56 protein-coding genes, 1 tRNA gene and 1 pseudogene (1 of these 58 running past the window's edge) are annotated in these 56275 nt (G+C 64.2%); 34 read left to right on the forward strand and 24 right to left on the reverse strand.

The genetic code is table 11. The features are described 5' to 3' along the window. From ABUE31_RS18360 to rimO, 5 genes are all read left to right on the forward strand, one after another. Nucleotides 1–292 carry the end of a TatD family hydrolase gene (locus tag ABUE31_RS18360; protein ID WP_367725157.1) on the forward strand. The gene continues 503 nt to the left of window position 1, outside the view, so 292 of the gene's 795 nt are visible here — the last part of the coding sequence; its start codon lies off the left edge, out of view; its stop codon occupies nt 290–292. Between the two features lie 2 nt (nt 293–294). Further along, complete coding sequence (locus ABUE31_RS18365; RefSeq protein WP_367725158.1) at nt 295–1104, forward strand: MBL fold metallo-hydrolase; 810 nt, start codon at nt 295–297, stop codon at nt 1102–1104. 24 nt (nt 1105–1128) lie between these two features. Beyond that, on the forward strand, nt 1129–1596 hold the full coding sequence (locus ABUE31_RS18370) for a YbaK/EbsC family protein (RefSeq protein WP_367725159.1): 468 nt from the start codon (nt 1129–1131) through the stop codon (nt 1594–1596). A 277-nt stretch (nt 1597–1873) separates the two neighbouring features. Further along, nucleotides 1874–2563 (forward strand): TerC family protein, encoded by a 690-nt coding sequence (locus tag ABUE31_RS18375; RefSeq protein WP_367725160.1) that lies wholly within the window; start codon nt 1874–1876, stop codon nt 2561–2563. 133 nt (nt 2564–2696) lie between these two features. After that, nucleotides 2697–4013: a 30S ribosomal protein S12 methylthiotransferase RimO gene (gene rimO / locus ABUE31_RS18380; RefSeq protein ID WP_367725161.1), complete on the forward strand. Its 1317-nt coding sequence runs from the start codon at nt 2697–2699 to the stop codon at nt 4011–4013. A gap of 103 nt (nt 4014–4116) precedes the next feature. Here rimO and ABUE31_RS18385 read toward each other — a convergent pair whose 3' ends face one another. From ABUE31_RS18385 to pcsA, 6 genes are all read right to left on the reverse strand, one after another. Continuing rightward, nucleotides 4117–5193: a BMP family ABC transporter substrate-binding protein gene (locus ABUE31_RS18385; RefSeq protein ID WP_367725162.1), complete on the reverse strand. Its 1077-nt coding sequence runs from the start codon at nt 5191–5193 to the stop codon at nt 4117–4119. A 52-nt stretch (nt 5194–5245) separates the two neighbouring features. Further along, on the reverse strand, nt 5246–6160 hold the full coding sequence (locus tag ABUE31_RS18390; protein WP_367725163.1) for an ABC transporter permease: 915 nt from the start codon (nt 6158–6160) through the stop codon (nt 5246–5248). Next, on the reverse strand, nt 6153–7283 hold the full coding sequence (locus ABUE31_RS18395) for an ABC transporter permease (protein ID WP_367725164.1): 1131 nt from the start codon (nt 7281–7283) through the stop codon (nt 6153–6155). Before ABUE31_RS18395 ends, ABUE31_RS18390 begins: the two co-directional genes overlap by 8 nt. Beyond that, nucleotides 7283–8851 (reverse strand): ABC transporter ATP-binding protein, encoded by a 1569-nt coding sequence (locus ABUE31_RS18400; RefSeq protein ID WP_367725165.1) that lies wholly within the window; start codon nt 8849–8851, stop codon nt 7283–7285. Before ABUE31_RS18400 ends, ABUE31_RS18395 begins: the two co-directional genes overlap by 1 nt. Before the next feature lie 132 nt (nt 8852–8983). Continuing rightward, nucleotides 8984–9961: a quinone oxidoreductase family protein gene (locus ABUE31_RS18405; RefSeq protein WP_367725166.1), complete on the reverse strand. Its 978-nt coding sequence runs from the start codon at nt 9959–9961 to the stop codon at nt 8984–8986. A 2-nt stretch (nt 9962–9963) separates the two neighbouring features. Further along, a complete protein-coding gene (gene pcsA / locus ABUE31_RS18410; protein WP_437344149.1) occupies nt 9964–10740 on the reverse strand; it encodes a phosphatidylcholine synthase in 777 nt (258 codons plus the stop codon). Nucleotides 10741–10900: 160 nt separating this feature from the next. On the opposite strand from pcsA, the gene ABUE31_RS18415 reads away from it, so the two are divergent. After that, nucleotides 10901–12127, forward strand: coding sequence for a UbiH/UbiF family hydroxylase (locus tag ABUE31_RS18415; RefSeq protein ID WP_367725168.1), 1227 nt, complete (start codon nt 10901–10903; stop codon nt 12125–12127). Here the strand turns inward: ABUE31_RS18415 and ABUE31_RS18420 are convergent. Further along, the gene (locus tag ABUE31_RS18420; RefSeq protein ID WP_367725169.1) at nt 12104–13066 is read right to left on the reverse strand and encodes an AEC family transporter; all 963 of its coding nucleotides are present in this window, start codon (nt 13064–13066) and stop codon (nt 12104–12106) included. The two genes, ABUE31_RS18415 and ABUE31_RS18420, sit on opposite strands and share 24 nt — an antisense overlap. Nucleotides 13067–13191: 125 nt before the next feature. Between ABUE31_RS18420 and hspQ the strand changes: the two genes are divergently transcribed. Next, nucleotides 13192–13515, forward strand: coding sequence for a heat shock protein HspQ (hspQ, locus tag ABUE31_RS18425; RefSeq protein WP_367725170.1), 324 nt, complete (start codon nt 13192–13194; stop codon nt 13513–13515). Between the two features lie 71 nt (nt 13516–13586). Here the strand turns inward: hspQ and ABUE31_RS18430 are convergent, their stop codons facing one another. Then, nucleotides 13587–14219 (reverse strand): invasion associated locus B family protein, encoded by a 633-nt coding sequence (locus tag ABUE31_RS18430; protein WP_367725171.1) that lies wholly within the window; start codon nt 14217–14219, stop codon nt 13587–13589. A gap of 224 nt (nt 14220–14443) precedes the next feature. Here ABUE31_RS18430 and ABUE31_RS18435 point away from each other — a divergent pair, with 224 nt between their 5' ends. After that, complete coding sequence (locus ABUE31_RS18435; RefSeq protein WP_367725172.1) at nt 14444–16246, forward strand: extracellular solute-binding protein; 1803 nt, start codon at nt 14444–14446, stop codon at nt 16244–16246. 11 nt (nt 16247–16257) lie between these two features. Continuing rightward, nucleotides 16258–16935, forward strand: coding sequence for a DsbA family oxidoreductase (locus ABUE31_RS18440; RefSeq protein WP_367725173.1), 678 nt, complete (start codon nt 16258–16260; stop codon nt 16933–16935). A 33-nt stretch (nt 16936–16968) separates the two neighbouring features. On the opposite strand, the gene ABUE31_RS18445 is transcribed toward ABUE31_RS18440, so the two are convergent. The 4 genes from ABUE31_RS18445 to ABUE31_RS18460 all read right to left on the reverse strand — a co-directional run bounded on the left by ABUE31_RS18445 (nt 16969) and on the right by ABUE31_RS18460 (nt 19776). Further along, nucleotides 16969–17997 carry a glycoside hydrolase family 25 protein gene (locus ABUE31_RS18445; protein WP_367725174.1) on the reverse strand — a complete coding sequence of 343 codons (1029 nt, stop codon included), beginning with the start codon at nt 17995–17997 and terminating at the stop codon, nt 16969–16971. A gap of 166 nt (nt 17998–18163) precedes the next feature. Continuing rightward, complete coding sequence (locus ABUE31_RS18450; protein WP_367725175.1) at nt 18164–18361, reverse strand: hypothetical protein; 198 nt, start codon at nt 18359–18361, stop codon at nt 18164–18166. Between the two features lie 157 nt (nt 18362–18518). Then, entirely contained in the window at nt 18519–18950 is a 432-nt protein-coding gene (locus ABUE31_RS18455) for a CBS domain-containing protein (protein WP_367725176.1), read from the reverse strand. 124 nt (nt 18951–19074) lie between these two features. Beyond that, complete coding sequence (locus ABUE31_RS18460) at nt 19075–19776, reverse strand: rhomboid family intramembrane serine protease (RefSeq protein ID WP_367725177.1); 702 nt, start codon at nt 19774–19776, stop codon at nt 19075–19077. Nucleotides 19777–20187: 411 nt separating this feature from the next. On the opposite strand from ABUE31_RS18460, the gene ABUE31_RS18465 reads away from it, so the two are divergent. The 3 genes from ABUE31_RS18465 to ABUE31_RS18475 all read left to right on the forward strand — a co-directional run bounded on the left by ABUE31_RS18465 (nt 20188) and on the right by ABUE31_RS18475 (nt 22458). Continuing rightward, nucleotides 20188–20823, forward strand: a complete 636-nt coding sequence (locus ABUE31_RS18465; protein ID WP_367725178.1) for a PAS domain-containing protein — start codon at nt 20188–20190, stop codon at nt 20821–20823. Nucleotides 20824–20987: 164 nt separating this feature from the next. Then, nucleotides 20988–21605, forward strand: a complete 618-nt coding sequence (locus ABUE31_RS18470) for a PilZ domain-containing protein (protein WP_367725179.1) — start codon at nt 20988–20990, stop codon at nt 21603–21605. Between the two features lie 244 nt (nt 21606–21849). Beyond that, nucleotides 21850–22458 carry a transglutaminase-like cysteine peptidase gene (locus ABUE31_RS18475; protein WP_367725180.1) on the forward strand — a complete coding sequence of 203 codons (609 nt, stop codon included), beginning with the start codon at nt 21850–21852 and terminating at the stop codon, nt 22456–22458. 117 nt (nt 22459–22575) lie between these two features. Here the strand turns inward: ABUE31_RS18475 and ABUE31_RS18480 are convergent, their stop codons facing one another. Further along, nucleotides 22576–23106: a gamma carbonic anhydrase family protein gene (locus tag ABUE31_RS18480; protein WP_367725181.1), complete on the reverse strand. Its 531-nt coding sequence runs from the start codon at nt 23104–23106 to the stop codon at nt 22576–22578. 149 nt (nt 23107–23255) lie between these two features. Here ABUE31_RS18480 and ABUE31_RS18485 point away from each other — a divergent pair, with 149 nt between their 5' ends. Next, nucleotides 23256–23987: a hypothetical protein gene (locus ABUE31_RS18485; protein ID WP_367725182.1), complete on the forward strand. Its 732-nt coding sequence runs from the start codon at nt 23256–23258 to the stop codon at nt 23985–23987. A gap of 15 nt (nt 23988–24002) precedes the next feature. On the opposite strand, the gene ABUE31_RS18490 is transcribed toward ABUE31_RS18485, so the two are convergent. Together ABUE31_RS18490 and cysE are read right to left on the reverse strand one after the other, a co-directional pair. Continuing rightward, nucleotides 24003–24203, reverse strand: coding sequence for a DUF3126 family protein (locus ABUE31_RS18490; protein ID WP_367725183.1), 201 nt, complete (start codon nt 24201–24203; stop codon nt 24003–24005). A 155-nt stretch (nt 24204–24358) separates the two neighbouring features. Then, nucleotides 24359–25207, reverse strand: a complete 849-nt coding sequence (cysE, locus tag ABUE31_RS18495) for a serine O-acetyltransferase (protein ID WP_367725184.1) — start codon at nt 25205–25207, stop codon at nt 24359–24361. 124 nt (nt 25208–25331) lie between these two features. On the opposite strand from cysE, the gene ABUE31_RS18500 reads away from it, so the two are divergent. After that, complete coding sequence (locus ABUE31_RS18500) at nt 25332–25931, forward strand: HD domain-containing protein (RefSeq protein ID WP_367725185.1); 600 nt, start codon at nt 25332–25334, stop codon at nt 25929–25931. On the opposite strand, the gene ABUE31_RS18505 is transcribed toward ABUE31_RS18500, so the two are convergent. After that, on the reverse strand, nt 25928–26209 hold the full coding sequence (locus ABUE31_RS18505) for a hypothetical protein (protein WP_367725186.1): 282 nt from the start codon (nt 26207–26209) through the stop codon (nt 25928–25930). The two genes, ABUE31_RS18500 and ABUE31_RS18505, sit on opposite strands and share 4 nt — an antisense overlap. A 197-nt stretch (nt 26210–26406) precedes the next feature. On the opposite strand from ABUE31_RS18505, the gene ABUE31_RS18510 reads away from it, so the two are divergent. Beyond that, a tRNA-Asn gene (locus ABUE31_RS18510) sits at nt 26407–26482 on the forward strand. A gap of 45 nt (nt 26483–26527) precedes the next feature. On the opposite strand, the gene ABUE31_RS18515 is transcribed toward ABUE31_RS18510, so the two are convergent. After that, complete coding sequence (locus ABUE31_RS18515) at nt 26528–27013, reverse strand: hypothetical protein (RefSeq protein WP_367725187.1); 486 nt, start codon at nt 27011–27013, stop codon at nt 26528–26530. Nucleotides 27014–27688: 675 nt separating this feature from the next. On the opposite strand from ABUE31_RS18515, the gene ABUE31_RS18520 reads away from it, so the two are divergent. Continuing rightward, the gene (locus tag ABUE31_RS18520) at nt 27689–28795 is read left to right on the forward strand and encodes a phosphatase PAP2 family protein (protein WP_367725188.1); all 1107 of its coding nucleotides are present in this window, start codon (nt 27689–27691) and stop codon (nt 28793–28795) included. Between the two features lie 47 nt (nt 28796–28842). Next, nucleotides 28843–28929 (forward strand): annotated as a pseudogene (locus ABUE31_RS18525) (hypothetical protein); the annotation flags it as partial. Between the two features lie 257 nt (nt 28930–29186). On the opposite strand, the gene ABUE31_RS18530 reads toward ABUE31_RS18525, so the two are convergent. After that, nucleotides 29187–30080: a LysR family transcriptional regulator gene (locus ABUE31_RS18530; protein ID WP_367725189.1), complete on the reverse strand. Its 894-nt coding sequence runs from the start codon at nt 30078–30080 to the stop codon at nt 29187–29189. Between the two features lie 123 nt (nt 30081–30203). Between ABUE31_RS18530 and atzF the strand changes: the two genes are divergently transcribed. From atzF to hpxZ, 9 genes are all read left to right on the forward strand, one after another. Continuing rightward, a complete protein-coding gene (gene atzF, locus ABUE31_RS18535; RefSeq protein WP_367725190.1) occupies nt 30204–32024 on the forward strand; it encodes an allophanate hydrolase in 1821 nt (606 codons plus the stop codon). Continuing rightward, the gene (locus ABUE31_RS18540; protein ID WP_367725191.1) at nt 32014–32997 is read left to right on the forward strand and encodes an isopenicillin N synthase family dioxygenase; all 984 of its coding nucleotides are present in this window, start codon (nt 32014–32016) and stop codon (nt 32995–32997) included. Before atzF ends, ABUE31_RS18540 begins: the two co-directional genes overlap by 11 nt. Nucleotides 32998–33226: 229 nt before the next feature. Next, a complete protein-coding gene (locus ABUE31_RS18545; RefSeq protein ID WP_367725192.1) occupies nt 33227–34330 on the forward strand; it encodes a BMP family ABC transporter substrate-binding protein in 1104 nt (367 codons plus the stop codon). 123 nt (nt 34331–34453) lie between these two features. Continuing rightward, a complete protein-coding gene (locus tag ABUE31_RS18550) occupies nt 34454–35560 on the forward strand; it encodes an ABC transporter permease (protein ID WP_367725193.1) in 1107 nt (368 codons plus the stop codon). Beyond that, nucleotides 35560–36480: an ABC transporter permease gene (locus ABUE31_RS18555; RefSeq protein ID WP_367725194.1), complete on the forward strand. Its 921-nt coding sequence runs from the start codon at nt 35560–35562 to the stop codon at nt 36478–36480. Before ABUE31_RS18550 ends, ABUE31_RS18555 begins: the two co-directional genes overlap by 1 nt. 43 nt (nt 36481–36523) lie before the next feature. Further along, entirely contained in the window at nt 36524–37225 is a 702-nt protein-coding gene (biuH, locus tag ABUE31_RS18560; RefSeq protein ID WP_437344155.1) for a biuret amidohydrolase, read from the forward strand. Beyond that, nucleotides 37222–38787, forward strand: coding sequence for an ABC transporter ATP-binding protein (locus ABUE31_RS18565; protein ID WP_367725195.1), 1566 nt, complete (start codon nt 37222–37224; stop codon nt 38785–38787). Before biuH ends, ABUE31_RS18565 begins: the two co-directional genes overlap by 4 nt. Before the next feature lie 2 nt (nt 38788–38789). Continuing rightward, nucleotides 38790–39473, forward strand: coding sequence for a cysteine hydrolase family protein (locus ABUE31_RS18570; protein WP_367725196.1), 684 nt, complete (start codon nt 38790–38792; stop codon nt 39471–39473). Nucleotides 39474–39510: 37 nt separating this feature from the next. After that, entirely contained in the window at nt 39511–39927 is a 417-nt protein-coding gene (hpxZ, locus tag ABUE31_RS18575; protein WP_367725320.1) for an oxalurate catabolism protein HpxZ, read from the forward strand. A gap of 136 nt (nt 39928–40063) precedes the next feature. Here the strand turns inward: hpxZ and phnE (ABUE31_RS18580) are convergent, their stop codons facing one another. The 5 genes from phnE (ABUE31_RS18580) to psrA form a co-directional block, all read right to left on the reverse strand. Then, nucleotides 40064–40903 carry a phosphonate ABC transporter, permease protein PhnE gene (gene phnE, locus ABUE31_RS18580; RefSeq protein WP_367725197.1) on the reverse strand — a complete coding sequence of 280 codons (840 nt, stop codon included), beginning with the start codon at nt 40901–40903 and terminating at the stop codon, nt 40064–40066. A gap of 10 nt (nt 40904–40913) precedes the next feature. Continuing rightward, nucleotides 40914–41741, reverse strand: a complete 828-nt coding sequence (gene phnE, locus ABUE31_RS18585) for a phosphonate ABC transporter, permease protein PhnE (RefSeq protein ID WP_367725198.1) — start codon at nt 41739–41741, stop codon at nt 40914–40916. Continuing rightward, nucleotides 41741–42562, reverse strand: a complete 822-nt coding sequence (gene phnC / locus ABUE31_RS18590) for a phosphonate ABC transporter ATP-binding protein (RefSeq protein WP_367725199.1) — start codon at nt 42560–42562, stop codon at nt 41741–41743. The genes phnE (ABUE31_RS18585) and phnC overlap by 1 nt, the downstream gene beginning before the upstream one ends. Next, the gene (locus ABUE31_RS18595) at nt 42559–43473 is read right to left on the reverse strand and encodes a phosphate/phosphite/phosphonate ABC transporter substrate-binding protein (RefSeq protein WP_367725200.1); all 915 of its coding nucleotides are present in this window, start codon (nt 43471–43473) and stop codon (nt 42559–42561) included. Before ABUE31_RS18595 ends, phnC begins: the two co-directional genes overlap by 4 nt. 73 nt (nt 43474–43546) lie before the next feature. Further along, nucleotides 43547–44671, reverse strand: coding sequence for an iron-containing alcohol dehydrogenase PsrA (gene psrA / locus ABUE31_RS18600; RefSeq protein WP_367725201.1), 1125 nt, complete (start codon nt 44669–44671; stop codon nt 43547–43549). 93 nt (nt 44672–44764) lie between these two features. Here psrA and ABUE31_RS18605 point away from each other — a divergent pair, with 93 nt between their 5' ends. Together ABUE31_RS18605 and ABUE31_RS18610 are read left to right on the forward strand one after the other, a co-directional pair. Further along, nucleotides 44765–45646, forward strand: coding sequence for a LysR substrate-binding domain-containing protein (locus ABUE31_RS18605; protein ID WP_367725321.1), 882 nt, complete (start codon nt 44765–44767; stop codon nt 45644–45646). An 88-nt stretch (nt 45647–45734) separates the two neighbouring features. Continuing rightward, the gene (locus tag ABUE31_RS18610) at nt 45735–47408 is read left to right on the forward strand and encodes a Na/Pi cotransporter family protein (protein ID WP_367725202.1); all 1674 of its coding nucleotides are present in this window, start codon (nt 45735–45737) and stop codon (nt 47406–47408) included. A gap of 23 nt (nt 47409–47431) precedes the next feature. On the opposite strand, the gene ABUE31_RS18615 is transcribed toward ABUE31_RS18610, so the two are convergent. Continuing rightward, nucleotides 47432–48304 carry a LysR substrate-binding domain-containing protein gene (locus tag ABUE31_RS18615; RefSeq protein WP_367725203.1) on the reverse strand — a complete coding sequence of 291 codons (873 nt, stop codon included), beginning with the start codon at nt 48302–48304 and terminating at the stop codon, nt 47432–47434. A 135-nt stretch (nt 48305–48439) separates the two neighbouring features. Here ABUE31_RS18615 and ABUE31_RS18620 point away from each other — a divergent pair, with 135 nt between their 5' ends. The 6 genes from ABUE31_RS18620 (at nt 48440) to ABUE31_RS18645 (ending at nt 56207) form a co-directional block, all read left to right on the forward strand. Then, complete coding sequence (locus ABUE31_RS18620) at nt 48440–49636, forward strand: 2-aminoethylphosphonate--pyruvate transaminase (protein ID WP_367725204.1); 1197 nt, start codon at nt 48440–48442, stop codon at nt 49634–49636. A gap of 112 nt (nt 49637–49748) precedes the next feature. Further along, nucleotides 49749–51008 carry a phosphonoacetate hydrolase gene (gene phnA / locus ABUE31_RS18625; protein ID WP_367725205.1) on the forward strand — a complete coding sequence of 420 codons (1260 nt, stop codon included), beginning with the start codon at nt 49749–49751 and terminating at the stop codon, nt 51006–51008. A gap of 11 nt (nt 51009–51019) precedes the next feature. Next, nucleotides 51020–52474, forward strand: a complete 1455-nt coding sequence (phnY, locus tag ABUE31_RS18630; protein WP_367725206.1) for a phosphonoacetaldehyde dehydrogenase — start codon at nt 51020–51022, stop codon at nt 52472–52474. 7 nt (nt 52475–52481) lie between these two features. Beyond that, nucleotides 52482–53594, forward strand: coding sequence for a TIGR03364 family FAD-dependent oxidoreductase (locus tag ABUE31_RS18635; protein ID WP_367725207.1), 1113 nt, complete (start codon nt 52482–52484; stop codon nt 53592–53594). Nucleotides 53595–53649: 55 nt separating this feature from the next. After that, nucleotides 53650–54996 (forward strand): (R)-1-hydroxy-2-aminoethylphosphonate ammonia-lyase, encoded by a 1347-nt coding sequence (gene pbfA / locus ABUE31_RS18640; RefSeq protein WP_367725208.1) that lies wholly within the window; start codon nt 53650–53652, stop codon nt 54994–54996. Nucleotides 54997–55184: 188 nt separating this feature from the next. After that, entirely contained in the window at nt 55185–56207 is a 1023-nt protein-coding gene (locus tag ABUE31_RS18645; protein ID WP_367725209.1) for a putative 2-aminoethylphosphonate ABC transporter substrate-binding protein, read from the forward strand. Nucleotides 56208–56275: the final 68 nt, after the last annotated feature.

Below are 56275 nucleotides of genomic sequence, written 5' to 3' on the forward strand. Positions count from 1 at the left end.
GCTCGGCGGCTATGTTTCCTTTTCGGGCATCCTGACGTTCAAGAATTCCGATGAATTGCGCGCCATTGCCCGGGAAACCCCGCGCGACCGGCTGCTGGTCGAGACGGATGCGCCATATCTCGCCCCCGTGCCCTTGCGCGGCAAGCGCAACGAGCCGTCCTACGTCGTCAACACCGCAAGGACGCTGGCCGAGACGACAGGCCTGAGCCTCGAGGACATCACGACAATCACGACCGAGAACTTCTTCCGGCTGTTCTCCAAGGCCGGTCGGGCCGCACGCCGGGACGCCTGAGCGTGGGCGACACCCTGCGCCTTACCATTCTCGGCTGCGGCTCTTCGCCGGGCACGCCGAGGATCACCGGCGACTGGGGCGACTGCGACCCCGCCAATCCCAGGAACCGGCGCACACGGACGTCCGCGATGGTCGAGCGCGTGGCTCCGGACGGGCGCACGACGCGCGTGGTGATCGACACCGGTCCGGACTTCCGGACCCAGATGCTGGCCGCCAAGGTCGAGCGGCTGGACGCGGTCGTCTACACGCATGCCCATGCCGATCACATCCACGGGATCGACGACCTGCGCGGCTACTGGCTGCAGCAGAACGGGCTGATCGACATCTTCGCCGATATTCCGACCCTGACACGCCTGAAGCAGGCGTTCGGATACTGCTTCGAGACGCCACCCGGCGGAACCTATCCGCCGATCCTGCAGGCCAGGCTGATCGACCCACCGGCCGCGTTCACCGTGGAAGGAGAGGGGGGTCCCCTCACCTTCGAACCGCTGCCTCAGGTCCACGGCGACATGATTTCCCTCGGGTTCCGGATCGGCCGGGTTGCCTATTGCCCTGACGTCAGCGATTTCCCTGGCAATACGGTCGACCGTCTGCGCGGCCTGGACGTCCTTGTCATCGATGCGCTGCAGTACCGGACGCATCCCAGCCATTTCTCGCTTGGCGAGGCGCTGCAATGGATCGACCGGCTGCAGCCTGGGCGGGCAGTGCTCACGCATATGCACACGCCGCTCGACTATGCGACCGTCGCTGCGGAAACGCCTGACTATGTCGAACCGGCATACGACGGTATGTCGATTGAAATACCAATATAATCAAAGTGATGAAGAAGTTTCATAATGGGAAGCATTGAGCGCGTGATGGAGGCGGCCCAATCGGCCGGCCTGGCGATCGAGGTAAAGCGCATGGGCGCCTCGACCCGGACGTCTGAGGAAGCGGCGCAACAGTGCGGCTGTTCTGTCGACCAGATCATGAAGTCTTTGATCTTCCAGGGCGAACCGAGCGGCGGCCTCTATCTCTTCCTGCTGCAGGGCTCGAGCCGGCTGGACATGGCCAAGGCCGAGCGCGTGGCCGGCGAAAAGCTGTCGCGCGCCGATCCAAGGCTGATCCGCGAACGCACCGGCTTCGCCATCGGCGGCGTTTCGCCGATCGGCCACGCCACGCAGCTGCCGGCCTTCGCGGAAAGCGGACTGCTGGGCCACAGCACGGTCTGGGCCGCGGCCGGCGCGCACGATGCCGTGTTCCAGGCAGAACCGGGCGAGTTGCTGCAAGCGGCGAAGGCGACCGTCGCGGACATCGCCGTGTAGGGCCGTACAGCCCGAAATTCGGCGGGTTTGCCTTACAGCAAAGTTCCATAATATATCTTATGCGACAAAGGTGTGCAGAGCGCCCTGTGCTACGTCGCGGCGCCTTGCGCTGATTCACAGGCACAGCCCGTTCCGGCGCTCTTGCCTCGACGGCGTGATCCGTGACGAAGTGTCCGGACCGTCTGCGACCCCGATTCTCTTGACGCCATTCGGGCCGGATTGTACGGGCGTGCTCACCGGGCCATTCCACCAGTTGCGCGAAAGGCAACCGAATTTCATGGAAATCTTCACCGCCGCCGGGCTCGCTGCGCTTCTTCAAGTCATCGCCATCGACCTTGTCCTTGCCGGCGACAATGCCATCGTGATCGGCCTCGCTGCGGCGGGCCTGCCGGCAGACCAGCGCAAGAAAGCGATCCTGGTCGGCATCATCGCCGCGACGGTCCTGCGCATCGGCTTTGCGCTGATCACCACCTGGCTGCTGGCCATCGGCCCGATGCTGCTGATCGCCGGCGGTCTCCTGCTCCTGTGGGTGTGCTGGAAGATGTGGCGCGAGCTTCGCACCAGCCACGAGGACGAGGAAGCGGCGACCGAGGCACTTGCCGACGCCGACCTGAACAAGGACGGCTCTGTCGGCGGCAGCCGGCGCAAGACCTTCGCGCAGGCTGCCTGGCAGATCGTGATCGCCGACGTCTCGATGTCGCTCGACAACGTCCTGGCGGTCGCGGGCGCGGCGATGGAGCATCCCACGGTGCTCGTGTTCGGCCTAGTCCTGTCGGTCGCGCTGATGGGCTTCGCCGCCACATTCGTCGCGCGCCTGCTGCACAAGTACCGCTGGATCGCCTATGTCGGCCTGCTGATCATCCTCTACGTGGCGCTGAAGATGTGCCTCGACGGAGCCGTCGACCAGTTTCCCGAGCAGTTCGGGTTCCTGAGCGGCTGGTTCGGCGGCGGCACCGGCGGGCACTAGACGCCTGATCCTGATCCGGGCTGCGCCGGCCCTTGCAAGGCCTCCGGGTCTTGCTTGGGCCTTGCGGTGCTTACAAACCGCGAAAACTGTGATACTGCGCCGCAATTCCCAGCTATCGGAAAGCCCTGCCCGCATGTCTGCTGCGCCACGCGTCAGTTTTGTCAGCCTTGGTTGCCCCAAGGCGCTCGTCGATTCCGAACGGATACTCACCCGGTTGCGGGCCGAGGGCTACGAGATCGCCCGAAAGCACGACGGCGCCGACCTTGTGGTCGTGAACACCTGCGGCTTCCTGGATTCGGCGCGCGACGAGTCGCTCGACGCGATCGGCACGGCGCTGAAGGAAAACGGCAAGGTCATCGTCACCGGCTGCATGGGCGCCACGCCCGATCTGATCCGCGAAAAACATCCGAACGTGTTCGCGATCACAGGCCCGCAGGCTTACGAAAGCGTCATGGCGGCGGTTCACGAAGCCGCCCCGCCCGCGCATGACCCGTTCGTCGACCTGCTGCCGCCTCAGGGCGTGAAGCTCACGCCGCGCCACTATGCCTACCTGAAGATCTCGGAAGGCTGCAATAACCGCTGCACGTTCTGCATTATCCCGGCGCTGCGCGGCGATCTCGTCTCGCGCCCGGCCGGCGACGTGCTGCGCGAGGCCGAAAAGCTGGCCAAGGCCGGCGTCAAGGAACTGCTCGTCATCTCGCAGGACACCAGCGCCTACGGCATCGACGTCAAATACAAGTCAAGCCCGTTCCAGGACCGCGAGGTAAAGGCAAGGTTCCTCGACCTCTGCCAGGAACTCGGCGAGATGGGCATCTGGGTGCGGCTGCACTACGTCTACCCCTACCCGCACGTCGCCGACGTCATCCCGCTGATGGCCGAGGGCAAGATCCTGCCCTACCTCGACATCCCGTTCCAGCACGCCTCCCCTCAGGTGCTGAAGAACATGCGCCGGCCGGCGCATGGCGAGAAGACGCTGGATCGCATCCGCTCCTGGCGAGACGCCTGCCCGGACCTTGCCATCCGCTCGACCTTCATCGTCGGATTCCCGGGCGAGACCGACGAGGATTTCGACATGCTGCTCGACTGGATCGACGAAGCCAGGATCGATCGCGCCGGCTGTTTCAAGTACGAACCGGTCGGCGGCGCGCGCTCGAACGAGATGGGCCTCGCGCAGGTTCCCGACGAGGTCAAGGAAGCGCGCTGGCACCGCTTCATGCAGCGTCAGCAGAAAATCTCGGCCAACCTTCTGCAGAAGAAGGTCGGCAAGCGCCTGCCGGTCATCATCGACGAGGCGAACGGCACCTCAGCCAAGGGGCGAACCAAGTACGACGCGCCGGAGATCGACGGCGCCGTGCACATCCAGGCGCGGCGCCCGCTGCGTTCCGGCGACATCGTCACAGTGAAGGTCGACCGCGCCGACGCCTACGACCTCTACGGCAGCGCGGTCTGACGGCGGCAGCCTGAGCCTATTCCGTCGCTTGAAGCCGACACGATAGACAGCAACAACGAAAAGGGGGCGCCGCCGGCGCCCCCTTCCCTCGATCCGCGCCCGCTTACTGCGGCAACTTGTCGTCGACGCCCTTGACGTAGAAGTTGAGGCCCAGGAGCACGCCGTCCTCGGCAACTTCGCCGTCCTTGAGCCATTCCGATCCGTCCTGCTTGCTGACCGGACCGGTGAAGGGGTTGAACTCGCCCGACTTGATCTTGGCTTCGGCTTCCTCGGCGGCCTTCTTCACGTCATCGGGCATGTTGGTGTAGGGCGCCATCACGACATGGCCTTCCTTCATGCCATGCCAGATGTCGCTCTGTTCCCAGTTGCCGTCCATCACCGCCTTGATCCGCATGGTGTAGTATGGGCCCCAGTCGTCGACGATCGAGGTCAGCTGGGTCTCGGGACCGAACTTGATCATGTCCGACGCCTGGCCGAAGGCCTTGATGCCGCGCTCGGCGGCAACCTGCATCGGCGCGGTGGAGTCGGTGTGCTGCGTGATGATGTCGACGCCCTGGTCAATCAGGGCCTTGGCGGCGTCGGCTTCCTTGCCCGGGTCGAACCAGGTGGCAGCCCACACGACCTTGAGCTTGAAGTCCGGGTTCACGGTCTGCGCGCCGAGCACGAAGGCGTCGATACCCATGACGACCTCGGGGATCGGGAAGGACGCGATGTAGCCGGCGACGCCCGCCTTGGACATCTTGGCGGCGATGATGCCCTGCACGTAGCGGCCCTCATAGAACCGCGAATTGTAGGTCGAGACGTTCGGCGACTCGCGCTTGAAGCCGGTCGCATGCTCGAACTTCACGTCGGGGAACTTCTTGGCCACCGCATTGGTGGCGTCCATGTAGCCGAACGACGTCGTGAAGATGATGTTGCAGCCGGAACGGGCGAACCGCTCGATCGCGCGCTCGGCATCGGCGCCTTCGGGCACGCTTTCGAGGTAGGCGAGTTCGACCTGCTCCTCACCGCCCAGCGCCTTCTGCGCCTCGAGCGCGCCCTGGTGGTGCTGATAGGACCAGCCGAAGTCGCCGATCGGTCCGACATAGATGAAGCAGGCCTTGACCTTGGCCTCGGCGGCCATCGTTCCGAAGGCGAGCGCGGCCGCGGTCGCTGCGAGCGTTAGAAATCTGGTTTTCATTCGAGTCGATCCTCTTGAGGTTCTTCTTGGGGTCTGTCCCGTCTGTTGTCGTCTAGCGATCTGGCACGAACGGCCGCCCCAGTGAAGCCGGTGTGTTGATCATCGTCAGTCGCCGATTGCGTGAGATTAGAACAAGGACGACGATGGTTGCCAGATAGGGGAGTGCGGAAAGCAGCTGGGACGGGATGCCTATCCCCAGCGCTTGCGCATGAAGCTGTCCGATGGAGACCGCGCCGAAGAGGTAGGCGCCGGCGAGCACGCGCACTGGACGCCAGGAGGCGAACACCACGAGCGCGAGCGCGATCCAGCCGCGTCCTGCCGTCATGTTCTCGATCCACTGCGGCGTGTAGACCAGTGACAGGAAGCCGCCCGCCAGGCCGGCGCAGGCGCCGCCGAACATCACGGCGAGATAGCGGATGCCGATCACGTTGATGCCGAGCGCGTGCGCCGAGCCATGATTGTCGCCGACCGAGCGCAGCGTCAGGCCGGCGCGGGTCCTGAACAGGAACCAGGCGACCCCGAAGGTGAGCAGGATCGAGATGTAGAAGATCGGATCCTGGCCGAAAAACAGCTTGCCGACGAACGGCAGGTCGGTAAGGCCCGGAATGTACAGCGTGCCGAGCTTGACGCCGGGCTGGCCGACGAAGCTCTCGCCGATCATGCCGGAAAGGCCGAGCCCGAGCAGGGTGAGCGCGAGACCGGTCGCAACCTGGTTGGTGACGAGCGTCAGCGTCAGGAACCCGAACAGCAGCGAAAACAGTGCGCCGACGATGATCGCCGCGAACACCCCGAGCCATGGCGAGCCGGTGGTGAGCGCGACGCCGAAGCCGGTCACCGCGCCCATGACCATCATGCCCTCGACGCCAAGGTTCAGCACGCCCGAGCGTTCGACGACCAGTTCGCCGAGCGCGGCAATCAGCAGCGGAGTCGCCGCCGTCGCGATCGTGATGATGATCTGCTCAAGCATTTTGGGCCTCCGCCGCCTTGGCAGGCTCCGCCGTGGCCGTCGGCGCTCCGGCGAACCGGATGCGATAGTGGATGAGCGTGTCGCAGGCGAGCACGAAGAACAGCAGCATGCCCTGGAAGGCCCGCACCGCCTTGTCGGACACGCCGATTGCGATCTGCGCGGATTCGCCGCCGAGATAGGTAAGCGCGAGGATGATGCCGGCGGCGACGATGCCCAGCGGATTGAGGCGCCCGAGAAACGCGACGATGATCGCGGTGAAGCCGTAGCCGATGGAGATCTTCTCGTTCAGGTGCTCGATCGGTCCGGCTACCTCGGATATGCCGGCAAGCCCGGCAAGCGCGCCCGACAGGAGGAAGACGAAGAACACAAGTTTGCCGGAGGAGAAACCTGCGAAGCGCCCTGCCCTCGGGCTCTGGCCGAGGACCTTCACCTCGAAGCCCTTCAGCGTCTTCGACAGCATGAACCAGACGAGCACGGCGGCGACCAGCGCGAACACGAAGCCCCAGTGCGCGCGGCCGGAGTCCGGCCAGATCTGCGGCAGGATCGCATATTCGTTGAACCTGATCGTGCCCGGGAAGCTCATGCCTTCCGGGTTGCGCCAGATGCCGCGGACAAGCCAATCGTTGAAGAGTTGCGCGACATAGACCAGCATCAGGCTGGTCAGGATCTCGTTGGTGTTGAACCTGACCTTGAAGAAGGCCGGGATGGATGCGTAGGCCGCGCCGCCCGCCATGCCGAACAGCAGCATCAGCGGCAGCACGACCCACGACTGGAACTCCGGGAAGAGCACGGGGATGAAGGAGCCGGCGACGGCGCCCGCCACAAACTGGCCCTCGGCGCCGATGTTCCAGTTGTTGGACAGGAAGCAGACAGACAGCCCGACGGCAATCAGGATCAGCGGGGCCGCCTTGATCGCCAGTTCGTGCAACTGCCAGCGGTTGCCGGGGTCCCAGATGCCGGTCAGCGGGTCGATGAAGTAATAGTAGAGCGCCTCGGCAGGGTTCTTTCCCAGGAGCGAGAACATGATCGCGCCGGCAATCAGGGTAAGACCGAGCGCAATGAACGGCGACAGCGCCGAAAACAGGGCCGACCGCTGCGGACGCCTGACCAGTTCAATCCGCATCAGGCAGGCTCCCGTGCGTCATGATCGACATGCCCGGGCTCAGCGCCGCCCATCAGCAACCCTATCTTCTCGAACGTCGCCTCGGCGCGCGAAAGCGGCCTGGACAGTTCGCCGTTGTGCATCACCGCAATGGCGTCCGATATCTCGAACAGTTCGTCGAGATCCTGGCTGATCACCAGCACCGCTGAGCCGTTGCGCGCGAGTTCGATCAGCGACTGCCTGATCTTGGCGGCTGCGCCTGCGTCGACGCCCCAGGTCGGCTGGTTGACCAACATCACGGCCGGCCTGCGATCCAGTTCGCGTCCGATGATGAACTTTTGCAGGTTGCCACCCGAGAGCGCCGCCGCCTCCGGGTCGCGCGCGCTCTTGCGCACGTCCATCTCCTCGACGATCCGCTGGGTCGCCGCATCGACGGCGCTTTCCTTGACGAGGCCGCCGGCGCCAAGGAACACCTTGCGGTCCGTCGCGTAGCGCGACAGGAACAGGTTTTCCGAGAGCTTCATCAGCGGCGCCGCGCCGTGGCCGAGCCGTTCCTCGGGAACGAAGGCGGCGCCCAGCATCCTGCGGCTGGTGATCGACAGGCGGCCTGCGCTGTTGCCGCGGATGCGGATTGCGTCGGCCTCGTCCTGCAGCACCTCGCCCGACACCGCCTCGAAGAATTCGCCCTGGCCGTTGCCGGCTACACCGGCGATGCCGATGACCTCGCCTGCCCTGACGGCCAGCGAGATGTCTTTCAGCGGCATGGAGAACGGCGTCGCCGGTCGCCGTGAGAGGTGGCGAATCTCGAGCAGCGCCTCGGCCTTTTCGATGCCCTCGACCGGCGCGCGCACGACGGCATGTACCTCGCTGCCGACCATCAGCCGCGCCAGCGAGGCGGCGGTCTCCTGGCGCGGATCGGTGTGGGCGACGACCTTGCCGTGACGCATGACCGTCGCCGCGTCGCACAGGCGCTTCACCTCTTCGAGGCGATGCGAGATGTAGAGGATCGACTTGCCTTCCGCGCGCAGCCGCTCGAGCGTCTCGAACAGCCTGTCGGCCTCCTGCGGCGTCAGCACCGACGTCGGCTCGTCGAGGATGATGAGGTCCGGATTCTGCAGCAGGCATCGAATGATCTCGATGCGCTGGCGTTCGCCGACCGAGAGATCGCCAACCAGGGAGTAGGGATCGAGTGGCAGGCCGTAGCTGTAGGACAGCGCCTGTGCCTTGGCCGCGATGGTGGCGATCGGCGTCTGGTCGGCCAGCGATAGCGCAATGTTCTCGGCGGCCGACAGCGCCTCGAACAGGGAAAAATGCTGGAACACCATGCCGATGCCGAGCTTCTTGGCGACGCTCGGACTGCCGATCTTGACGGCCTGGCCGTTCCAGCGGATTTCACCCGAATGCGGCTCCAGCGAGCCGAACAGCATTTTTACCAGCGTGGATTTGCCGGCGCCGTTCTCGCCCAGCAGGGCGTGGATCTCGCCCTTGCGGATCGTCAGGTCGACGCCGTCGCACGCCTTCAGCGTGCCGAATATCTTTGTCAGGCCGCGGACCTCGAGCAGGTTCGCGCCACTACCGTCAGCACTCACGGTGCCTCCCGATCTGTTTGCCAGATTCGTTCTTTAGTTCCCGCCGGCATCGTAGGTCCAGCTACGCTGCAGTGCAAAGCGCCGTCGTTTTGAAAGATTTTCAAGTTTTCCAGCGGCTATCGACGGCATTTTTCACGGAATCAGAATGGTCGCTCCGGTCGTCCTGCGGTTTTCGAGGTCGGCATGCGCCCGCGCGGCGTCCTTCAGGGCATAGCGCTGGTTGATGCTGACGTTGACCTTTCCGGCGGCGACGACCTCGAACAGGGCGGCGGCCGCCGCCTCCAGGTCCTCCCGTTTGGCGACATAGGTGAAAAGCGTCGGGCGGGTGGCGTAGAGCGACCCTTTCTGCGCCAGGATGGACAGGTTGAACGGTGGGATCGGTCCGGACGACTGGCCGAAACAGACGAACATGCCGAGCGGGCGCAGGCAGTCGAGCGATCCCGGAAAAGTGTCCTGGCCGACGGAATCATAGACCACGTCGCAAAGACGCCCGCCGGTGATCCGCTTCACCTCGGCGACGAAGTCCTGTGCACGGTAGTCGATGACATGGTCGTAGCCGTGCGTAGCGGCAAGTTCGACCTTGTCGGGCGAGCCGGCCGTGCCGATGGCGGTCGCGCCGAGATGTTTGGCCCACTGCCCGACGATAAGGCCGACGCCGCCGGCCGCCGCGTGGCAGAGGATGGTGTCGCCCGGTTTCACCTTGAAGGTCCGCCGCAGCAGGTACTCGGCCGTCATGCCCTTCAGCATCATCCCCGCGGCCTGCTCGTCCGAAACGCCCTCGGGGATCCTGACCAGCCGGTCGGCTGCGATCACGCGCTCGTCGGCATATGCGCCGAGCGGCGCTACGTAGGCGACACGGTCGCCGGGCTTCAGCCAGTCGACCCCCTCGCCGGCCTCCACGACCGTGCCGGCGGCCTCGCCACCGGGGATCAGCGGCAGGCCGTTCGGGGCCGGGTAGAGGCCACTTCGAAAATATGTGTCGAGGAAGTTGAGCCCGATGGCGGTGTGGCGCACCAGCGCCTCGCCCCGGCCGGGACGCCCCGGTTCGTTGTCCTCGTAGGACAGAGCCTCCGGCCCACCGTGTGCATGTACCTTGATCGCTTTGGACATTGTCAGGCCCTGTCGCTTTCCGGCTGTCCTCCGAGACCCGGGAACAGCTGCATGATTCCGCCGATGCAGAAGAGATAGATGCTGGTGGCGCCGATGCCGATCTTGGTGAAGCTGCTGACGTTCTCGGCCAGCACGCCCATCTGGCTGTAGAACTGCGCCAGGAACGATTCCGCCAGGGCAAGGGCGCCGAACGCGCACCAGGCAAGCGTCACGCCGAGGTTCAGCGGCCGCAGCCTCTTGACACGCACCGGGTGGAGGAAGTGGACCGGCGCGAATGTGAGGATGGCGGCGATCACCACGACGCCGAACGAGACCCATTCACCCGGCTCGATCACGAACAGGGTGAACACGATCATGTTCCAAACGACCGGAAACCCCTTGAAGAAATTTTCCGTCGTCTTCATGCCGGTATCGGCATAGTAGACGGCGCTCGAAACGACGATGATGGCGGCCGACAGGAAGGACAGCCCCTCGCCCATCAGGCCGAACTGGTAGAGCGCAAAGGCCGGGATCAGAACGTAGGTCACATAGTCGATGATGTTGTCGAGGAGTTCGCCGGACCAGGTCGGCAGGATCTCCTTGACTTCGAGCTTGCGCGCGATCGGCCCGTCGATGCCGTCGACGAACAGCGCCAGGCCCAGCCACCAGAACATCGCCGTCCATCGCTCCTCGCTTGCCGCGACGAGCGATAGAAACGCCAGGAACGAGCCCGAGGCGGTCAGCAGGTGAACAGAGAAGGCGCGCGCCTGCGGCCAGGTGACTTTTCGTTTCGTTCTCAAATGCCGCGCCAATCCCGGTTGCATGTCCGGCTCCAGCCGGTGGGGTCGTCGTTAACAGTACTCGCACGTTCGCGAGCGGCACAAGCCACGTCGTGCCGAAGGCGCGGGGCTTCCGGTCGCATTGATCCGGCCGCCGCCGGTGGCTTATAGCTTGGGCGACATGAGCAGCAATCCCTCCGGCACCATCGAGACCCCGCCGATCATCGTCGCCGGCACTGGACCGGTTGGCCTGATCGCCGCGCTGGCGCTTGCCGATCTCGGCATACCCGTGGTCTTGGCCGGGCGCGCGCCTGCGGCTGCCGACCGGCGCACCACTGCGCTGATGACCCCGGCCCTCGACTATCTCGATCGGCTGGGCGTCCTCGAGGGTCTGAAGCGCAAGGCGGCCCCGCTCAAGGCGATGCGGATCGTGGATGCGACGGGCCGCCTCGTGCGCAGTCCGCCGGTAACCTTCCGCGCCGCAGAGATCGGCCAGGATCATTTCGGCCTCAACATCCCCAATCGCGACCTGAACGAAGCGCTGGAGGCGGCGCTAGCCAGTCGGCCGGGCGTAGACAGGCGCGACGTCATGATCGCGGCCTGGACAATCGCGGCTGACGAGGTGGTCGCGCGGCTCGATGATGGCGCAGTCGTCGAGGGAGCCCTGGCGGTCGCCGCCGACGGGCGACTGTCGCCGGCGCGCAAGGCCGCCGGCATCAGGACCTCGGCGACCGCGTATCCCCAGGCGGCGCTGGTCCTGAATTTCGCGCACAGCCGCGGCCACGGCTTCGTCTCGACGGAGTTCCACACGGAGACCGGCCCCTTCACGCAGGTACCCCTGCCCGGCGACCGCTCCAGCCTGGTCTGGGTCGTCAGGCCGAACACCGCCGAGGAACTCATGGCGCTCAGCGACGCGGCCCTCTCTGCCCGCATCGAGGAGCGCATGCAATCGATGCTGGGCAAGGTGTCGGTCGAAGCCGGCCGGCAGGTCTACCCGCTCGGCGCAACGCTCCCCGCCCGTTTCGCGCAAAACCGCGTCGCGCTGGTCGGCGAGGCAGCCCATGTATTCCCGCCGATCGGCGCGCAGGGGCTCAACCTTGGCATCAGGGATGTCCGCGACCTTGTTGGTATCGTTGGAGAAAATATCTCTGATCCCGGCTCCGACAGGGCGATGGCGGCCTATGACCGCAAACGCCGCCCCGACGTCCTGGCCCGGGCCGGCGCGGTCAACCTCCTCAACCGTTCGCTCCTGTCCGACATGCTGCCGGCGCAGATCGCCCGCAGCGCCGGGCTCGGCGTCGTCGGCGGCATGGCGCCGCTGCGCGCACTGTTCATGCGCGAAGGGCTTCAGCCCGGCAGCGGCCTGGCGTCGGTGTTTTCGGACCTAAGGGAACAGATCAGGCGGTAAGACGCCGCTCCGGATCAGGTAGAGCAGCCCGGTCACGGTCGCGACGGAAATGCAGGTCGTGAGCAGGATGCTGGCCGAGGCGCGCTCCACCCAGACATGATACTGCTGGGCGATGACGAACACGTTCGTGGCCGTCGGCAGCGCCGCCAGCAGCACCGCCGAGAACAGCCAAACCTCGGAAAAGTCGCCCACCCAACTCAGCACGACGTAGCAGACGAGCGGGTGCAGCACGAGTTTCAGGAAGGCGATCGGGCCGAGTTCCTTTGGAACCCGCTTCAAGGGACGAAGCGCCAATGTCACGCCCATGGCGAACAGGGCGCAGGGCGCGGCGGCGGCCGACAGGTATTCGAGCAGGCGCTCCACCGGCAGCGGCGGCCGCACCTGCAGATAGGCGGCCGCGACACCCACGGCCGTCGCTATGATGAAGGGGTGCAGCGCGATCTTGCGGATGACGCCGCGCGCCAGTTGCAGCGGCGCGCTGCGTTCGCCGCCCGAAAGCGCCATCATCATCGGCGCGACGGCGAAATGGATGATGTTTTCGAAGCAGAAGATGAGCGCGACCGGCACCGCAGCCTCCGGCCCGAACACCAGAAGCGCCAGCCCAGGGCCCATGTAGCCGATGTTGCCGTAGGCGGCCGCCAGGCCCTTGACGGTCGATTCCGCGATGCTGCTCCGCTCGATGAGCATCGATCCCGCGAACATCAGGCCGAAGATGAAGTAGGTCGACAGCACGGCGCCGAGGATGAAGGTCCACTCGGTCAGGCGCTCGAACGGCGTCTTGGCCAGCAGTTGGAAGAACAGCGCGGGCAGCGCGACGTAGACGATGAAGGTGTTCATCCAGCCGAGCGCCTCGACCGGCTGGCGCGTGATCCGGGCGACGAAGAAGCCGAGGAAGATCAGGCCGAAGAACGGCAGGACGAGGCCAACGATGTCCGACATTAGGCTGTGCGTTTCCCGGCTCTGCTGACGCGGTAACGCTTCGCTTCCCGGCCCGTCAAGCGTCCGGGATTGAATTGATCGCCGCCGTGGGCCAGATAATAGGCATGGCTTGGGCTCGGGAAGACATGAAAACGGCTAAGTTTGCGATCGGCCAGGTGGTGCGGCACCGCCTGTTCCCTTTCCGCGGCATCATTTTTGACGTCGATCCCCAGTTCAACAACACCGAGGAATGGTACGAGGCGATCCCGAAGGATGTTCGCCCGCGCAAGGACCAGCCCTTCTACCACCTGCTCGCCGAGAACTCGGAAACCGAATACATCGCCTACGTTTCGGAACAGAACCTGCTTGTCGACGAATCCGGCGAACCGGTCCGCCACCCGCAGCTGCGCGAGTTCTTCGACCGGACGGCCGACGGGCATTATGCCCCCAAGGATCTTGCCCGCCACTGACCCAACGACAAGGCAACAAAAAAAAGCGGGGCGAAACGCCCCGCTTTTCGTATCTGTGATCGGCCTCGAAATCAGTTGGCGGTCTTCGCCTTGTCCTGCTCTTCCTTGAGCTTCTTGGCGAAGTCCTCGTTGTTCTTGGCGACGAACTCCTGAAGCTTCTTCTGGCGGTCCTCGATGTCGGACTGCTGCAGCGGCGGACCGTCGAACGCGGCCGTGAAGCCGTTCAGCGATACCTTCACCGGGTTGGCCTGGTTCTGCGAGTTGACCGAGGTAAGCGTCAGTTCGGTGCCCTTCTTGAAGGACGAGACGAGCTGGTCGGAAAGCTGGGCCTCGGCAATGCAGCGGTCGGGGAAGCAGAGCACGTATTCCAGCTTCTGCGCCTTGCCGCCGTCGATCTGCAGGCCGATGCCGGGAGGCACGAGGCGTCCGCTCGGCACGGTGACCTGGAAGACCTTGCGGTTCACCTTGCCCTTGAGCTCGAGCAGGCTGATGCCCGTGACCACCTGGCCGGTGCTTGCCGTCATGATGTTCTGCACGTTGCAGATATCGACGTCTTCCTGCTTGGCGCAGGCCTTGAACCAGCCCTTCGGAAGCTGCTGCTGTTGCTGCTGCGCCGCTGCCGGAGCAAGCCCGGCGGCGAGCACGCCCACCACACCGGCGGCCATCACCGAGATACGGTATGCGTCGGTTTTCAGGCTTGTCATCTGGATCGTTTCCTCTCAACTGATCGGGCACGGCGGCTGCCGGGTCGTTTGCGCTACCTGTTGCCCAAATGAGGCAACAGGATGACTTAGGCACCGCGTCTACACCGGTGCGCCCCGCGAATCCAGCCCGGCTGCGCCTTTTCGGGCGCTGCCGCCAGCGCACGCTTCGCCGTGATAGTGTTCGGTCCGCGAATCAAAGCCGGCAGCGGCTGCTGGAGACAATGATGCAACGCATGCTTTTCGGCCTCATCCTTGCGCTTTCGGCCGCATTCGTCGGCGATGGCGCGCGGGGCGAACCGAGACACGCCATTGCGATGCACGGCGACGCCGCCCTGCCGGCCGACTTCACCCACCTGCCTTACGCGAACCCGGATGCGCCGAAGGGCGGCACGGCAAACTATGCCTGGATCGGCACGTTCGACAGCGTCAACCCGTTCATCGTCCAGGGCAGCGGCGCGCGCGGCAGCCTCGACCTCGTCTTCGGAAACAACGTCTTCGAAACGCTGATGATGCGCTCCGCCGACGAGCCCTTCACGCTCTATCCCCTGCTGGCCAAGACGATCGAGACCGACGACGAACGCAGCTTCGCCGAGTTCACGCTCGACGAGCGCGCGACCTTCTCCGATGGCGAGCCGGTCAAGCCCGAGGACGTCGTCTTCACCTTCGAGCTGCTCGCCGAGAAGGGTTATCCCCGCTACGCCGTCACGGCGTCCAAGATTGCCAGTGTCGAGACGGTCGGCGAGCGCGGCGTGCGGTTCACCTTCAAGCGGCCCGACCGGGAGCTTCCGCTGATCCTCGGCCTGTTCCCGGTCCTGCCCAAGCACGCCATCGACCGCGAGACGTTCGACAAATCCACGCTGAAGCCGATGATCGGCAGCGGGCCCTATCGGCTGGAGGCGGTGAAACCGGGCGATGCCCTCACCTTCCGCCGCAACCCCGACTACTGGGCGAAGGACATTCCGTCGAAGACCGGATTCGACAACTACGACACGATCACGCTGACCTATTTCCGCGACGAGAATGCGATGTTCGAGGCCTTCAAGAAGGGCCTCGTCGACGTCTTCCTCGAGGAAAACAGCGGACGCTGGACGAGCCAGTACGATTTCCCGGCGGTTTCGCGCGGCGACATCGTGAGGGACACCATCAGGACGAGACTGCCTTCGGGCATGCTGGGCATCGTCTTGAACACCCGCAGGCCGGTTTTCGCGGACCCCAGGCTGCGCGCTGCGCTGGTCGGCCTGTTCGATTTCGAATGGGCGAACCGGACGCTCTTCGCCGGAGCCTACACGCGCACCCGCAGCTTCTTCGACAACTCCGATCTGTCGTCCGCCGGACAGCCTGCGCGCGCGAGCGAGCGCGCGCTGCTGGCTCCCTTCCCCGGCGCGGTGGCGCCAGACATCATGGCGAACGGATGGGCACCGCCCAAGTCCGACGGCAGCGGGCTCGACCGCGCCTTCATGCGGGTCGGCTTCGACCGGCTGAAGGACGCCGGCTACGCGCTGAAGGACGGTCGCCTGATCGCACCGGACGGACGGCCGGTCGCTTTCGAGATCATGCTCAAGAGCAACGAGAACCAGCAGGTCGCCGTCGCCTATCAGCAGACCCTGGCGAAGCTCGGCATCGTCGTGTCGATCCGCTCGGTGGACTCCGCGCAGTTCATCGCCCGACAGAAGGACTACGACTTCGACGCGATGTTCTTCAACTATACCGCGTCGCTCTCGCCAGGCGTCGAGCAACTCGGCCGCTGGGGCTCGGCGGCAAGGGACAAGCCCGGAACATTCAACTATGCTGGCGTCGCCGATCCGGCGGTCGACGCGATGATCGAGGCGCTGATCAATGCCCGCACCCGCGAGGAGTTCACGAGCGCCGTGCGGGCATACGATCGTGTTCTCCTGAGTGGCGCCTATGTCGTGCCGCTCTACTTCAAGCCGGAACAGTGGATCGCCCGCTGGAGCCGCATCGAGCGGCCGCAAACCGTGCCGCTGCAGGGCGCGCAGCTGCCGACCTGGTGGCACGCCCGGAACTGAAGGATGACGAAATGACCGACCAGCAGGCAATCAGGGTGGACGTCGTCTCCGACGTCGTCTGTCCGTGGTGTTTCCTCGGGCAGAAGCGGCTCGACCAGGCCATCGCGGCCTCCGGCGTCGATGTCGCGGTCCACTGGCGGCCGTTCCAGCTCGACGCGACCATTCCCGCCGGGGGCATGGACCGCAAGGCCTACATGAACGCCAAGTTCGGCAGCGAGGAGCGCGTGCGCGAAGCGCATGGTCGGCTCGAGGCGCTCGGCCAGGCCGCCGGCATCGACTACGCATTCGATGCGATCACGGTCTCGCCGAACACGCTCGACGCGCACCGCACCATACGTTGGGCGGGTTCTGCCGGGCCGGAGGTGCAGAACCGCTTGGTCAGGGGGCTTTTCAGCGCCTATTTCGAGCGTGGGCTCAACATCGGCGACCCTGCCGTCCTGGCCGACGCCGCGGCCGCCGCCGGAATGGACCGCAGCGTGGTCGAGAGCCTGCTCGCAGGCGACGCGGACCGGGATGCGGTTTCAGAGGAAGCCGCGACCGCCTCGCGCATGGGCATCACCGGCGTCCCCTGTTTCCTCTTCGAAGGAAAATATGCCGTGATGGGCGCGCAGGAGGCATCCACCCTGACCGATGCAATCCGCCAGATCGCGGCAGCAAAGGCGCGGGGCGAACTGGACGCGGCCGGCTGACGCCGCTCTGGCCGGAGCCCGCCGGCCAGGCGTCTAGCGGGCGGCCACCGAGGTCGCGCCCGATATCCAGGCCCACCACTGCTTCTCGCTGCCGTGGAAGACGTTGAGGTCGATCTTTCCGTCCACGCCGTGCGAAAGTCCCGACCCCGAGTACTGCCAGAACACCCAGTCGCGGCCCGGATACCGCTTGGAGGGGTGCGCGGCGACCGACCGCAGCCAGAACGGATAGTCCTTGAACTCGCCCTTCAGGTTGTCGTCGTAGAAGTCCGGGGCCGTATAGATGACCGGCCGTTGTCCGTAATGCGCCTCGAGCCGGTCCATGAAGACCTGCATCTTCTCGATGATCTTGGCGCGGGGCAGCCGCCGCTTGCAGCTCGAATGCGCGTTGTACTCGACGTCGATGACCGGCGGCAGCGCGCCTTCGACCCGCGGCACGTTGCGGATGAACCAGTCGGCCTGCTCGCTGGCGACGCGGCACCAGTAGAAGAAGTGATAGGCACCGCGCTTGAGGCCGGCCTGATGCGCCTCGCGCCAGTTCTTCTTGAACATCGGATCGAGGTGGTCGCCGCCGTCGGTCGCCTTGATGTAGACGAAGTTGGCTCCCTGCGACTTCAGCTTGACCCAGTCGATGTCGCCCTGCCAGCGCGAGACATCGACGCCGTGCACGGCGTAGTCCTTTGGAGAGACCTTCCCGAAGTTGATCGGCTTGGCGTCGCTGAAGCGGTGTCGCACCACCTTGCCGCGCGCGATCGGCCGGTCCGGCACCGAGAGTGCAACCTGCTCGGTGGCTTCGACCGCCCTCGCCTCGCTGCCGCCTACGAGCGCGCTCGGCTTCACCGGAGGCATCCCCGCGTCGGCATTGGCGGAGACGTCCATCACGACCGCGACGTCGGCCTGCGCCGTTTCACTGACCGGTGAACTCGGGCGTGGAATTGCGCTGGTGATCTCCTTCGACGGAGCCAGCCTGTCGAGGCCGAGACTGTCGATGCCGGAACTCGACGTACAGCTGGCGACGCCGACAGCCGAAAGACCCAGCCAGGCCAGGAGGACAAACGAACGCATGAATCCCCGTACACGATACTAGCGGAGGCAGGCTGGACGCCTGACGCCTCTCCGGATTCGAATCGCTAACGGGAAAATGCCAACAAAGTTTAAATCAAATCGTTAATGCCGGCGCGCGATCGAGGAGCGCGCGCGCCGGAGGCGCCGCAACAAGCGGGCTGTTCCGTCACAGGCAAAGGCTGCACGTCTTGCTTGCGGCGATCACATGCGCCGGCGGGATCAGCCGCTTCTCTATCGCGCGGCGGCGGTCGCGTTCCAGCATGTCGCGCAGATCGCCCGGGCGCACGCCGTCGCGCGCCATCACCATCTGCACCATCGGATCGCCCAGCAGGTCGTCCAGTGCCGTCATCGTAGCCTCGGTCATCTTTCGCCTCCTCGAAAGCACCCCGCAGTCGATAGATAGGCAGGCAAAGGTGACGGGCCAATGATCGTTAGGCGGCAATGTTGTGACTTTTTGGGCGATCCGGCTCCCTTGTTGGTGGAATTACACGGCAAGCGCCGGCGCTTGCCGTGCCGGACGGTCAGGCGGTCGCGATGTAGGTGCGGATCTCCTCCGCCTCGCGCTCGACGTCCTCGATGCGCTTCTTCACGACGTCGCCGATCGAGATGATGCCGTCGAGTTGCCCGTCCTTCTCGACCGGAAGGTGACGGAAGCGCCCGCGCGTCATGATCTCCATGACCTCGTTGACGGTGTGGTTCTCGTTGCAGATGTTGACCTTGGGGGTCATCACGTCGCGCACGATGAAGTCGAGGCCGGCGGCGCCTTCCTTGCCGATCACGCGCACGATATCGCGCTCGGAGATGATGCCGACCACCTTGCGGTCGCCGTTGGTGACGACGAGCGCGCCGATGCGGCGCTCGGCGAGGAGCCTTATCGCTTCGGACAGCTTTTCGTTGGGTCCGAGTGTGACGACATCATGCCCCTTGGCCTCGAGAATTGCTTTGACGGTCACGGCGTCCTCCACTGTTGTCGTTTCGTTGTCGAATGATCGCCCTCTCCTCGCCGGCAATCGTGCAGCCGGAACGAGGCCAATTCAAGAAAAATAGCAGGGTCGGACCGCGTCGCAGTCCGTGCTGTCAGGCCGCGGGGCGGCGGTCGAACGCCGAAATGAAGAAGAATCCGACGATGAAGCCGCCGATATGCGCTTCCCAGGCGATCTGGCTCTGCTGGCCGGGCTCGAACCCGACCAGGCCGGTGACGAGGTTTATCACCATCCAGACGGCAAGGAAGGTGACGGTGCCGCGCATGCGCATCACCTGCGGAATCGACAGCACCGGCCCGCCGAAGGCCGGGCGGCCGGACGACCGATCGATGCGGAAGCCAAACCTGGCGGCCGCGCCCATCATGCCCGAGATCGCGCCGGAGGCCCCCACCAGCGGCGCCTGGCTCGTCGGATAGATCATGTAGTGGAGACCGGCCGCGGCCAGCGATGCGACAATCCAGAAGAGCACGAAGCGCACCGCGCCTAGGCGGTTTGCCAGCGGCGAGCCGAAGGCGGCCAGCCAGATCATGTTCACGGCGACATGCTCTAGACTGCCGTGCAGCAACGAATAGGTGACAGGACCTGCGAGCAGCAGGAAATCGAGCTGTCCGTGCCCGCTATAGTGGATAGGAACGAAGGCGGCGTAGTGAAACAGCCAGTCACGCCGCTGAGGATCCATCAGGTAGTCGCTGATGACGTAAGCCGCGACGCAGATCGCGATGAACGCGATGACGACGCCCGGGAGATTGAAGACGGGCTCGCGGCGCGGCGGACCGCCCGCGGATTCCGGTTCCATGTGTCTGGGCGTTTCCGGCTGTTCGGTCATGCGCCGCGATTCTGTGGAGACATTTCCCGCCTGTAGTCGAGGACTATCCGAATCACAAAGGAAAAGCCGCGGGTGATTCTGGGCGGACGTGGTGAACGGCCATACAAAAATGCCGCCCGAGGTTGCCCTCGAGCGGCTGGTCGAGTCCCCAAACTCTCCCCAGAAATAGACCGGAAGTGCTGCCCAAGCCCCGGATGTTGTATTTCACGGTCGTATCCGCAGGGCAATGTAAACCCTTAGTTAACCTTAACGTCCCTCCCCCGTGAACAAGCCAAATGTGGGCTGGCACGCATCCTGCGACGCCCGGCATGTAGGTCCAAGGAGGGCGCCATTCTGTTCGGCGTTGGCACACACCCGGACCGGACGGACGGAGCATCTGGCATGAAGCAGGACGGATCCATTGCACTATTCCAGTATTGGAACGACCTTCGCGGCAAGAGGCCTGCACCGAAGCGCACGGAGGTCGAGCCGGCGCACATAAAGACACTGCTCTCGGACACGTTCATCCTGGAACGGGACATGAGCGGCAAGGCCATCTTCAGGCTGGCGGGTACACGCGTCTGCGCCAATTTCGGACGGGAACTGAAGAGCCATTCTTTTGCCTCGCTGTGGCGAGACAGCGACCAGCGCCTTGTCGGTCGCCTCGTCCAGGGCGTGTTCGACGCGGACAATGTCGTCGAAGTCACGTTTGAGGGCCTGAGCCGCAATGGCCGCACCAATCCGTTCGAGATGATCGTCCTGCCGCTTGACGGCGGTGTCGACAATCCGCGTTGCCTCGGCGCCGTCTCGGCCGTCGAGAAGCCGTTCTGGCTGGGCGCGGACCCGATCGTGGCATCGGCGATCGCGTCGTTCCGGGTGATCGATCCCGACAACGAACCCGACCTGGCGCGGCCGCGCGCCGCGATCGAAGTCCCTGCTCTGTCGCCCTCGGACCTGTCGGCGGACGTCGACGGCGGCGCCGCGGCCGGCCCGCGGCGCATCCGCCACCTGCTGGTCCTCGACGGCGGCCGGGACTAGGACATCGAGCGCACGCACCTCAAGTCGCCTGGAGCCGCGCAAACGGGCGGAATTGCATAGGCTTTTGGTGGTCCGGCTTACAGCTTATTAACCTCTGCGGCACTAATGTTCGCTGAGCGAATTCGCGCTTGCGAAGCCGTTCCAGCGGAGGCCGGGAATAAGCAATGAGGTCAGCGGCAATCGATCATGCGCCGGCCGGGGCCGAAAGGCGGAGCTTTCAGCGCGTCCGCGTGAAGATCTACGGCCGCTTCATGCTCGAGGATCGCTCCGAACATCCCTGCCAGGTGATCGACATGTCGCCTGGCAACGTCTCGTTCCGCACCGACCGCATCGGCCAGCCCGGCGAGAAGATCATCGCCTATATCGATCACATCGGCCGCGTCGAGGGCGTCGTCACCCGCACGCTGCAGGACGGGTTCGCAATGACGGTCCTGGCCTCGGACCGCAAGAAGGACAAGCTTGCCGCACAGTTGACCTGGCTGGCCAACAAGCACGAGCTCGACCTGCCGGAAGACCGCCGCCACGAACGCGTCGCGCCGCGCAATCCGATGAGCGTCCTGCATCTCTTCGACGGCCGTCAGTATCCATGCCGCATCATCGACCTTTCGTTGTCGGGCGCGGCCATCGAGATCGAGGTGAAACCCGCCATCGGCATCCAGGTGACACTCGGCACGATGCGCGGTCAGGTCGTGCGGCACTTCGAGGACGGCCTTGCCATCGAGTTCGCCGTCATCCAGCGGCCGGAGTCGCTCGACGCGGAATTCGGCGGCCGCCTCTCCTGATTTCTTCGTTTTTTTGAGATTTGCGATCGCGCGTGTGGCTGTCCGTGCGCCGTCGCCGGGCGGCCGAAAGCCCTGCCGCGCCTGATCCTGACGGCTGATCACACAGGCCGTTAACCAGCCTTGCTGGGTGATTTGTTCGCAATTCTTTACAACTAGTTCTTGATTTTATTCAACATTCCAGCCTCGCCTTTGCGTGGAATAAATCGCCGCCTGTCATGATCCCCGACGATGAGGGAGACATGACATGACGCAGAGGACGGGGACGCCGCTGCTTGTTGCGCTGGCGATCGGGTTTGCCGCCTGGACCGGCGCCGCCAATGCCGGGACGGCGTTCATGCCGACAGGCGGGCGGACGTCGCAGCCGATTGGCCACTACGAGTTGTGTGAACGCGAGCCCGGCGAATGCCGCCAGAGGACCCCCAGGCAGGCGCCGGTAGAACTGTCGCGCAAGCTCTGGTCGGCCATGATCCGGATCAACAACGCGGTCAACAACGCCGTCGACCCCCGCACCGACATGGAGATGTGGGGCGAGGAAGAAGTCTGGTCCTACCCGACGAATGTCGGCGACTGCGAAGACTACGCGCTGGAGAAGCGCCGCAGGCTGATGGCCATCGGCGTGCCGGCCGGCGACCTGCTGATGACGGTCGTGCGCCAGCCGAACGGCGACGGGCACGCAGTCCTGACCGTCAGGACCAGCCGCGGCGACTTCATCCTGGACAATCTGGAACCGCGCGTCCTGGCATGGTCGGAGACGCCCTACACCTACCTGAAGCGGCAGTCGGAGCGGAACTCGGGCGCCTGGGTCTCGATCGAAGACAGCCGGGCCACGGTCGCGGTCGGCAGCGTCAGGTAGGCGATATCGAGGCCCGGTAACGGGCTTCACTGGAAGGATCCGGTCGAGTCCCCACCCTACCCGTCCCCGACGACCGGGTTCAGGAGCCGGCCCCTTGTCCCGGGGCCGGCTCCGCCTTCAGGCGGCCGGCTTCAGGTCCGCCATGAACCGCTTGGCGTTCTGCACATAGTGTTCGGCAGAAGCCCGCAGCCCGGCGACGGCGGCTTCATCCAGCGTCCGAATTGCCTTCGCCGGCGATCCCACGATCAGAGAATTGTCAGGAAAGACCTTGCCCTCGGTGACGAGCGCGCCGGCGCCGACGAGCGAGTTGCGGCCGATCCTGGCGCCGTTCAGCACGATCGCGCCCATTCCGATCAGGCTGTTGTCGCCGATCACGCAGCCATGCAGGACGGCGCGGTGGCCGACAGTGCAGCCGTGTCCGATGACCAGCGGGAAGCCGACGTCGGTGTGCATGATGGTGTGCTCCTGCACATTGCTCGCATCGCCGATCTCGATCGGTTCGTTGTCGCCACGGATCACCACGCCGAACCAGACCGACACGTCGCGCCCGAGCCGGACCTTACCGATCAGCGTCGCGTCGGGTGCGATCCAGTTGCTTGCGCGGTCGGCGAAAGACGGTTGTGTGTCGTCCAGCGCGTAGATCGGCATCGTTCCTCCGCAATCATGCTCCGGGGGTACTTAGGAGGTTACCGGCGCGGCTGGCAAGGCGCCGGCGGCAGGCGTCTTTACTCGCCATTTACCATGACGGGTCCAGTTTCCCGAAAAGGCACAGGGGTGAGATTCCCAGCGGGCATTCAATGGCGCAGGCCACAGACGTCTACCGATCGGATCCGGGCAGGATCGACGCACCCTTCATGAAGAAGGTGTTTTATGTGTTCGCACTGCTCGCGTTTCTGTCGCTTGGCGTCAGCCTCGGCGGCAAATGGCTCGGGCGGTCGATCGCGCTGGCCGGGCACACCGATGATCCGACGTTGCACGAGGTGGTCATCGGGAACGACGTCGTAGCGGCACCCGCCAACGCAATCCGCTTCGATCGCCAGCGGCGGGACGGCGTGACGGACCGCCTCGATCTCTATCTTCGGTGGCCTGCCCTCGACGGCTACAGCGACGCCGCGCGCGACGACTTCAATCATGCGCAAGGCAGCCGCAACATCGTCTTCGTCTCGTTCGAAGAACGCATCATGTCGCGCGACATGAGCGGCCGCCTCGATCCGATCTATGCGTCGATGCTAATGCAGCCGGGAAAGCCCGGGCCGGGCGGCGTTGTGCTCTACGCGTTCGACGGACGTTCGGGCTACATGAACGAGGTGCTTGCCGTCGCCGGACTGGATGGCGGGGAACGGTTCGTGGCCCGCTGCCTGGAGGGTGAAAGCGCCGAGGCGTCTCTGGCGCCGTGCGAGCGCGACATCCACGTCGGCCGGGGGCTCAGCCTTACCTACCGTTTTCCCCGGCATCTACTCGAAGACTGGAAGACGCTCGATGCCGCGATCCGGGCCAGGGCGGCATCGATGCTGAAGACAGCGGACTGACCCGCCGCAATCCGCCTAGAGGTCGATGTCGAGGATCGCCATCGAGAAGTTGTAGTCGCCGTCTTCCTCGTCCTTGTAGACCAGACCGATGAACTCGTCGCCGACGTAAACTTCAGCCGAATCCTCCTTGCGGGGCCGTGCCTTGACATCGATGGTCGGGTTCTGGAACACGCGCTTGAAGTACGCGGTGAGCTTCCTGATTTCTTCCGGCTTCAAGTTGGTTCTCCGGTTGGTGTGCGGGTGGCCGCGTACCGGCCCCGCAGGGACTGCCCCTGCCCTCGCTGATGGGACGCGCTTCTTGCATGCAGGGGCGGGCGTGTAAAGGCCGGCGGACAGCGGCTTCCACGCCCTGCCTGAGGTCGCGACAGCGCTCAGATGTCGAATGAAACCACCTGTTCCATGCTTTGCGACGGCAGCAACTGGTCCATCTGGCGCGACGGGTGATCGCAGCCGCTTTCGCCGACGACGCGCGCCGGTACGCCGGCGACGGTCTTGTTGTGCGGCACCGGCGCCAGCACGACCGAACCGGCCGCAACCTTGGCGCAATGGCCGATCTCGATGTTGCCGAGAATCTTGGCGCCCGCCCCGATCAGCACGCCCTGGCGAATCTTGGGGTGGCGGTCGCCGCCGGCCTTGCCGGTTCCGCCGAGGGTGACGCCGTGCAGGATCGACACGTCATCCTCGATGACCGCCGTCTCGCCCACAACCAGGCCGGTCGCGTGATCGATGAAGATGCCCTTGCCGATTCGCGCCGCGGGATTGATATCGGTCTGGAATACCGACGACGACCGGCTCTGCAGGTAGAGCGCGAAATCCCGGCGTCCCTCGTTGTAGAGCCAGTGCGCCAGGCGATGCGTCTGCACAGCATGGAAGCCCTTGAAGTAGAGCACCGGCATCATGAAGCGGTCGCAGGCGGGGTCGCGGTCGTAGTAGGCCTGGATGTCGACCCGGACGATCGAACTCCACTCCGGATTGGCCTTCAGCATCGCCCTGAAGCTCTGGCGGATGATGTCGGCTCCGAGGTCCTGGTGCGCCAGCCGCTCGGCGAGGCGGTGGATGACCGCGTCTTCCAGGCTCTCCTGGTTGAGGATAGTGGCATAGAGGAAGGCGGCAAGAAGCGGATCGCGATCGACGGCTTCCTTGGCCTCGTCCAGCACCGCGTTCCAGATCGGATCGACTGGCTTGATGCTCTGCCCGCGGGCTACGCTGAGACTGTTCATCGATATGCTCCCGTTGCCGATCGGCGATATCAGCGGTTGCTATAGGGCAATTGCCGTCGCGATTGAACTCAATTTTCCTTAGTACTCCTTCAAATGGAATTGGTTCACGGGGATTCAAGGCGCCATGGCAAAGGAACCCTTGATGGACGAGGCGCTGAAAGGCGAACTCGCCGCGCTGTACCGGCAGCCCGGCCGCCACTACCACGGGCCGGCCCACATCTCGGCGCTGCTGGCCTTGGCCGACGAACACCGCGCCGAGCTTGCCGACCCTGAGGCGGTCGTCGCCGCGATCTGGTTCCATGACGCCGTCTACGACAGCCGGCGCGCCGACAACGAAGCCAGAAGCGCCGCGCTTGCCGCCGAGAAGCTCGCCGGCAGGACGTCGCCCGGACGCCTGGCGCGCATCGTGGCGATGATCGAGGCGACGGCGACGCACGGGCCGCCGCACTCGTCCGACGATGCGACCATACGCGACGCCGCGCTCTTTCTCGACATGGACCTGTCGATCCTCGGCGCGGCACCCAACGCCTTCGACGCCTACGAGGACGCGGTGCGCCTGGAATATGGCTGGGTCGACGACAAGGCATGGGCCGAAGGTCGCGCCGCCGTCCTGCGGACCTTTCTGCTGCGTCCGGCGATCTACCGGACCGAATCGTTCAGGAACCGGTACGAAGCACAGGCGCGGCGCAACATCGAACGCTCGCTGGCCGCCCTCGCCGGCTAGCCTTGCGGGCCGCCTTTCCTGCGCCGGCGCTTTTCCCACCAGACCGACATGCGCCGCCGCCGGCGGCGCGCCCAGGCGACGTCCTGCGACAGGACGAGCGCACCCAATGGAATCATCCAGAAGCCGAGCACCGGCAGGAACCCGAACGTGCCAAGCACGATCAGCGAGCTGCCGATGGTGATTCTGAGCGGCTTGGAGTGCGGCAGGTGGATGGCACGGCCTAGGACGTGCACTTTCCGGCGCGGCGGCGGGCTGTTGTCGCTGGCGTCTTCTGTCATCGCGGCCGCACGGTTCGTCCACTCAGCGGTTCTTTGCGTCTGCGGGCAGGCGTGTCCCGCATCGGATCGCTGCATATGATGCGATTTCGCTGAAATTGCGAGCTTGCATCCGAAACGCCGTTGCAAAAAGTTCCCTTCGCCCCTTTGCAAACGCGAAAGGTGTGCTATAGGCACCCCCGCGTTCAACGCGAGCCCGTTCCCTGATAGCTCAGTTGGTAGAGCGTTCGACTGTTAATCGAATGGTCGCAGGTTCGAGTCCTGCTCAGGGAGCCAATACCACCAGCCGCAAACCCTACCAAATCCGCCATTCCCGGCCTCCTATTGACGTACACACTTGGCAAGTGCAGTGATCTTGCGCAACAAACTGTGTAACAAATGAGCCCGGCGGATGCGCCGAGCAGGCCCGCCGAAGCCCCACAAGCGAGACGGCACCTGGTATCTCATCAGACGCGTTCCGCGGCTTTTTCCGCGCTGGATCAACGCGGCCTCGTCCGCATCTCGACAGGCATTGCCGTTGCCGATGACCCGCGCGTCATCCGCGCTGGCGACGTCGTCAGCGGGTCGAAAGATCTCTTGGTGTGACGACACTAAATCGCGCTCGGTATACCCCGCGGCGAGTGTTTTTGAACCCGCCCCCGACGCTTCTAGGACCATCTTGTGGTTATAGAAGAAGGCTCCCCCGGTCTCTGGAACGCCGCTCAAGAGCGAGCGTACCCAGCCTGCGGAGGAGCCCGTCACCTCATCCGGCACATCCGGAGAAGCCAAAGCTTCGAGCCGGCCTACGGAAGGGCTGGTCCGAAACATAGACGACGAGGCCACCGACAGCAACCAGACGATCGCCCCGGCGTCTCTTTGCTAAAACTCTGGCGCGCCGCCTGTCGCTCGCCAGGGCGAGTTCCTGTATGCTTGTCGGAAAAATGGGAGAACCGCACCGCGGGTCAAGCGTCTGGGTGTCCCGGCGGTGACACCGTGACCAGTCGATTGGACATCACTTATTTGAGGGTGTCGGTCGTCGCTGCAAATGACCGTTTTTACACCGAGCTGCTCGTCGCTCACAGAATCTGGTCCATCTGAACGACAGCTTTGGGCAATCCGGACGTTTGGACAAAAGCTTGCCTGCGCCTGAAACCGGACGGTTGGGTGGCCGCCAGCTGGCAGCAGAAATGCGCCCTGGTTTCGGTCGTGGAGGTTACTTTCCGGTTGCCTATTGGAAGACATCTCCGGTGGCCGCACTTGAGGTTGTGGTTGGGCCAAAACTGCTATTCCGGATCGTCCGTAAGTATCTCGCCGTTTACCGGGAAAGGCTGCCGCATCCAAATCCGGGCAGAGATGCCCGAGTGTGGTCGGCCTGCGCGTTGCAAAATGCGGTCGCGTACCGTGGCAACGGGCGCCGTCGATCTCAAGACAGCGCCAACAGGCGATTTATTGAAGCCTTAACCCCGCTCAATTAACCATTTGGGCCGTGAGGGGACGATTCCTGTGCTGAAATATGCGCGTCACATGGTGCTGCCCTATGCTCGAACTGGCAGCAGCGTAAAGCCGGTCGACCCGATCGAGTTGGTGGCCCAATCCAGTGTGGAGGCGGGTGTGCGGGAGCGCGACTGGCTAGTCCCCGCAACCGTGATGACAGCCGGCCTGGGCCTCGCCGCGCTGCTGCTGATGCCCGTCGCCGGCTACGACCAAATCCCCGACTATTTCAGCCGCTTCCTCCACTGGATGTACTTTATGTTCTTCGGCGGCATGCTGCTGCTGATCCTGTACATGGTCAGGCTGTGGCGAGCCGGCGTGAAATCGCCGATCGCGCATCTGAAAGCCAATTTGCTGACCGGGAGCGGGCTGCGGCTGCTGGCCGCGGTCGCGGGGGCCATGCTGGGCGGCATCGACATGCTGTTCTTCATGTGGATCAAGCCCGAGGTGACCGCAGTCTCCCCCTTCTGGGCGGACGCCATGCTGGCCAATGTCGACCATGCCATCTTCCGTACCGATCCGTGGCGGTTCTTCGAGGGGATGGATCTGACGTTCCACGCCTGGGCGTACAGCTTCTTCTGGGCATTCGCGGTCATGGCGACAATGATCTGGCTGCTGGCGCAAAGGCCGTCGGCGGCGCGCTCGGCCTCACTGATCAGCTATTTCGCGCTGTGGTCGATCTTCGGGCCGATCGGGCAATATTTCTTCTCCTCGGCCGGGCCGATCTTCTACGATCGACTGGCATTCGGGTCGCGGTTTGACGAACTCATTGCCAACCTGCCCGATGTGACCCTGAAGGTGTCTGGCTATCTTTGGACACACCACGCCACCGGGACGCTCGGGGTAGGAGCCGGCATCTCGGCCATGCCGTCGCTGCATATTGCGACAGTTGTCTGGATTTACATCGTTTTCCGCAGCGTGCGTTCGCGCGTTGCGCCGTTTGCGGCTGCCTTTGCAGTTTACATCTGGGCGTTGTCGGTTGGCCTCGGCTGGCATTATGCAGTGGATGGGATCGTCGGCGCCGCCGGAGCGGTCGCCAGCCAGTGGCTATGTTCGATCTACCTCAGGCGAATGGCGAGAAAAGCAGATGCAGAAGAGCCCGTCTTCGCAGCCAGCTAGGTTGTCGCTCCGTGGCGAGATGGACCCGCCCGGCAGCCTCGCCTGGCTACCAAGCGTTGCGCAAAGGTGCTTACCATCCTTGGGACTACCAGTCACTGCAGCAGGCATCGCAGCGTTACATGCGCAACCATATGCACTCTTCTTGCAGACTTATGCTGGCGATGGTCCGGCTTGCCGGGCCGATTTCGCTCTACATGGCGCGCTGGCGCAACCGATCCGATCGCATGTTCGGCAATTCGTCGTGCATCTGAGACCTGGCGGTCACCGGTTGCCGGTCACGCAGAATGGCGTGGGGGAATTTCGGCGACAGAATGCGGAGGAAGGATACGACTGACATCTGCCACGCGAATGTCGAAGTGGATGGCGAGGCGGTCGTAGCGCGTAGCGGTCACTAGACTTCCCGAAGCGCGCTTGCGAGTTGCAGGGCAAAGCGCGCCGATGCGACAGGCAGGCTTCGCCCGCGCATCTGGCCAAGGATAAGGTTGCCGGGTTGCAGGTCGCGCTCGGAGATCGGCCGAAACAGCATCGAGCCGTCGCCGGGATCCTTGAGGCCGATGGGGATCTGGAAACCGATCACGCCCTCGTGCAGCACATAGTGCCGGATGAAGTCGAAGCTTTCGGTTTCAACGACGGGACTGACGCGGCGTGTGCCGCGCCGCGCGGCGAAGTCGAGCAGGTGCCTGACGCCATACTGCGCCGACGGAGCGACATGCGGCATGTCCAGGCAGTCGCGAAGCCGCAGTTCCGTCTTCTGGGCCAGCGGATGGTCGGAGCGCATGACGACGTTCACCGTCTGCGGGACGACATGCACAACCTCGAAGTCGACCAGATAGACGGGCTCGAAGACCAGCGCGAGATCGCTTGAATAGCTGGCCAACTCCTGTTCCGCCTGCGCGCGGTCGCGCACATTGACGGAGAACGTCACCCCGGGGTGCTCGGCCCTGTAGCGTGCGATCTCGCGCGGCAGGAAGTAGGGCAGGACGGCCTGCGAGCAGGCGATCGACACATGCCCGCGCCGCTCACCGGACAGGTCGGCCACCTGGCCTTGCACGCGCGATAGGTCGGAAAGCGCCGCGCGGTAGTGGTGCAGCACCAACTCGCCGGCCGGATTGAGACGGACGCCGCCCGGCAGGCGTTCGAACAATTCGGCGCCGAACTCGTCCTCGAAGCGGTTGATGCGACGGTTCAAAGCCGACGCCGTGATGTTCATGTCCTCGGCGGCCTTGCGCATCGATCCGGCGCGCGCCACCGCCTCGATCAGACGGAAGGTTTGCAGGTGCTTCAAGGGACCGACTCCGTGGGTGGTGCATTTTTTGCACCGGCTCGGTGAAATCATAGCAATTTTCGTGAACGGGAAAAGCTGCAAGCTGGCGGGTGCACTGCACAAATCCAGGTGTCAGCCCAAGCCATGACGATCGAACACCTTCCCTTCACGCTCGGCTCGCTCAAGCAGGCCTACTCGAAGGGCATGCACCCCGAGGCGGTGGTGAAGGAGGTCTTCCGTCGTCTCGACACCGTCTCGGATCCCGGCATCTTCATCCACGAAGCGCGCGAGGAGGCGCTGGTCCAGGCGAAAGCGTTGGGCAGCCTGGACGAAAGGCCGCTCTGGGGCATCCCGTTCGTCGTGAAGGACAATATCGACGTCGCAGGCATGCCGACCACGGCTGCCTGTCCTGACTTCGCCTATCTCGCCGAGGCCGACGCCTTCGTTGTCGCGAAGCTGAGGGCGGCCGGCGCGATCTGCGTCGGAAAGACCAACCTCGACCAGTTCGCGACCGGGCTTGTTGGCGTCCGCACGCCCTATCCGGCGCCGCGCAACGCGCTCGATGCCGATATCGTGCCGGGCGGTTCCTCGTCGGGCTCGGCGGTTGCCGTGGCGCATGGAATTGCCGCCTTCGGGCTCGGCACGGATACGGCAGGCTCCGGCCGCGTGCCCGCGGCATTGAACGGAATAGCCGGGCTGAAGCCGACACTGGGCGCGCTGTCCGCCACGGGGATGGTACCTGCCTGCCGCACGCTGGACACGATTTCGATCTTTGCGATGACGGTGACCGACGCGTGGGAGGTCTATGAGACGGCAGCCGGCTACGATCCCGAGGACGCGTATTCGCGCAGACTGGCGCAACCGCGCCTGTCGCCGATGCCGCCGGTTCCGCGCATCGGCGTGCCCGACGCCGCGACGCTGGAGACCTTCGGCGATGTTGTCCAGGCGGACCATTTCCGCTCGACCCTCAACAGGCTCCAGACGAACGGCGCGACGCTGATCGAACTGGACTTCGAGCCCTTCTACGCCGTGGCGCGGTTGCTCTATGAAGGCGCCTGGGTGGCCGAGCGGGTGGCGGCCGTCGGCCCGAGGTTGACCGAAAGGCCCGCGACCCTTCACCCGACCACGCGGCTCATCCTCGAGCCCGGCCTGAAACTCTCGGCCGTCGATGCGTTCCAGGGCATCTACAGACTGAAGGCGCTTGCCCGCATCTGCGACGAGCGGCTTGCAGCGGTGGATGCACTCTGCGTGCCGACCGTCCCGACCTTCGTCACCCTTGGCCAGATCGCCGCCGATCCGGTCGGCCCGAATTCGCGGCTCGGCACCTACACCAACTTCGTCAACCTGCTCGACATGTGCGGCGTTGCGGTCGCGACAGGGGAGCGCGCCGATGGCCGTCCGGGAAGCGCAACCTTCCTTGCGCCGGCCGGTCGCGATGGCCTTTGCGCGTCGCTCGCCGCTTCAGTCGAAGCGGGCAAGCTAGGCGCCACCGACTGGCGCATACCATCTCGGAAGCTGCCGGTTTCGGAGGTCGGCCCGGACGAGATCGCGCTTGCCGTCTGCGGCGCGCACATGTCCGGGTTGCCGCTGAACCGCGAGTTGACCAGCCGCGACGGCCGTTTCCTGCGCGCCTGCCGCACCGCGCCGGTCTACGGCCTGCATGCACTGCCGGGAGGTCCGCCGATGCGGCCGGGACTCGTGCGGCGGTCGACCGGCGGCCACGCGATCGAGGTCGAGGTCTGGGCGCTGCCCAGGCAAAACTTCGGCGATTTCATCGCCGCGGTCCCGGCGCCGCTCTGCATCGGCACGGTGGCGCTCGACGACGGCTCGCTGGTCAAGGGGTTCCTTTGCGAAAGCCATGGCGTATCGGGCGGCGTCGACATCACGGGCTTCGGCGGCTGGCGTCCATATCTCGAACGCGGCAGCCACCCACGCGAAGGGGGGGACGTGGCCCGTGCTGTCTGAGATCCCGGTCATCGACGTCTCTGCCCTGGTTGCCGGCGATCCGCACGGCGCCGCGGCGGCAGCCGCCGAGATTGCCGCGGCCTGCCGCGACATCGGCTTCTTCTACGTCGTCGGTCACCCGGTACAGCCTTCGCTGATGAGCCGCGCCTTTGCTGCTTCCGCTGTCTTCTTCGACCAGCCGGATGCGGCGAAACGGTCGGTTCTCTATACCGCGGCCGGCAATCGCGGCTACGTGCCGATGAGAGGCGAGGCGCTTGATCCGGGCCGCCCGGCCGACTTGAAGGAGGCATTCAACATCGGCCTCGAACTGCCGCCGGACGACCCGGAACTGGTCGCCGGCCGCATGTTCCGTGCCAGCAACCGGTGGCCGGGACTGGCGGGTTTTCGCGACACGATGCTCGCCTATTTCGACGCCTGCCACGGGCTCGGTCGAATGCTGCACCGAGCCTTCGCCCTGGACCTGGGCCTCGCGCCGGGCTTTTTCGAGAACAAGCTCGACCGCCCGATGGCCGTGCTTCGACTGCTGCACTATCCGCCGGCGACGGCGCCGGTCGAGGCAGGCCAACTCGGCGCTGGCGAGCACACCGACTATGGTTGCGTCACGCTGCTCACCACCGACGGCGTCGGTGGGCTCGAGGTACGCACACGCGCCGGCGAGTGGCTGAAGGCCCCGCATGTGCCGGGCGCCTTCGTCTGCAATATCGGCGACTGCCTGATGCGCAGGACCAACGATATCTACGCCTCGACCCCGCATCGCGTCGTCAGTCCCTCTGGTCGCGAACGCTATTCCATCGCATTCTTCCTCGATCCCAATCCCCACGCCGAAATCGCGTGCCTGCCCGGTTGCGCCAACAAGGAGCGCCCGCCACGCTACGCACCGATCCGCGGCGATGCATTCCTGGCAAGCCGTCTGTCCCCCACCTACGAGAAATCCGGACTCTCCTCGACGTCCAAGACAGCGAGGGCAGGCTAGCGATGCGGACGAAGAACGCACCTCTCGCATCTCCGGTCAGGCCCGGACGCAGCGGCGACGCAACCGGATCGATCGACAGTCGCCGCACTCCACTTTCCAGGGGCAAGCGCCGCTCGCCCCTCACCTTCCTCCCGATACGGGACGTGGCACGGGCTTTGCCCCTTCCCGGAAGAAAGACCGGCCGCCCGAGGGGCGGGCCGGGACGCAACTCTAGCCGCTGGAGCCTCCCATGTTCACATCGTCACTGACCAGACGTTCGCTACTCAAGGCCGGCGCCGCCGGCATCGCCGCCTCTGCGCTACCCATGGGCCTGGCGCGTGCGGAAAATCCCATCGTTCTCGGGGCGGTCTATGTCGGCCCGCGCGACGACTTCGGCTGGAACCAGGCCCATGCGGTCGCCATGGAGGTCCTCAAGCAGGTGCCCGGGGTCACGGTCGTCGAGGAAGAGAACGTGCCGGAGACGGACGCAGCGTCCAAGTCGATGGAATCGATGATCAACCTCGACGGCGCCAACCTCGTGCTGGCGACGTCGTTCGGCTACTACAACCCGTTCGTCGTCGAGATGGCGAAGAAGTATCCGGACGTCCAGTTCCGCCACGCCGCGCCGCTCTGGAAGGAAGGAGACCCCGTCAACGCCGGCAGCTACTTCTGCTACCTCAACCAGGCGCACTACGTCGATGGCGTCGCGGCCGGCCTGTCGACCACTTCCAACAAGATCGGCTTCGTTGCAGCGAAGCCCATCCCATCGGTCCTCTCCAACATCAACTCGGTGCTGCTCGGCGCGAGGAGCGTCAACCCGGACGCCACCGTGCAGGTCATCTTCACCGGCGAGTGGTCGATGCCGGTGCGCGAAGCGGAAGCCTCCAACGCACTGATCGACGCCGGCGCCGATGTCATCACCTGCCATGTGGACGGCCCCAAGGTTGTCGTCGAGACGGCGGAATCGCGCGGCGTGAAGAGCTGCGGCCACAACGCCAGCCAGGCGCCGCTTGCGCCCAAGGGCTTCATCACCGGGGCCGAGTACAAGTGGGAAACGATCTACAAGATCTACGCCGACCTGCTGGCCAAGGGCGAAGCGCTGCCGAACTTCATCGCCGGCGGCTACCACAACGACATGATCCGCAACACGCCCTATGGCGCCGGCGCGACGCCGGAGGCGATCAAGGCCGCCGACGCGGCCATCGAGGGGCTGAAAGCCGGCAAGCCGATCTACGTCGGCCCGCTCAAGGACAACACCGGCAAGGTCGTGATCGAGGGCACCAAGGACAACTACGATCCCGAACTCGACGGCATGGGCTACCTGCTCGACGGTGTCCAGGGCTCCATCACCTGACCGTTCTCTGGCGGCCGGCGATTTTTCCGCCGCCGGCCGCATCGATCGTGACGACCTCTCACGGAAAGGTTTCGGGATGACAATGTCGGAAGCCGGAGAATTGCAAGGCAGGGGAGACGCGCCATGACGGCAGTCGTGACATCCCCGTCGATCGAGCGCGGCGGCCTCAGCCCGCGCGGCATCCGCATGATCGAAGCCGTCGCCATTCCGGTCGGCGCGTTGCTGGTGTCGGCCGCGCTGTTCTCGGTCTTCCTGCTCCTGCTCGGCAAGTCGCCGGTCACCTTTTTCACCCTTATCTGGACCGGAGGCTTCGGCAGCGCCTTCTCGATCCAGAACACGCTGCAGCGCGCCGCGCCGCTTATCCTGACCGGCCTGGCCTTCGCCATTCCCGCTCGCATCGGCCTCACTTTGCTCGGAGCCGAGGGCGCACTGGTGCTCGGCGGGTTCGCCTCGGCCGCGATCGCCATTCCGCTCGTCTCGGGTGGATGGCCGTCCGTGATCGGACTGCCGATCATGGCGCTGGCGGGGATGACGGTCGGCGGCGTCTGGATCGGGATCGCCGGTTGGCTGCGCCACTATCGCGGAGTCAACGAGACAATCTCCTCCCTGCTGCTCGGCTACATCGCCATCGCGATCATGAACTTTTTCGTCGAAGGCGTGCTGCGTGACCCGGCCTCGGCCAACAAGCCGTCCACCATGCCCATCGGCGACGCCTACCGCATCGGCCCGATCCCCGGCACATCAGTGCATTGGGGGCTGGCGGCGGGGCTGGCACTCGCCGTCGCACTCTACATCCTGATGTCGCGCACCACCTTCGGCTTCGCAGCGCGCATGACCGGCGGCAATGTGCGGGCCGCGCAGGCGCAGGGCCTGCCGGTTGGCCTGCTGGTGGTCGCATGCTGCGCCATCGCTGGCGCATGCGCGGGGCTCGCGGGCTTCTACGAGGTCGCCGCCATCCACGGCCAGGCGAACGCCTCCCTCGTCGCCGGCTACGGCTTTACCGGCATCCTGGTCGCTTTCCTGGCACGGCAGAACCCGCTCGCCATCGTTCCGGTCGCCATCCTGTTCGGCGCGCTCGACGCGGCGGGCGGGCTGGTACAGCGACGCATGGGGATGCCCGACGCAACCGTGCTCGTGCTGCAAGGCATCATCTTCGTCGTGCTGCTGGTCAGCGAAACCTTCTACGGCCGGATTCCCTTTTTGCAGCCGAAGCGCGAAGGAGGCCGATGATGAGCCAGTCCGAAATCTTCATCGTTGTGATCGCCATGATCGGCGGTGCAATCCGTGTCTCGACGCCCTTCATGTTCGTGGCGCTCGGCGAGTGCCTGACTGAGAAGTCCGGCCGCATCAATCTGGGGCTGGAAGGCAACCTTGTTCTCGGCGCGATGGTCGCCTACGCCGGTTCCTACACGACCGGCAGCCCGTGGCTCGGTGTGCTCTTCGCGGGGCTTTCCGGCCTCGTGCTCGGAGCCATGCACGGCTACATCTGCAAGCTGCCCAAGGTGAACGACATCGCGGTCGGCATCGCCTTCATGAGCTTTGGCACCGGCCTCGCCTTCTTCTTCGGCAAGCCCTATATCCAGCCCACCGCCCCGCGCCTCGAGGCGATCCCGCTCGGGGGCTGGTCGAGCGACCCTTCGATCGCCCAGGCACTCCAGGTCAATCCGCTGTTTTTCGTCGGCATCGCGCTCGCCGTGTTCCTGTGGTGGGCTTTTGCCAACACGCGGCTCGGCCTGATCGTGCGAATGACCGGCGACAGCGCCGCCTCGGCGCGCGCCATGGGCGTATCCGTCGACCTGGTCAGGCTGCTCTCGACGGCTGCCGGCGGCTTTCTCGCCGGTGTCGGCGGTGCGTTCCTGTCGCTCTTCTATCCGGGCAGCTGGAACGAAGGACTGTCGTCCGGACAGGGCCTGATGGCGGTCGCGCTTGTCATCTTCGCACGCTGGGACCCGCTGCGCTGCGTCCTCGCGGCATTGCTGTTCGGCGCCGCCGGCGCGCTTGGACCGGCTCTGCAGTCGATCGGCGTCAGCCAGGGCTACTACTTCTTCAACGCGGCGCCCTACATCCTGACCCTTTTCATCATGATCGCGTCGGCCCGTTCGAAAAGCGCGGCGCGCGATGCGCCGGGCGAGTTGTCGATCGTCAAGTGAGGAACTTGCAATGAGGTTGCAGATGACGCTGGTGGACGAACGGATCGAAGCGGCTCTCGTGCCCAACGCGGTCACCCTGGAGGCCGATCCCTATCCATGGCCGTTCGACGGCGATTTCGGGCCACACAACACCTGCCTGGTCGTGATCGACATGCAGACTGATTTCTGCGCGCCGGGCGGATACGTGGACTCGATGGGATACGACATCTCGCTGACGCGGGCGCCGATCGGGCCGATCCAGTCCGTCCTTTCCGCGATGCGGGCGAAGGGGTACCCGATCATCCACACGAGGGAGGGGCACAAGCCCGACCTTTCCGACCTGCCGCCCAACAAGCGCTGGCGTTCGCAGCGCATCGGCGCGGGTATCGGCGACCAGGGACCGTGCGGTCGCATCCTGGTTCGCGGCGAGCCGGGCTGGGAGATCATCCCCGAGCTTCAGCCGGAGCCCGGCGAGGCGATTATCGACAAGCCGGGCAAGGGCACCTTCATCGCGACCGATTTCGAACTGGTGCTTCGCATGAAGAACATCCGCAACATTGTCTTCACCGGCGTCACCACGGATGTGTGCGTGCACACGACGATGCGCGACGCGAACGACCGCGGCTACGAATGCCTGCTTCTGGAGGACTGCTGCGCGGCGACCAAGGTCGAGAACCACCTCGCCGCTATCGACATGATCAAGATGCAAGGTGGCGTGTTCGGCGCGGTGGCCAGTTCAGAGGCACTGCTGGAGGCGTTGCCATGAACCTCGCCACGGAGATCCCCGCCGACGCAGTGCCGCTAAGGGCTCCTTCGCTCGAAACGGTCGGCATGACCAAGATCTTCGGGCCGCTTGTCGCGCTCGACGACGTGTCCATCAAGGTGAAGTCGGGATCGTTCCATGCGCTGCTCGGCGAGAACGGCGCCGGCAAGTCGACGCTCGTCAAATGCATCATGGGCTTCTACACGTCCGATCGCGGCAGCGTGATGCTCGACGGGCAGGAGGCGCGGATCAGGAGCCCCCGCGACGCACGCGACCTCGGGATCGGCATGGTCTACCAGCACTTCACCCTCGTGCCCTGCCTGACCGCCGCCGAGAACCTGGTCATCTCGCGTGCAGACGCGCCCGCCATCTTCGACTGGAAGAAGGAGAAGCCCCGGCTCGAGTCCTTCATGGACCGGATGCCGTTCCGCGTCCGCCTGAACGAACCGGTATCGGGACTGTCGGCCGGCGAGAAGCAGAAGCTTGAGATACTGAAGCTGCTCTACCTGGAGCAGCGCTTCCTGATCCTCGACGAACCGACTTCGGTGCTGACCCCCGGCGAGGCCGACGAGGTGCTTGGCCTGCTTGGCGACATGGCCAGGCGCGGCGAAGTCACCGTGCTGATGATCAGCCACAAGTTCCGGGAGGTGAAGGCGTTTTGCGACGGCTTCACCGTCTTGCGGCGCGGCCGCATGACAGGCGCGGGCGACGCCCAGGCTGCAAGTGTCGAAGAGATGAGCCGGATGATGATCGGCGACACCGAAGTGCGCGAGCGCGCCGAGCGACGAAAGCGCAACGAGGCGCAGACCGTGCTCGACCTTGCCGGCCTTTGCGCCGAGGACGGTGAGGGCCGCCCTGTCGTCAAGGCGCTCAATCTCAAGGTCAAGGCCGGTGAAGTCGTTGGCATAGCCGGCGTCTCCGGCAACGGCCAGAGCGCGTTGGTCGAGGTGCTGGCCGGCCAGAAGGAACTGACTGACGGCGGCATCTTCATCCACGGCAAGCCGTTCGAGCCGAAGCGCCGCGACTTCGATCGCTTCAAGGTGTTCGGCTTGCCGGAGGAACCGCTCAAGAACGCCACCGTCCCGCGCATGAGCGTGGCCGAGAACATCGCCTTCCGGTCCTACGACAAGCCGCCGATCGCCAATATGGGCTGGTGGCTCTCGCCCGGACCGATGCGAAAGAAGGCGGAGGAACTGATCGAACGCTACCGGGTCAAGACGACGTCGCCCGATTCCCCCATCGAGGCGCTGTCGGGCGGCAACGTCCAGCGCGCCGTGCTGGCGCGCGAACTCTCCGGCGATGTGGACGTGCTGATCGTCGCCAATCCCTGTTTCGGGCTGGACTTTGCCTCGGTCGCAGAAATCCGCGGCCAGATCATGGAGCAGCGCAACCGAGGCGCCGCCGTCCTGCTTGTCAGCGAGGATCTGGACGAGATCCTGGAGCTTTCCGACCGCGTGGCCGTGATGTCGGGCGGCACGATCAGCTACGTCGCGCCGGTCGAGGACACCGACCGCAACACGATCGGCCAACACATGGCCGGCGGCCAACATACGGCGGAGCATTGACCATGGCGTTCGCAGTCCCTGCCCGCCCCTACGATTTCATCCTCGACCCGAAGCACGTCGCGCTCGTCGTGATCGACATGCAGCGCGACTTCATCGAGACGGGTGGCTTCGGCGACGCTCTCGGCAACGACGTTTCCCGATTGACGAAGATCGTGCCGACCGTCGCGGCGCTGATCGCGCTGTTTCGCGCGCGCAAGCTGCCGATCGTGCATACGCGCGAGGCGCATCGGCCTGACCTCTCCGACTGCCCGCCCGCCAAGCGCTTGCGCGGGAAACCCGGCCTCAGGATCGGCGATGTCGGTGCGATGGGGCGCATCCTGGTGGCCGGCGAGCCTGGCAACCAGATCCTTCCCGAACTCGCACCGGTCGAAGGCGAGATCGTCATCGACAAGCCCGGCAAGGGGATGTTCTGGGGAACGGGTTTGCAGGACACGCTGGCCGGCCTGGGTATCACACAACTCGTCTTCGCCGGCGTAACCACCGAGGTCTGCGTGCAAACCTCGATGCGCGAGGCGAACGACCGCGGCTACGAATGCATGCTCGTCGAGGACGCGACCGAGAGCTATTTTCCGGAGTTCAAGGCGGCCGCGATCGAGATGATTGTCGCACAGGGCGGTATCGTCGGCTGGGCGACGCCGCTCTCCGTCCTCGAAAATGCGTTCGCCGAGCAGGTAGTGCATGGTTGACCTGGCTCGTGAGCACCGGTTCGAAACGCGCCCGAGCATGCTGATCGATGATCCGGAGACCCTGGCCGAAATCACAACGGTCTTCGACGCATACGAAAAGGCCCTGTTGGAAAACGATTCTGCGACGCTGGACGCAATGTTCCTGCATTCGGACGCGGCTGTACGCTACGGCGTTGCCGAGGTTCAGTACGGCATCGACGAGGTCAGGCGTTTCCGCGCCTTGCAGAAGCCGTTCGACCGCACGCTGTCGCGTACGGTCATCACCACCTATGGCCGAGACACGGCAATTGCCTCGACGCTGTTCTATCGCCACGACGCTCCCGGCCAGGTGGGGCGCCAGATGCAAACATGGATCAGGACAGCTGATGGCTGGCGCGTCGCCGCTGCGCACGTCAGCATGATGGATACCAAAGTTCCCGGGCTCCCATTAGATCCAGTCATTGACCCAGCCTGAGCGCTGGCTGCTTCGGTTGATGACCAGCTTTCAACCTGACATTGCCCAAGACCCGGCCAACGGCGCCAGCCCGCCGAAACGTGCAAGGATGGCAGGTTGGGGGAGAAAAGGGATGCGACCGGCCCTTTTCGGCTCGCTAGCGCATTCGTCCGATCTTTCCGCGCAACCAGCCTGAGGCGATCTCGGCAAGCAGCACAAGGCCGATGATGACCAGCAGGATCGCAGCGACACGCTGGCTTTCGAGTTGCTGGGTGGTGCGCTTCAGGTACCAGCCCATGCCGCCGCCGCCGAAAAAGCCGACCACGGTCGCGGCACGGAACGCAACATCCCAGGTATAGATTGCGATGCCTGTGAACGCGACGCGCACCTGCGGCAGCACCGCATACTGGAAGACCTGCAACGGGCTGGCGCCCACGGAGCGAAGGGCATCCACCGGCCCCATATCGATGGCTTCCAACTCGTCGGCGAACAGCTTTCCGGCAAAGCCGATGCAAAACACGGTCAAGGCAAGTGTGCCAGCCAGCATGCCGAAGCCCAGAACGGTCACGAACAGGATCGTCCAGATCGTCTCGTGGATCGACCGACTTCCCATGATCGCGAACCGCCCGAAGGAGTAGGCGATCCGCCGGCCGATCGTGATGTTGCGGGCAGCAAGCCACGCTAGCGGAATCGAGCAGGCCACGCCCAGGAAGCCGCCCAGGAGAGACATTTCCAGCGTGCGGATCACCGACCGGATGAAGTCGGCGTCGGTGATGTAGCCCAGATCAGGTGGAAAATACCTAGTCGCCAGAATCTCCGCGAGGCGCGGAAAAGCTCCCAGCACGCGCGACAGGTCGATGTTTAGGAAGGCGATCGACCATCCCAGGAACGCGAGAAGGCAAAGGATCACGGAGAAGCGGATCGTCGCCTCCGGATGCCGGTAGCGCGACCAGGTCCTGCGGGGCGCGGCGCCGGTTTCGATGGTAAAAACGGTCATGGCGCCCTCCTCAGATCACCGCCTTGCGGGCGTAGTGCGAGACGACCTCGCCGATCGCGATCAAAACCAGCACGGCGAGCACGACCAGCGTCACGCCGCCATAGTTGAACATTGCCATCTGTCGGAAGAACACGAGACCAAGTCCGCCGGCGCCCACCAGCCCCATGATTGCGGAGCGGCGGATGTTGATGTCCCATTCGAAAATGATGGTCCCGATGATCACCGGCAGGATCTGCGGCACGATGCCGTAATACATCACCTGGAACTGGTTGCCTCCAACGGCACGGATCGCCTCGACTGGCTTCGGATCGATGTTCTCGATTGCCTCGGCGGTGATTTTCGAAATGAAGCCGATAGAACGCATTGCGACTGCGAGGATACCGGGAAGCGCTCCGAGCCCGACCGCACCGACAAATAGAAGCGCCCAGATGATCTCGTGGATCGAGCGCGACAACACCATCAAGAAGCGCCCAGCAGGGTAGAAGAAATACTTGCTCGGCGTCACGTTGGCTGCGCCGAACCAGGCAACCGGCAGCGAAAGCACGCAGCCGAGCAGCGTACCCAGCGTCGCCATCATCAGCGTTTCCATCGCTGGCACGATCAGGTGCGGAACCAGAGACCAGTCGATCCACAGGAACCGTTCCAGCGTGCCGCCGATACCGAGAGCGCCACCCATACGCGCCCAGTCGGTGTCGACCATGATGGTGTCCCAGAAGCACCAAGCCAGCACGGCCAGGCCGGCCGCCACGAGCAACCAGTTGTTGAGGCGGCGGCCGCGCTTGTGCGCGACCCACGCATCGAACCCGTGTTCGGAGGCAGTGGGCGCCGTGACGCTCATCACAGCACCTCCATCGCATAGATCTCGTCGAGATCCTGCTTGCGCATGCCCTTGGATGGTCCGTCGAACTTCTTATGCCCATCCTGCATGCCGATGATCCGGTTGCAGGTCTCCAACGCTAGCTGCACGTCGTGGATGTTGCAGAGCACCGGCACCTTGAACTCGTCCGCAAGCTCGCGGATCAGGCCCATGACGTCGCGGGAAATCTTGGGATCCAGCGCAGAGGTCGGCTCATCCAGCAGCAGGATTTCCGGCTTCTGCATCAGTGCCCGGGCAATGCCGACGCGTTGGCGCTGACCGCCCGAAAGTGCGTCGGCGCGCTTGTCGACATGATCCTGCAGCCCAACGCGCTCCAGAAGGTGCAGCGCCCTGTCGATGTCCTCGGCCGGAAACGCCTTGAAGAAGGAGCGGAATGCGCCGGTGTAGCCGAGCCGGCCGGAGAGCACGTTGTCCATCACCGACATGCGGTTCACCAGGTTGAACTCCTGGAAGATCATGCCGATCCGCCGCCGCAGGTGCCTGAGTTCGCCGGCGCGCAGGGCGCGGACGTTCTGGCCGAACAGAACGATGTCGCCATCGGTCGGCTCGACCAGCCGGTTGACGCAACGGATCAGCGTCGACTTCCCGGCCCCGCTCGGGCCGATGACGGCGCAGAAGTCGCTGCCGTCGACGGAGAAGTCGATACCCTTCAGGATCTGCGGTCCGCCGGCTGCGTAACTGACCTTTAGGTTGCGAACATCGAGCACGGGCACCTGGTCCTCCTCGTGTCCGGAAAGGCCGTGTCCCGCACGGCCCTCCACGATTCCGGCCTCGTGTCTCACTGGCCCTCGGCCTTCTTTTCTGCGTCCACCAGCTTGCGGATGATGTCGTAGTCCGAATCCTGCATGGCGACGAACTTGGTCGACTTGATGCCGTCGAAGAACGGCTTTGCGTCAGGATTCTCATGCAACGTCAGGAAAGCTTCCCGGATCGCGGCTTTGATGGGATCGCAGAGGTCCGTGCGATAGACCATCGGGTCCTGCGGGATGATGCCCGACTGCCAAAGGACGCGATAATCCTCGGGCGCCGCGAGGCCGCGATCGATGACGTTGTCGAGGCGGTGAGTCGCGACGAAAGCGTCGTCTACGCGGCCCTCCTTGACGGCCAGAGCCGACTGGTCGTGGCCCCCGGTATAGACCACCTTGGAGAAGTATTTCTCCAGTTCCGGTCCGGTACCGATCTGGTCTCCGAATACCATTCGCGGCATCAGGTTGCCCGACGTGCTGGCCGGATCGGCGAGACCGACGATCGTGCCCTTCAGTGACTCGATGCTGTCGAACTTCGAGTCGGATTTCACGACCAGCACGGCCCGATAGCCAGGCCCCTCCTCCTGGAAATGCCCCTTGATCTTCGTATAGGTCGCGAACACCTCCAGGTTGGGGTCCTTCTCCTTGGCAAGCACGTAGGAGTTCGGCCCATGCACGCCGATGTGCACCCAGCCGTTGACCATGCCCTCGATAACCGAGGCGTAGGAGGTGGGCATGAAGAACTCGACACTCTTGCCGGTCTTCTCTTTCAGGGCCGACAGGAGCGGCTTGTAGATGTCGAGTTCCTGTGTCGTCTCCTCGGTCGGAATGATCGAGAAGACAAGCTGGTCGGGGTCCTTGCATTCCTGCGCAAACGCAGCCGACGCATAGGCGACGATCGCACTGGCGGTAGCCATCGATGCGAATATACGGGTAGCAGGCTTCATGTAATTATCCTCCCTTTTGAGCGTAGATTCCGACGGAGAGGCCGCGCCAGGCAGCCACGCCGCAAAATTCCAGTCAGGCGACCGCCTTGCGGCCGCTGCCCTCCACATGCGCAACCGCAAGAAGGCTTTCCCGGCTGCCGATAAAATTCTGGCCGCGTTCCCCCTCGAACGCGGTGTCGATGAGCGTACGCCATTCCGCCTCGGCGATGCCGTATGTGCGGAAATCGGTCGAAATGCCGAGCTTGTCGAGCGTGGTCTCCAGGCGCTCGGCGGCACCGGCTGCATCCGTTCCAAAGATCGAACGCAAGCCCTCCTCGCAGATGCCCCCCTGACCGGCGACGCTGCGGATGATCATGGGCAGCGAGAATGAGCAGGCAATGCCATGCGGTACGCCATGCTTGAGCGTGATCGGATAGGAAAGCGAATGTGCGATCGCTGTCTTGGTGTTGGAGAACGCAAATCCGGCAAGCGTAGCCGCCCGCGCCATACGCTCGCGCAACTGAGCATTGCGCAGGTCTCCGGCAAGCGCTGGCAACGTGGAAAGGACGCCGCGGGCGGATGCGACCGCATGGGCCGCCGACACCGGATTGGCGTTTCGGTTCCAGAGGCTTTCAAGCGAATGCGAGAGCGCGTCGAGGCCGGTCTGGATCGTCAATTCGCGCGGTTTGCCGACCATAAGTTCCGGATCGACCAGGGCAACCTTGGGATAGAGCCCCGGATGCGCCAGCGAATATTTGCTGCCTGCGCCATTGTCCCAGACCGTGCCCCAGCACGTCACTTCGCTGCCGGTGCCAGCTGTGGTCGGCACGGCGATCAGCGGCCATGGGGAAAGCGTCTCGGCTGCGGCGCGCTTCTTCAGAAACGCGTCCATCACGGCGAAATCACCACGGGCGGCGGCGAAGACCTTGGCGGAATCGATCACCGACCCGCCCCCCAGAGCAACGACCACAGGCGTTGCTGAAAGCCCGGCGAACCGGGCGACCTGACCTTCGAGCAACGCAATGTCCGGGTTGGGAGCGATGTCGTCGACGACCAGCAGCGGTTTTCCTGCACTTTTTTCGAGCGTGGCGGCCAAGGTTTGGAAGTAGGGCTCGCCATAGGTAACGAGCACATAGGGGCGCCCGTCCAGCAGCGAACCAAGCTTTGAAAAGCTGCCCTGTCCGAATTGGACGTCAACCGGGTTGTGATAGGACCACACGGCGATTTCCTGCGTTGAATGTTCTTACATCGCAGACCGTGACCGACTTGCCGTCCATTGACTAATACAAATTTGCGGCCACTATCATTGACTGTGGCTATAGTATTTACCCATCTTCGATCCTTCCACGCGGTGGCCGAGCACCGCGGCTTCACCGCCGCCGCACAGGCGCTCAATATCAGCCAGCCCACCGTCACCACGCAGGTGAAGGAGTTGGAAGAGCGCTACGGCGTGGAACTGCTGGTGCGGCGCGGACGCCGCGTCGAGCTGACGGAGACCGGCGCGGCGCTGTTCGACATCAGCCGCAGGATCATGAAGCTGACCGAAGAGGCCGATGAGCTGCTGCTCAGCAGCGGCCACCTGACGATCGGTCAGTTGCGCGTCGCCGCTGTCGGCCCCTTCCACGCCACCGACATGATCGCCCGCTTTCTTGCCGCCTATCCGGCAATCAGGGTCAGCATGCTCCTGGGAAATTCAGACCAGACGTTGCAGCGCATCCTCGAGCTTGAAGCGGACGTCGCGATCCTGGCCCATGTGGTCGATGATCCGCGCGTGCATTCAGTGCCATTCAGCACCCACGAGGTCGTCGTCTTCGTCAACACCGATCATCCCTGGAACGCGCGCGACACTGTTTCGATCGCCGAACTGGCGGATCAACCCCTCATCTTGCGCGAGACCGGATCGACGACGCGGCGCGCACTTGAACACGCCGCAGAGACGGCAGGTGTCGAGATACGGCCGTTTCTGGAAATCGGATCGCGCGAGGGAATCTGGAAAGCCGTCGAGCGCGGGCTCGGGATCGGGGTCGTGGCGGATTTCGAATTCGTCGCGCATCCCCGACTTGCAACCGTCGCCATCTCCGACGCCACGATACGGACCGAATATCGGCTGGCCTGCCTCCAGGAGCGGCGCAATTCACCAAAAATCGCGGCCTTTATGGAAACCGTTCTTGCCGACCGGCACGCGGGTCGATAGCTCCAACCTATCATTCTATTGATACTATCGATTTGACCGATGGCTGCCCCGGCGCGACTCCTAGAGGCTCTGCGCCGGAGCCGCCTCGATGCATATTTCAATGATCCTTCTTCACCTTGCCGGCGCCGTCATGCTGCTGCTTGTCGCGGTCCATATGGTGAGGACCGGCATGGAACGCGCGCATGGCACGTCGCTTCGCCGCCTGCTCGGTCACGCGCGGCGCGGGCGCGTGCCGGCCGCCGCAGGAGGAGCGGTGATGGCGGTTCTGCTCCAGAGCTCCACGGCGGTGGCTATCCTCGCCTGCGGATTTGCCGCAAGCGGCGCGCTCCCTATCGCAACTGGCATAGCCCTGCTGCTCGGCGCCGACCTCGGCTCTGCGATCGTCGTCAGGGTGCTGTCGTTCGACCTCAACTGGCTGATCCCGGTATGTCTGCTCGCCGGCGGCATCCTGTTTCTCAAGACCCGTGGGCAGAAGACGCGCGAAACGGGACGTATGGTGCTTGGCATCGGATTCGTCCTGATGTCCCTGCAGCTCATCGCCACAGCCACCGGGCCACTGCGCGATGGGGGCATGTTGCCGACCGTCGCACGGTATCTTGCGGAGGATTACGTGTCGGCATTTCTGCTGGGCGCGGCATTTACATGGCTGATACATTCAAGCGTCGCATCGGTGCTCATGTTCGCCACCTTCGCAAGTCAGGGTCTGATGTCGGTCGAAGCGGCCGTCCCGATGGTGCTCGGTGCAAATCTCGGCGGTGGGCTGATCGCGTACTGGCTGTCGCGCGGCATGCCGGCGGAGGCTTCGCGTCTGCCGGTTGCCAATCTACTGTTTCGCCTGGCCGGCTCCGTGCTTGCTCTCGCCCTGATCGAAACGGCGCTTCCGCCTTTCGAATTCCTCGGCGCGAATGCCGGCGCGGCTCTCGTAAACCTGCATCTCGCCTTCAATGCCGCGTTGGTCGTGTTCTGCCTGCCGTTCGTAGGGCTGATGGAGCGCATGCTTGCGAATTTGATATCGGCCGCGTCTGCAAAGCCGGCCGACCAAGATCCCCTGCGTCGGCGCATCAGCGCACTCGATCGCGCGGTCATCGGCACGCCACGGCTTGCGCTCGCGAGCGCCACGCGGGAACTGCTGCGCATGGGCGAATTGGTGGAAGTGATGGTCCGGCCGGTCATGGACGTTTTCAATGGTGGCGACAGGGACGACATCCTCCGCATCCAGGGCGTCGATGCGGAGGTCAACCAGGCGCACAGCGACATCAAGCTCTATCTCGCCGAGGTCAATCGAGGCGAAATGACGAGCGAAGAGGCTCAGCGCAGCATTGAGTTGACGGATTTCGCCATCAATCTCGAACACGCCGGCGACATCGTCGCAAAGAACCTGCTGCCGCTTGCCCTGGAACGCGCGCAGAAGCGATTTCGTTTCTCCGACGAAGGCTGGGGCGAACTGCAGGACCTGCACCAACAGTTGCTGGAGAACATGCATCTCGCACTGAACGTGTTGGTTTCCCAGGATTTGCCTTCCGCGCGCCAACTCGTCATTGAAAAGGAGAGGATGCGCAAACTTGCCCGCGCCAGCCATGACCGCCATCTCAAGCGGCTGCAGACGGGGACGGTCGAAAGCATCGAGACGAGCAGCATGCACTTGGAGATCGCGCGTGCGCTCAAGGAACTCAACTCGCTGCTGGCAACCGTCGCCTATCCGATCCTAAAACGCAGCGGCGACCTGCTGGAAAGCAGGCTGGTGCAGCCTTCCCACTCCTAGGTTGCCTGCGCGGGTACCGCTGTTCAGTTCTCGACCGCAACCTGCTCGGCGATCTTCCAGAAGGCGCGGACCAGCTTGCCGCCCGAGCGTTCGCGCAGGCAGATGAGCGCCTCATCCATCATGACTTCCGGCGCGTCGATCCTCAGTGGCGACAGGCCGCTATGCAGTCCAAACTCGGCAGCCGAAACGAAACCGACGCCCGCCCCCGACGCGACGATCTCGCGCACGGCCTCGCGACCTTCCGCCTCGATCGTCGCTTTAAGAGTTACACCATGGTCTTGCGCCATGGCCTCCAGCTTGTGCCGGGTCTTAGACCCGCGCTCGCGCATGATCAGGGAATGGCCGACCAGTTCCTCGAGAGTAACGGACTGACGCCCGGCCAGTGCATGCGAACCGGCGACAAACGCAATGATAGGCGTGGAGTTGAGATGCAAGATCTCGAACTCCCTGCCCTGTGGAATTTCGCCGAGAATGCCGAGGTCGGCCTCATAGGCAAACAGGCTTGAGATCACCGTTTCCGTGTTGCCGGACCGGACGCTGATCTGGATGCCGGGATAGGCCTCACGGAAGCGTCCCAGCACATGCAGCATGTGGTGGGCCGCATCGGCGACTATTCGCAGGACGCCCGACCGGAGCGCTTTCGATTCCGAAAGTAGGTCTAGCGCCTGCTGTTCAGTATCGAACATGCGGTGCGTGATATCCAGAAGCTGCTGCCCCTGCTGCGTCAGCGAAACCTGTTTCTTGTGCCGGTTGAAAAGCAGAACGTCGTACTCTTCCTCCAGCTTGCGGACCTGGTCGGAGATCGCGGGCTGGGTGAGGAAAAGTGCCTCGGCCGCCCGTGAAAATCCTCCGCAGATCGCCACGTAGTGAAATGCTCTGAGCTGAACGTAACGCATTCATTTTTCCCGAATGCCGGCTGACCGACCGACCGACGACCTATCGCCACAACTTATTGATGAATACAAAATAACGATTTGGCAAATAGAAAAGCTCAGCGCATGGTGTGGCCGCGTTCACCGGAGTTGCACACAATGGCGCCAGAATTCTCGAAAAATCCCCCCTTCGAAGCGCCCGCGCTGGGCGAGCCCTACCTGCTGACGCCAGGCCCCCTCACGACCGCTTATTCGGTCAAGCAGGCGATGCTGAAGGACTGGGGCTCGTGGGATGCTGACTTCCGCGCGATGACCGCGGATCTGCGCCGCCGTCTGCTCGATCTGATCGGCGACGAGAAGGGAGCATACGACTGCGTCCCGATGCAGGGCTCGGGATCGTTCTGCGTCGAAGCGATGTTGGGGTCGTTCGTGCCGAAGGACGGAAAGGTCCTCGTCTTGGCGAACGGCGCGTATGGGCTTCGGGCGGCCCAGACGATGGACTATCTCGGCCGCGCTCACACGCTGATCGACAAAGGCGACTATCTGCCGCCGCGAGGCGACGAGGTCGCCGCTGCGCTCGACGCCGATCCGGCGATCACCCATGTCATCGCCATCCATTGCGAGACCAGTTCCGGAATTCTGAATCCACTCGCAGAGATTTCCGATGCCGTGCATTCCCGGGGCCGCAAGTTGCTCGTCGATTCGATGAGTGCCTTCGGGGCCGTGCCGCTCGAGGTAAGCCGCATACCCTACGAAGCGATGGTGTCGTCAGCCAACAAGTGCATCGAGGGCGTACCCGGCTTTGGCTTCGTCATCGCAAGGAAGACGGCGTTGGAAGCGGCAAAGGGCAACAGCCATTCACTGTCGCTCGACGTCCACGCCCAGTGGACAACTATGGAGAAGACGGGCCAGTGGCGGTTCACGCCGCCCACACACGTCGTTGCCGCCTTCATCGAGGCGCTGAAGATGCACGAAGCAGAGGGCGGGGTCGCGGCGCGCGGCGCCCGCTATACGCGGAACCGCGACGTCATGGTTGCCGGCATGAAAGAACTCGGCTTCGAGACGCTGCTGTCGGACCACTGGCTGTCGCCGATCATCGTCACATTCTTCTGCCCCGCCGATCCGAACTTCGTTTTTTCGAAGTTCTATGAGCTGATGAAGGAGAAGGGGTTCATCATCTATCCCGGTAAGCTGACGGTGGTGGACTCGTTCCGCGTCGGCTGCATCGGGCGGATGGACGAACATGTAATGCGCCGTGTCGTCGAGGCGGCCGGGCTGTCGCTCGCGGAGATGGGCGTGACCAGCGCCGCCCCACCGAGCGCCGCGCTCGATGAACGGTCGAAGTTGGCTGCTTGAGGCGAACGACAAACCATAGAACGCGTCAATCAAACCAATTCAGAATTGCGATTGGGCAAATGGATTGGAATGCGCGACACAGGCACCGACCTGTCAGATTTGAGGAAATGCCATGAACCAGATGTCTCCTGTCTCCGTTTCAGCCAACGGCCGATCCTACGCTTGGCCTCGTGTGCCCGCGATCGCCATCTGCCTGGACGGCTGCGAGCCGGCCTATCTGGACGAAGCCATTGCGGCCGGGTTGATGCCCACACTCAAGCGCATCCGCGAGAACGGCACGGTCCGCACCGCACACTCGGTGATCCCGAGCTTCACCAACCCCAACAATCTGTCGATCGCCACGGGACGCCCGCCTTCAGTGCACGGCATCTGCGGCAACTACCTCTACAACCCGGAAACCGGGGAAGAGGTTATGATGAACGACCCGAAGTTCCTGCGCGCGCCGACTGTCTTCAAGGCGTTCTACGACGCCGGCGCCAAAGTCGCCGTCGTCACCGCCAAGGACAAATTGCGCGCCCTGCTCGGCCACGGCCTAGCCTATGACGACAACCGTGCGATCTGCTTCTCTTCGGAGAAGTCGGACACCACCACCAAGGCTGCCAACGGCATCGACAACGCCTCCGCCTGGCTCGGCCGACCGGTTCCCGAAGTCTATTCGGCCGAACTGTCGGAGTTCGTCTTCGCCGCCGGCGTCAAGCTTCTCACGGAGTTCAAGCCGGACGTGATGTATCTGACCACGACGGACTACGTGCAGCACAAGTATGCGCCGGGCGTGAAGCAGGCGAACGATTTCTACGAGATGTTCGACAAGTATCTCGCAGAGCTCGACGCTCTGGGAGCCGCCATCGTCGTTACAGCCGACCACGGCATGAAGCCCAAGCACCACGCCGACGGCTCGCCCTCGGTAATCTACGTCCAGGATTTGCTCGACGAGTGGGTCGGCAAGGATGCGGCGCGCGTCATCCTGCCGATTACCGATCCCTATGTGGTTCATCATGGCGCGCTCGGCTCGTTCGCAACGGCCTATCTGCCGGCAGGCGCCGACAGGTCAGCCATCATCACTCGTCTGGCTGCGATCGACGGCATCACCGTCGTGCTCGGCCGCGAGGAGGCTTGCGCGCGCTACGAGTTGCCAGAGGATCGCATTGGAGACATCGTGATGGTCTCGGGCGAAAACGTCACCGTGGGGACGTCCGAGCACCGGCACAATCTCGCGGCCCTCGATGAGCCGCTACGCTCGCATGGCGGCCTGACCGAGCAGGCGGTGCCCTTCATCGTCAACCGTGTCCTGCCGGACATGCCGGACGCGCCGACGCTCCGCAACTTCGACGCCTTCTACTATGTGGCCATGGCCGCGGCGCAGCAGAAGTGAGGGACACGACCATGACCAAGGCGCAACCCACCATCACTGTTCGCCACGAGCCTATGCGCATCGCCGGCGAAAGGGTCGATGCCGACGGCGTCGTCGAGGTTCGATATCCGTGGGACGACACCGTGGTTGGCACCGTGCCGGCGGGCGGCGCCGAGCACGCCCGCCGGGCCTTCGAAATCGCGGCAGCCTACCAGCCGAAGCTCACCCGCTATGAGCGCCAACGCATCCTTTTGCGCACAGCCGAGCTTCTGAACGGGCGCAAGGACGAAATTTCGGATCTCGTCACGCTCGAGTTGGGAATCTCCAAGCAGGATTCGCTCTATGAGGTCGGCCGCGCCTTTGACGTCTTCACGCTCGCCGGGCAACTGGCGATCCACGATGACGGTCAGGTCTTTTCCTGCGACCTGACCCCTCACGGCAAGGCGCGCAAGATTTTTACCGTACGCGAGCCGCTCAACGCCATCTCCGCGATCACCCCGTTCAACCATCCGCTGAACATGGTCTCGCACAAGGTCGCGCCGGCGATCGCCACCAACAACTGTGTCGTCGTCAAGCCAACGGAGCTGACGCCGATGACCGCGCTGGTGCTGGCCGACATCCTGTACGAGGCCGGCCTGCCGCCTGAAATGCTCTCCGTCGTAACCGGCTGGCCGGCCGACATCGGCGACGAGATGATCACCAATCCCAACATCGACCTGATCACCTTCACGGGCGGCGTACCCGTCGGCAAGATGATCGCGTCGAAGGCCGGCTACAAGCGGCAGGTGCTCGAACTCGGCGGCAACGATCCGTTCATCGTGCTCAACGACCTGTCCGACGACGATCTGGCCAAAGCCGCCGATCTTGCGGTAGCAGGCGCCACCAAGAACTCCGGCCAGCGTTGCACGGCCGTCAAGCGCATCCTCGTCCAGGAACAGGTGGCCGACCGCTTCGTACCCATGGTGCTTGAGCGGGCTAGGAAGATCGTCTTCGGCGATCCGATGGATCCGGCAACGCAGCTCGGCACAGTGGTGCACGAGAAGGCTGCCGCGCTGTTTGAAAGCCGGGTCGAGAAAGCTGCCGAGGCTGGTGCGGATGTCCTCTATCATCCGGGTCGCAGCGGGGCCCTCCTCCCGCCGATCGTCGTCGACCGCGTCCCGCACGAATCCGAACTGGTGATGGAGGAGACCTTCGGCCCGATCGTGCCAATCATTCGTGCGCCGGATGACGACGACGCGCTCATAGCGCTCTCCAACTCGACCGCCTTCGGGCTTTCTTCGGGCGTCTGCACCAACGACTACCGTCGCATGCAGAAATACATTGCGGGCCTGAAGGTCGGCACGGTCAACATCTGGGAAGTTCCCGGCTACCGCATCGAGATGAGCCCCTTCGGTGGAATCAAGGATTCGGGCAACGGCTACAAGGAGGGCGTGATCGAAGCGATGAAGTCGTTCACCAACGTCAAGACCTTCTCGCTGCCCTGGTAGAACCTGCATGACATACGATCTAGCCGTCGTCGGCGCGGGCATCGTCGGACTGGCTCATGCCCTAGCGGCAGCCAAGCGTGGCCTGAGCGTGGTGGTCATCGACCGCGATGCGCAGGCCAACGGTGCGTCGATCCGGAATTTTGGCCTCGTCGTTGTGGCCGCCGAAGAGCCCGGCCGCCAGCGGAAACTTGCCGAACGTTCGCGGGAGGTTTGGCTCGAGATCGCCGGTCCGGCCGGCATCCAAATCCTGCACCAGGGGCTGCTCGCCGTAGCGCAGCGACCGGAAGCGCTGACGCTGCTCGAGGCGTTTGCAGCCATGGACAGCAGCGCCGGCTGCACCCTGCTCTCCCCCGGCGAACTCGGCCGCAGACAGCCCGGCCTCAACCTCGAGAACCTACGCGGCGGCCTTCTGAGCCCGGCGGAAATCCGCGTTGAATCGCGTGAAGCTATCCCCAGGATAGCGTCCTATCTCGAGGCTGAACTGAAGGTGGATTTCCGCTTCGCAACGACCGTCAACGGCGTCTGTCCGCCCGTCGTCGATACCAGCGGCGGCCCGGTGCGCGCCGCGAAGACCGTGGTCTGCCCGGGCGACGATTTGACAGGGCTCTTTCCTGGCTTCATCGCCCGTCACGACGTACAGCGCTGCAAACTGCAGATGCTGCGCCTTGCAGCCAATGGTCTTCGCCTCGGCTCGGCCGTGGTCTCCGATCTGAGCCTTATCCGCTACCCCGGCTACGCATCGCTCCCAGAAGCCTCGTCCCTGCGCGCGCGGCTCGAAGGCGACAGCGCCGAAGCCCTGCGCAACGGCGTGCACATGATCGCGGTGCAGAGCGCCGACGGTTCGCTCGTCGTCGGCGATTCCCATCACTACGGGCAAACGCCTGATCCCTTCGGATCGGAAGCTGTCGACGCATTGATCCTGCAAGAGTTCGGTGCGGTCTTTGCAACGGCGCCGACAGTTGCGGCGCGCTGGACCGGAACCTACGCGTCCGCGCCGGAACGCGCGCATTTCCTCGAGCGGCCCGGCGACGATATCCGCCTCGTCATGATCACCAGCGGCACCGGCGCGAGCACGGCTTTCGCCATTGGCGAGGAAACCATAACCGAGCTATTCAACTGATGCCTCTGGCAACATGACCGGCCAGGCGTCAGGCCGAGCGGGGAGAGACGCGGCGATGACCATTGTCCACACGGAAGGCGAGTCCAACCGTGCTCCAGCTCGGCAGGAGTGGAACGCGCGCCAGCATCACGCGCCGACCCACGAGCTTCTCCGGCGCGACGCCGACGCCTTCCTGCACCAGAGCCTGTCCAGCCCTTGCGTATCGACGATCGCGAAGGCCGAAGGAATATGGATAGAGGACCTGGCGGGCAGGCGATACATGGATTTCCATGGCAACAGCGTCCATCATATCGGCTATGCCCACCCGCGGCTTGTCGCTGCCATAAAACAGCAGCTTGATGATCTCAGTTTCGCACCGCGCCGCTTCGCCTGCGAACCCGCGGTCGAGTTGGCCGAGAAGCTGGCGCGGCTGGCGCCGGCCGACCTCTCGAAAGTGCTGTTCACCACTGGTGGTTCGGATGCGATCGAAGTCGCGTTGAAGGTGGCGCGCGCCGCCACCGGACGCTTCAAGACGCTGTCTTTCTGGGATGCCTTCCACGGCGCGGGCTTCGGCGCGGCCAGCGTCGGCGGCGAGGCGACGTTCCGCTCGCAGATTGCCGGTCCGCTTGTCACCGGCGCCGAACACGTCGCGCCGTGGGCGAGTCGGAACTGCGCCTACGGGCACGACAGCCTCGAAGCTTCCGCCCGTGCGTGCGCGAACATGATCTCCTTCGTGCTTGGGCGCGAGGGAGATTTCGCCGCCGTCGTTGCCGAACCTATGCGCGCCACCCCCCTGGTTCCGGCGCCCGGATTCTGGAAAGCCGTGCGAGAAGCCTGCGACCGGCACGGCACTCTGCTCATCTTCGACGAAATCCCGACCGGCCTCGGCAAGACCGGCAAGTTCTTCTCGCACGAGCATGACGGCGTCGTTCCCGACTTACTCGTTCTGGGCAAGTCGCTGGGCGGCGGTATCCTGCCTATCGCTTCGGTCGTCGCAAGGCGCGACCTTGACGTCGCCGGCGACTACGCGATCGGTCACTACACCCACGAGAAGAACCCGGTGACGGCGCGCGCGGCGCTGACCACGATCGGCATCATCGAGGACGAAGGCCTCGTCGAGCGGGCGGCCGAACTCGGCGGCTATGCCATGGCAAGGCTTTCACAGACGATGGCACGCAGCCCGCATTTCGGCGAGGTGCGCGGCCGTGGCCTGATGATGGGTGTCGAGCTTGTGACCGACATCGACAGCTATGCTCCTGCCCGCGAGTTGGCGGAGCGTGTCTACTATCGCTGCCTCGAGGAAGGTCTGAGCTTCAAGATCAGTGCGGGCAATGTGCTGACACTGTCGCCTCCGCTCGTGATCGAACGTCAGGACCTCGACCGTGCGCTGGCCATCGTCGAGCGCGCAGTCATGGCCGGCTGAATGCTTCCTGCGCCACGACATGTATCGCCATGAGCGATAGTGTCATCGATTAAATAGATTTTACTTATCCAGGTCCGTTCCCCAACATTCTGGTCATGGACGTCTTGAAGCCGGCGGTACCGGCCTGCCGCAGAGCAGCAAGCGTCCCCTTGCATCCGCTTCAGGTGCCAAAAATGGGGAACACAATCATGACAACATATCGCGCAGCCGCACTTGCCGCTTTCGCGACGGCCCTATCCGCATCGGCGGCCTTCGCCGAGACCCAGTTGACTGTCTATACCTCGATCGAGGCTGTTGACCTCGACCGCTACAAGCAGACTTTCGAAGCCGCCAATCCCGACATCAAGATCAACTGGGTTCGTGACTCGACCGGCGTCATGACCGCCAAGCTGCTGGCGGAGAAGGACAACCCGCAGGCCGATGTTGTGTGGGGCGTGGCGGCAACATCGCTTCTCCTGCTGAAGAGCGAAGGCATGCTCGAGCCTTACGCGCCGGCCGGCGTCGAAAAGCTCGATCCGAAATTCGTGGACTCGTCCACCCCGCCGAGCTGGGTCGGCATGGACGCCTATGTGGCTGCGCTCTGCTACAACACCATCGAGGCGGAGAAGGTCGGCCTCACCCCGCCCAAGTCGTGGAAGGACCTGACCAAGCCCGAGTACAAGGGCCATGTCGTGATGCCGAACCCGAACTCGTCGGGCACAGGCTTCCTGGACGTTTCCGCCTGGATCCAGATGTTCGGCGAGAAAGACGCCTGGGCATTCATGGACGGCCTGCACGAGAACATCGCCGCCTACACGCACTCCGGTTCCAAGCCCTGCAAGATAGCTGCGGCGGGCGAGACGGTAATCGGCGTGTCGTTCGAGTTCCCAGGTGCCAACGCCAAGAAGGCAGGCGCACCGATCGACATCATCTTCCCCGAGGAAGGTTCCGGCTGGGAGGCGGAAGCAACCGCCATCATCGCCGGAACGGCCAATCTCGAAGCCGCCCAGAAACTGGTCGACTGGTCCATCACCAAGGAAGCCAACGAGATGTACAATGTCGGCTACGCGGTCGTCGCCTATCCAGGCATCGCCAAGCCTGTCGAGCATCTGCCCGAGGACATTCCCTCCAGGATGATCAAGAACGACTTCGAATGGGCTGCCAACAACCGCAAGGCCATTCTGGCCGAATGGCAGAAGCGCTACGACGCAAAGTCCGAACCGAAGGGTTAGCCTCTTGAGGACGAGGCCGGGCGGAGCGATGATCGCGCCCGGCCTTTTCACACCACAGAAGAGGTCGT

Origin of the sequence: Mesorhizobium marinum (assembly GCF_040813675.1) — a bacterium.
Lineage (GTDB): Bacteria > Pseudomonadota > Alphaproteobacteria > Rhizobiales > Rhizobiaceae > Mesorhizobium_K > Mesorhizobium_K marinum.

What these genes read in the sequence shown, in the direction of transcription:
- ABUE31_RS18370 (WP_367725159.1), top strand. Translation starts at nt 1,129, where the DNA reads ATGGGAAGCATTGAGCGCGTGATGGAGGCGGCCCAATCGGCCGGCCTG.
- ABUE31_RS18375 (WP_367725160.1), top strand. Translation starts at nt 1,874, where the DNA reads ATGGAAATCTTCACCGCCGCCGGGCTCGCTGCGCTTCTTCAAGTCATC.
- rimO (WP_367725161.1), top strand. Translation starts at nt 2,697, where the DNA reads ATGTCTGCTGCGCCACGCGTCAGTTTTGTCAGCCTTGGTTGCCCCAAG.
- ABUE31_RS18385 (WP_367725162.1), bottom strand. Translation starts at nt 5,193, where the DNA reads ATGAAAACCAGATTTCTAACGCTCGCAGCGACCGCGGCCGCGCTCGCC.
- ABUE31_RS18390 (WP_367725163.1), bottom strand. Translation starts at nt 6,160, where the DNA reads ATGCTTGAGCAGATCATCATCACGATCGCGACGGCGGCGACTCCGCTG.
- ABUE31_RS18395 (WP_367725164.1), bottom strand. Translation starts at nt 7,283, where the DNA reads ATGCGGATTGAACTGGTCAGGCGTCCGCAGCGGTCGGCCCTGTTTTCG.
- ABUE31_RS18405 (WP_367725166.1), bottom strand. Translation starts at nt 9,961, where the DNA reads ATGTCCAAAGCGATCAAGGTACATGCACACGGTGGGCCGGAGGCTCTG.
- ABUE31_RS18415 (WP_367725168.1), top strand. Translation starts at nt 10,901, where the DNA reads ATGAGCAGCAATCCCTCCGGCACCATCGAGACCCCGCCGATCATCGTC.
- ABUE31_RS18420 (WP_367725169.1), bottom strand. Translation starts at nt 13,066, where the DNA reads ATGTCGGACATCGTTGGCCTCGTCCTGCCGTTCTTCGGCCTGATCTTC.
- hspQ (WP_367725170.1), top strand. Translation starts at nt 13,192, where the DNA reads ATGAAAACGGCTAAGTTTGCGATCGGCCAGGTGGTGCGGCACCGCCTG.
- ABUE31_RS18430 (WP_367725171.1), bottom strand. Translation starts at nt 14,219, where the DNA reads ATGACAAGCCTGAAAACCGACGCATACCGTATCTCGGTGATGGCCGCC.
- ABUE31_RS18435 (WP_367725172.1), top strand. Translation starts at nt 14,444, where the DNA reads ATGCAACGCATGCTTTTCGGCCTCATCCTTGCGCTTTCGGCCGCATTC.
- ABUE31_RS18440 (WP_367725173.1), top strand. Translation starts at nt 16,258, where the DNA reads ATGACCGACCAGCAGGCAATCAGGGTGGACGTCGTCTCCGACGTCGTC.
- ABUE31_RS18445 (WP_367725174.1), bottom strand. Translation starts at nt 17,997, where the DNA reads ATGCGTTCGTTTGTCCTCCTGGCCTGGCTGGGTCTTTCGGCTGTCGGC.
- ABUE31_RS18450 (WP_367725175.1), bottom strand. Translation starts at nt 18,361, where the DNA reads ATGACCGAGGCTACGATGACGGCACTGGACGACCTGCTGGGCGATCCG.
- ABUE31_RS18460 (WP_367725177.1), bottom strand. Translation starts at nt 19,776, where the DNA reads ATGGAACCGGAATCCGCGGGCGGTCCGCCGCGCCGCGAGCCCGTCTTC.
- ABUE31_RS18465 (WP_367725178.1), top strand. Translation starts at nt 20,188, where the DNA reads ATGAAGCAGGACGGATCCATTGCACTATTCCAGTATTGGAACGACCTT.
- ABUE31_RS18470 (WP_367725179.1), top strand. Translation starts at nt 20,988, where the DNA reads ATGAGGTCAGCGGCAATCGATCATGCGCCGGCCGGGGCCGAAAGGCGG.
- ABUE31_RS18475 (WP_367725180.1), top strand. Translation starts at nt 21,850, where the DNA reads ATGACGCAGAGGACGGGGACGCCGCTGCTTGTTGCGCTGGCGATCGGG.
- ABUE31_RS18480 (WP_367725181.1), bottom strand. Translation starts at nt 23,106, where the DNA reads ATGCCGATCTACGCGCTGGACGACACACAACCGTCTTTCGCCGACCGC.
- ABUE31_RS18485 (WP_367725182.1), top strand. Translation starts at nt 23,256, where the DNA reads ATGGCGCAGGCCACAGACGTCTACCGATCGGATCCGGGCAGGATCGAC.
- cysE (WP_367725184.1), bottom strand. Translation starts at nt 25,207, where the DNA reads ATGAACAGTCTCAGCGTAGCCCGCGGGCAGAGCATCAAGCCAGTCGAT.
- ABUE31_RS18500 (WP_367725185.1), top strand. Translation starts at nt 25,332, where the DNA reads ATGGCAAAGGAACCCTTGATGGACGAGGCGCTGAAAGGCGAACTCGCC.
- ABUE31_RS18505 (WP_367725186.1), bottom strand. Translation starts at nt 26,209, where the DNA reads ATGACAGAAGACGCCAGCGACAACAGCCCGCCGCCGCGCCGGAAAGTG.
- ABUE31_RS18515 (WP_367725187.1), bottom strand. Translation starts at nt 27,013, where the DNA reads ATGTTTCGGACCAGCCCTTCCGTAGGCCGGCTCGAAGCTTTGGCTTCT.
- atzF (WP_367725190.1), top strand. Translation starts at nt 30,204, where the DNA reads ATGACGATCGAACACCTTCCCTTCACGCTCGGCTCGCTCAAGCAGGCC.
- ABUE31_RS18545 (WP_367725192.1), top strand. Translation starts at nt 33,227, where the DNA reads ATGTTCACATCGTCACTGACCAGACGTTCGCTACTCAAGGCCGGCGCC.
- ABUE31_RS18550 (WP_367725193.1), top strand. Translation starts at nt 34,454, where the DNA reads ATGACGGCAGTCGTGACATCCCCGTCGATCGAGCGCGGCGGCCTCAGC.
- ABUE31_RS18555 (WP_367725194.1), top strand. Translation starts at nt 35,560, where the DNA reads ATGAGCCAGTCCGAAATCTTCATCGTTGTGATCGCCATGATCGGCGGT.
- ABUE31_RS18565 (WP_367725195.1), top strand. Translation starts at nt 37,222, where the DNA reads ATGAACCTCGCCACGGAGATCCCCGCCGACGCAGTGCCGCTAAGGGCT.
- ABUE31_RS18570 (WP_367725196.1), top strand. Translation starts at nt 38,790, where the DNA reads ATGGCGTTCGCAGTCCCTGCCCGCCCCTACGATTTCATCCTCGACCCG.
- hpxZ (WP_367725320.1), top strand. Translation starts at nt 39,511, where the DNA reads ATGCTGATCGATGATCCGGAGACCCTGGCCGAAATCACAACGGTCTTC.
- phnE (WP_367725197.1), bottom strand. Translation starts at nt 40,903, where the DNA reads ATGACCGTTTTTACCATCGAAACCGGCGCCGCGCCCCGCAGGACCTGG.
- phnE (WP_367725198.1), bottom strand. Translation starts at nt 41,741, where the DNA reads ATGAGCGTCACGGCGCCCACTGCCTCCGAACACGGGTTCGATGCGTGG.
- ABUE31_RS18595 (WP_367725200.1), bottom strand. Translation starts at nt 43,473, where the DNA reads ATGAAGCCTGCTACCCGTATATTCGCATCGATGGCTACCGCCAGTGCG.
- ABUE31_RS18610 (WP_367725202.1), top strand. Translation starts at nt 45,735, where the DNA reads ATGCATATTTCAATGATCCTTCTTCACCTTGCCGGCGCCGTCATGCTG.
- ABUE31_RS18615 (WP_367725203.1), bottom strand. Translation starts at nt 48,304, where the DNA reads ATGCGTTACGTTCAGCTCAGAGCATTTCACTACGTGGCGATCTGCGGA.
- ABUE31_RS18620 (WP_367725204.1), top strand. Translation starts at nt 48,440, where the DNA reads ATGGCGCCAGAATTCTCGAAAAATCCCCCCTTCGAAGCGCCCGCGCTG.
- phnA (WP_367725205.1), top strand. Translation starts at nt 49,749, where the DNA reads ATGAACCAGATGTCTCCTGTCTCCGTTTCAGCCAACGGCCGATCCTAC.
- phnY (WP_367725206.1), top strand. Translation starts at nt 51,020, where the DNA reads ATGACCAAGGCGCAACCCACCATCACTGTTCGCCACGAGCCTATGCGC.
- ABUE31_RS18635 (WP_367725207.1), top strand. Translation starts at nt 52,482, where the DNA reads ATGACATACGATCTAGCCGTCGTCGGCGCGGGCATCGTCGGACTGGCT.
- pbfA (WP_367725208.1), top strand. Translation starts at nt 53,650, where the DNA reads ATGACCATTGTCCACACGGAAGGCGAGTCCAACCGTGCTCCAGCTCGG.
- ABUE31_RS18645 (WP_367725209.1), top strand. Translation starts at nt 55,185, where the DNA reads ATGACAACATATCGCGCAGCCGCACTTGCCGCTTTCGCGACGGCCCTA.